Genomic DNA, 57,671 nt, shown 5'->3' with positions numbered 1-57,671 from the left:
GCTGCACCCGACCATCGCCGCCGCCTTCACCAACGCCCGTGCGCTGGCGCATGGTTGGGAGGATCCCGCGCAGGCCAGCCGGCCGTTCGACAGCCACCGGAACGGCTTCGTGCTGGGCGAGGGCAGCGCCGTCCTGGTCCTGGAGCGGGCCGAGCACGCCGAGGCGCGCGGCGCCGCCGGGTACGCGGACGTCATCGGCTGGGGCGCCTCCACCGACGCCCACCACCCGACCATGCCCCGCCCCGACGGCACCGGCGCCGCCGACGCGATGCGCGCCGCCCTCGCCAACGCGGGCCTCGCCCCGGGCGACATCGACTACGTGAACGCCCACGGCACCGGCACCAAGCTCGGCGACGTCGCCGAGACCGCCGCCCTGAACGCCGTGTTCGGCGCCCGGCCGCCCGCGGTCAGCTCCACCAAGGGCGCCACCGGCCACCTCCTGGGCGCCGCGGGCGCGCTGGAGGCGGCGGTGACCGCCCTGGCGGTGGCCAGGGGAACGCTGCCGCCGACCCTCAACCTCACCGACCCCGACCCGGCCTGCGACCTGGACCACGTCCGGGGCGCCGCCCGGTCCACCCCGGTGCGCGCCGCGCTGAGCAACGCCTTCGCCTTCGGCGGCCACAACCTCAGCCTGATCCTCGGCCCGGCCTCCACCCGGTCGACCCGCTAGCCCTCGCCCGCTGCCGCCGCCCGCCGCCGCGCGGCGGCAGCGCGCCGATCCTCGATCCACCATCCCTCCGGGGGGAGATCCCGTTGTCCATCCAGACCATCACCCACGTCGAGTTCCACTGCGCGGACGCCGACAAGGCCGCGGCCGGCCTCGGCGCCGACCACGGCTTCACCGCCGACGCGCCCGCCACCACGCCGGACGGCGCCCGCACCATCGCGCTGCGCCAGGGCACCATCCGGCTGCACCTGACCTCCGCCGCCGACCCGGAGCACCCGGTGGCCGAGTACGTCTCCCGGCACGGCGACGGCGTCGCGGTCCTCGCGCTCGGCTGCGCCGACCCGGCGGCAGCGCTGGAACACGCCGAGCGGCACGGCGCCCGGGTGCTCGACCGGGCCGGCCGCCTGATCGCCGGCTTCGGCGACACCGCGCTGCGCCTGGTGCCGCTCGGGACGGACGGCCCCACCCCGGAGCCCCGTCTGCTGGACGACCTCGACCACGTCGCGATCTGCCTGCCGGCCGGATCGCTCGCGGACTCCGTACGGTTCTGCGAGGCCGCGCTGGGCTTCCGCACGATCTTCGAGGAGTACATCGAGGTCGGCGAGCAGGCGATGGACTCCAAGGTGGTGCAGAGCCCCTCCGGCGGCGTCACCTTCACCCTGATCGAGCCCGACCCCACCCGGCGGCCCGGCCAGATCGACGACTTCCTCGCCGCCCACGGCGGGGCCGGCGTCCAGCACCTCGCCTTCAGCACCCGCGACATCGCCGGCGCCGTCCGGACCGCCCGGGAGCGCGGCGTGGAGTTCCTCACCACGCCGGGCGCCTACTTCGACGCCCTGGCCGAGCGCGTCGGCGAGACCGCCATCCCGGTGGAGACCCTGCGCGACCTGAACGTCCTGGTCGACCAGGACCACGGGGGCCAGTTGTTCCAGATCTTCGCCCGCTCGACACACCCCCGGCGCACCTACTTCCTCGAACTGATCGAGCGCCAGGGAGCGGGTACGTTCGGCACCGCGAACATCAAGGCCCTCTACGAGGCCGTCGAGCGCCAGAACCCCGACGCCGAGCGGCCCGCCCCCGCACATCCGAAGGAGGCCCGTCCGATGACCCCAGCCCCCGGCTTCCGGCTCACCGAGGCCGAACTCGCCCTGCTGCCCACCCCCGAGGAGGTGGCGCACTACCGCGAACACGGCTGGTACCTGTCCCGCAGACTCTTCAGCGACGAGGAACTGGACGCCCTCCAGGCCGCCACCGAGGAGTACTACGCCGGCCACCGGGACCGCGAACTGCCCGGCCGGCCGCCCCGGCTGGCCTCCTGGCGGCCCGAGGACGGCCCGGTCCAGCGGCACAACGACTACGTGCACTACGAGAGCGACGCCGTCGGCGCGATCCTGCGCAAGCCGCTGGTCGGCGCGGTGGCCGCCCTGCTCGCCGGGGCCGAGGAGATCCGGGTCTTCCAGTCGACGCTCATCTACAAGCCGCCGGTGCCCGAGGAGCCCAGCAACCGGGTGCCGTGGCACTTCGACAAGCACTACTGGCAGACCTGCACCTCCGAGGAGATGCTCACCGCCTTCATCCCGTTCCACGACTGCCGCGAGGAGAACGGCACCATCACCATGGTCGACGGCAGCCACCGCTGGCAGGAGCTGCCCTCCGGCGAGGACTCCACCCGGCACTTCGCCGACCGTGACGGCTCCGAACTCGAGGACATCCTGTCCGCCAACGCCGCCCACAACGGGCAGCAGGTGCGCAAGGTGCCGATGCTGATCCCGCGCGGCCACATCTCCTTCCACCACTGCCGCACCTACCACGGCAGCGGGCCCAACCTGGCCTCGTACCCGCGCCGGGCGGTCTCGCTGCACCTCCAGGACGGCGCCAACGAGTACCGCCGGCACGACCGGGCGGACGGCGAGGCCGTGGTGTACAACCACGACGTGCTGGTGCGTCTCACGGAGGACGGCCGGCCGGACTACGCCGACCCGGAGTTCTGCCCGGCGGTCTGGCGGGGCCGGCCGTGACCGCGCCCGCACACCCGGCCGACGGCCGTCCGGCGCCGGGCGGTCCGGCCCCGCTGGACACCCCGGCCGAGCGCTACCGGATGCTGCGGCTGATCCGCGGCTTCGAGGAGCTGGCGCTCGGCCTGGTGAAGGCCGGCGCGATCCCCGGCGGCATCCACCCGTACATCGGGCAGGAGGCCGTCGCGGTCGGCGTCTGCTCCGCGCTCGGTCCGGCCGACCGGCTCGCCAGCACCCACCGCGGCCACGGCCACGTGCTCGCCCGGGGCACCGCGCCGCACCGGCTGCTGGCCGAACTCCTGGGGCGGGTCGGCGGGTCGAACGGCGGCCGGGGCGGCTCGATGCACGCCGCCGACTTCTCGCTGGGCATCCTCGGGGCCAACGGCATGGTCGGCGCGGGTGCGCCGATCGCGGTCGGCGCCGCCTGGGCGGCGCGGGCCGAAGCCGGCTCGACCGGCTCGGGCCCGGCGGACCCGGCCGGCCGGATGCCGGTCGCGGTGGCCTTCTTCGGCGACGGCGCGCTCAACCAGGGCGTCCTGCTGGAGTCGCTCAACCTCGCCGCGATGTGGCGCCTGCCGGTGCTGTTCGTCTGCGAGGACAACGGCTACGCCACCACCCTGCCCGCCGCCACCGCCGTCGCGGGCAGTGCCACCGGACGGGCGGCCGCCTTCGGCATCCCCGCCGAGGAGGTGGACGGCATGGACACCGAGGCCGTCCGCGCCGCCGCGCTGCGCGCCGTCGGGCGGGCCAGGAGCGGCGGCGGCCCCGGCTTCCTGGCCTGCCGCACCTACCGCTACGAGGGCCACCACACCATGGAGCGCCGGATGAAGCTGCGCTACCGCGCCCCCGAGGAGGTCGAGGCCTGGCGCGAGCGCGACCCGCTCCCCAGGGCCGCCGCCCTGCTCGACCCCGCGACGGTCGCAGGGCTGGACCGGTCGGTGGCCGAACAGCTCGCCGCCGCCGAGGAGTTCGCCCTCGCTTCCGAGCACCCTGACCCGGCGGGCGCGCTGGACCACCTGTACGCCGACGGGCTGCGGCCCCGGGCGGGAGTGACACCGTGACCAGGCTCTCGTACACCAAGGCGCTGAACCGGGCCCTGGCCGACGAACTCGCCGCCGATCCGGCGGTCTGCGTCTTCGGCGAGGACATCGGCGCCGGTCTGGCCGGGCCCACGCTCGGTCTGCTGGACCGCTTCGGGCCCGGACGGATCGTCGACACCCCGCTGTCCGAGCAGGCCTTCACCTCGATGGCGGTCGGCGCCGCGCTGGCCGGCCGGCGTCCGGTGCTGGAGTTCCAGATCCCGTCCCTGCTGTTCCTGGTCTTCGAGCAACTCGTCAACCAGGCCCACAAGTTCTCGTTGATGACCGGCGGCCAGGCCACCGTCCCACTGACCTGCCTGGTGCCCGGTTCCGGCTCCCGGGACGGCTGGGCCGGACAGCACTCCGACCACCCGTACAGCCTGTTCGCGCACGCCGGGGTGAAGACCGTGGTGCCCGCCACCCCGACCGACGCCTACGGCCTGCTGCGCTCGGCGATCCGGGACCCGGACCCGGTCGTGGTGTTCGCGCCCGCCGCCGCGATGCCGGTGCGCGAGACCGTCACCTGGGAACTCGCGCCCGTGCCGCTCGGCCGGGCCCGGATCCACCGCCCGGGCACCGATGTCACCGTGGTCGCCCTCGGGCACCTGGTGCACGACGCCCTCGCGGTCGCCGAGGAGCTGGCGCCGGACCTCTCGGTGGAGGTCCTCGACCCGCGCACGGTGTACCCCTTCGACTGGCAGGCGCTCGCCGACTCGCTGGAGCGCACGGGGCGGCTGGTCGTCCTGGACGACTCCAACCGCAGCTGCGGCTTCGGCGCCGAGGTGCTGGCCACCGCCGCCGAGGAGATGCGCCTGGTCGCCCCGCCCCGCCGGATCACCCGCCCGGACGGCGCCGTGCTCCCCTTCGCCCCGGCGCTCGACCGCGCCGTCCAGCCCGGCCGCGAGCAACTGCGGCACGCGCTGGACCTGGTGATGAAGCACCGCTGACCACAGCCAGCCCGACCGAAGACCGACGAAGACCGACGAAGACCTACCGAAGACCTACCGAGGCCATCGGCCCGACCAAGGAGTCGCGTTGTCCGCAAACCGCTATCACTGGGACCGCTCACACCCCGGCCTGACCAGCCTCCAGCAGGCCATCGACCCGCTGCGCCGCGAGGTGGTCGAGCACTCGGTGTACCGCGCGCTCACCGGCATCGAGCGCGTCCGCACCTTCCTGGGCAGCCACGTCTTCGCCGTCTGGGACTTCATGTCGCTGCTCAAGAGCCTCCAGCGCGACCTCACCTGCGTGGACGTGCCGTGGGTCCCCAACGGCCCGACCGCCAGCCGGCGGCTGATCAACGAGATCGTGCTGGTCGAGGAGAGCGACGAGCTCGGCGAGGGCTACACCAGCCACTTCGAGCTGTACGTGGAGGGCATGCGGCAGGCCGGGGCCGACCCGCGGCCGATCGAGGAGTTCCTGGCCCTGCTGGGTTCGGGCACCGCCGTCCCGGACGCCCTGAAGAACGCCGGAGTGCCGCAGCCGGCCCTGGACTTCAGCTCCACCACCTGGTCGATCGTGGAGAACGCGCCGGTGCACTGCCGGGCCGCCGCCTTCGCCTTCGGCCGCGAGGACCTGATCCCGGACATGTTCGCCCAGGTCATCCGGATCGACGACCCGGAGGGCGCGCTCACCGTCTTCAAGGACTACCTGGCCCGTCACATCGAGGTCGACGGTGAGCAGCACACCCCGATGGCGATGCAGATGCTGATCGACCTGTGCGGCGACGACCAGGACAAGTGGGACGCCTGCGCCGAGACGGTCCGCACCGCGCTGCGCGCCCGGATCCAGCTGTGGACCGCGATCGAGCGGTCCTTCTGACCGGCGGTCCTTCCGAGGCCCGCCGCCGTCGCGGGCCGCACCGGGTGGCCACGGGGAACCGTCCCCGTGGCCACCCGGCTTCGCGTCGTGCGGGGCGGCTCAGACCACCTTGGGCAGCACCCCGGCCGCGGCGGGCGGCTGGTCCTCCGCCCGCCGGAAGCGGTGCAGCGCCGCCCGGCCCTGCGCTCCGCGGACCCGGGCGGCGAGCCTGGCGGGCAGCACGACGGTGGCCAGCCGGCCCTCGCCGCGGTACCCCTCGACCGTCCAGCAGACCCACGGGATCGGGTAGTTGGCCGCCGGGCTGAAGAACACCGGGCGCTGCCCCTGAAAGGTCACCGTGTAGACGCCGAAGCCGCTCCAGTTGGAGAAGCTGAACCGGCGTGCCGCCGGGTCGAAGCCCAGCGGCACGCAGTCGCGCAGCCGGGAGCGTCCCAGGGAGGCGAGGAACCACAGGTTGGCGCGGAGGTTGAGGTGCGCGGTCGGGAACTCCTCGACCGCCGTGCGCAGCGCGCCCGCCAGCGCCGCCGGGCCGTCCTCGGGCCGGTGCGGCACGTGGACCTCGCTCAGCAGGTTGCCCACCAGCGCGGGCGGGAGACCGAGCCAGCGGCGGGCGTTGACCGGCACGGTCAGCATCCGCTCGGCGTCATCCCCGTCCAACTCCCGCAGGGTGCTGACCAGGTGGGCACAGAGGACATCCCCGGAGGAGAGCCGCCGGCCGACCGCTTCGCCGAACTCCTCGCTCATCCTGGCCAGTTCGGCGTCGGTGAAGGCGATCTGGACGAGCCGGTTCGCCAGCGGGCCGGTCGCCAGCTCGCGGGCCAGCAGCTCCGCCTCCGCCTCCGAGGGCAGCCGGAAGCCGGGCCGTCCGCAGTCCTCGGCGGGAAGTATCTTGTCCAGCAACTCGTCCTGATCGTCGACGAGTTCGGCCTCCGGAAGCGGTTCGCCCTCGACCGCGGCGGACCAGCTCCGCAACAGCAGCATGAAGCTGTTCAGGTCACCGACCGCGTGGTGCCAGGAGCAGCCGACCACCGTCCCGCCGTCGGCCGTACGGGTCACCCGGACGGTGAGCAGCGGGACGCCCCCGGCGCGCGCGGCGGGGGCGTCCAGCGGGGCGACCAGTTCGGAGCCCACCGCCGTGGCCCGGCCCATCGCCTCGGCGAGCGTGCCCTCCACGGTGTAGGACTCGAACGGCACGCCGGCGTCGTCGCAGATCGCCTCCAGGACGCCCTCGACGGTGCGCAGCCGGCCGGCGAAGACCGGCACCCGCTCCAGTGCGCGGGCCAGGCCGGCGGCGAGCCGGTCGTCGTCCAGCGGGCGGTCGAAGCAGAGCACCACCGAGACGGCGAGGTCGGCGAGCATGGTGTCCATCAGTCCGCAGCGCAGCACCCGTCCGGTGGCGTGGCCGGCCCGGACGGTCCTGGATCTTCGCAACTGCGGCCAGATGCTCATGGGTTCCGTTCCGAAGCACTCGACGACGACTTCCGGCGACTTCCGGCGACGCACCGCGCGTTCCGCCGAGGCGCCACGCGTTCCGGCATCGCGCGACGCGCGGGCACGCCGAACGATAGTGGCGCGCCGAGGCAGTGGTCCAGTCCAATCCCGCACTCCGGAAGGGCTCTCCGGCCGGGGCGGCGATAGAATGCGCAGCATGGGAGAGCGCCCCGGCGCGCCCACCGCGCCGCCCCTCGTGCTGGTCACCGACGCCGACTCGCGGGTGATCGACCCGGCCAGGGCCTACCACCTCGGCCGCGACCCGACCAGCGAGATCGTGCTGGACGACCCCCGGGTCTCCTGGCACCACGCGATCCTGCGCGCCACCGACGGCCACTGGCTGCTGGAGGACGTCGGCAGCACCAACGGCACCTACGACCACGGGCGACGGATCGACCACGAGGACGTCGGCCCCGGCACCCGGCTGCGCTTCGGCGATCCGGCCGACGGCCCGGCCGCGGCCTTCACCGGCCTGCCCGACCCGGCCCCGGCCCGCTCCCCCGTCCCGGCGCCTGCCCGTACCCCTGTCCTGGACGACCTGCCCGGCGCCCCGGAGCGCCCGTCCCTGGTCGCCCCGCAGGTCTCCGGCACCTTCCGCCGCCCGAGCGCGGTGCTGCGGCTGCCCGGCCACACCGTCCGGATCGGCCGCTCGCCCGACAACGACCTGGTCCTGGACGACCTGCTGGTCTCCCGGCACCACGCCGAGCTGCGCGAACTGCCCGGCGGCGGCCACGAGATCGTCGACCTGAACAGCCACAACGGCACCTACCTCAACGGCCGCCCGGTCCGGCGGTCCCCGGTGGGCCCGGCCGACATCGTCGGCATCGGCCACCGCGCGCTCTGCCTGGCCGACGGCCGGCTGGTCGAGTACACCGACACCGGCGAGATCTCCCTGGACGTCCAGCACCTGGTGGTCCGGGTCGGCCCCGACCACCGGGTGCTGCTGGACGACGTCGGCTTCCCGCTCGCCGAGAAGGCGCTGCTCGCGGTGGCCGGACCGAGCGGCGCGGGCAAGTCCACCCTGCTCAACGCGCTCACCGGGCTGCGCCCCGCCGACCGGGGCACGGTGCTGTACGACGGCCGCGACCTCTACCGCGACTACGCCGAACTGCGCCGCCGGATCGGCCTGGTGCCGCAGGACGACATCCTGCACACCCAGCTCACCGTCCGCCGCGCCCTGTCCTACGCCGCCGAGCTGCGCTTCCCCGGCGACACCGACCCGCGGGAGCGGGCGGCCAGGGTCCGCGAGGTGATCCACGAACTGGGCCTGGACGCCCGGGCCGACCAGGTGATCGCCAGCCTCTCGGGCGGCCAGCGCAAGCGGGTCAGCGTCGCGCTGGAACTGCTGACCAAGCCGTCCCTGCTCTTCCTCGACGAGCCGACCTCCGGGCTGGACCCCGGCATGGAGCGCTCGGTGATGCGGATGCTGCGCGGGCTGGCGGACGACGGCCGGACGGTGGTCGTGGTGACGCACAGCGTGCTGAGCCTGAACGTCTGCGACCGCCTGCTGGTGCTGGCTCCCGGCGGGCGGACGGCGTACTACGGGCCGCCCGGCGAGGCGCTGGAGTTCTTCGGCTTCGACGAGTGGCCGGAGGCCTTCGAGGCCTTCGAGAACGAGGACCACGCGGCCTGGCAGCAGCGGTTCCTGGCGTCCCCGCAGTACGCGCGCTACGTGGCGGCCGAGGCCGTACCGGCGCCGTACCCGCGTGCGGCTCGGGAACCGGAGCCGGGTCGGGTCCCGCCCTCGCACGAGCCGGCCCCGCACGAGCCGGCCCCGCACGTCCCGGCCGCGCCCGCGCTCGGCCGGGAGAAGCCGCAGGGCTGGTTCTCCCAGCTGGGCACCCTGGTGCGCCGGTACACCGCGGTGCTCGCCGCCGACCGGCTCTTCCTCACCATCATGGTGGTGCTGCCCTTCGTGATCGGCCTGATGTGCCGGGCGATGGCCGGCTCCCGGCTCGCCCCCGACAACGCCGTCAACTGCCTGCTCACACTCTGCATCGGCGGTCTGCTCACCGGGGCCGCCAACTCGGTGCGCGAGCTGGTCAAGGAGCGGGCGATCTACCGGCGGGAGCGGGTGGTCGGGCTCTCCAGATCGGCCTACCTGGTCTCCAAGGTGGTGGTGCTGGGCGCGGTCACGGTGGCCCAGGCCGCGGTGCTGACCGTGGTCGGCCTGGCCGGGGTGGACCTGTCCTTCGCGGTGCCGACCGGGGTGGTGATGCCACAGCTGCCCGAGCTGATCATCGCCGTCGCGCTGCTCGCCTTCTCCGCGATGATGCTGGGCCTGGTGGTCTCGGCACTGGTGGACAAGGAGGAGGCCACCATGCCGTTGCTGGTGCTCCTCTCGGTGGTGCAGATCGTCTTCAGCGGCCTGATGCTCAAGCTGCACGGTGTCCCGGGGCTGGAGCAGTTCGCCTGGCTGATCCCCTCCCGCTGGGGCCTGGCGGCGATGGCCCGCACCGTCGAGCTGCACGGCATCTTCCCGAACGCGATCACCGCCGACCCGATGTTCCGCCACCAGCGCTCGGGCTGGCTGCTGAGCATGGCGGTGCTGCCCGCGCTGTCGGTGCTGTACGGGCTGGTGGTGCTGGCCCTGCTGCGACGGCACGAGCCGAGCATCATGCGGCGGTAGCGCCCTGCCCCGCTTCCGCACGGCGCTCCCCGGCTCCGCACCGCGCTCCCCGGCCCCCCGCGGCTCCGCACGGCTCTCCCCGGCCCCCGCCGGTAGAGTGGAGACGACCTGTGGTGCGATTCGTGCCGCGCGCGGCGGGGGTCGCGCGGCGGAGGAAATGTAGCCGCCCGTGGACGAGTTCGCGTTCCGCCCCACCCACGTCGCCCCGCCGGACGGCCTGGCCTCCTGGGCGGCGCCCGACCCGGCCCGGCCCTCCGCCCGACTGGACGCGCTGCTGCCGCTGCAACTGCTCGACCGCCGGGGCGACTGGGCCATGGTCGGCTGCTCCAACGGCTGGACCGCCTGGGTGGACGGCCGCCTGCTGGTCGCCCTGCCGCAGCCGCCGCCCACCGCCGGAGCCCCGCCCGCGCGGACCGCCGACCCGCGCCCGGCGCTCGCCGGGGCCGGGAGCGCGCTCGACCGCTACCGCGCCCTGCTGGACGACCTGGCGACCGGCACCCTCGACCTGGAGGCCTTCCGGGAGCGCACCCGCGGCCTGCGGATCGGCCTGGTGGTGGACGGCGGGGCGGTGTGGCTGTTCGACCCGGTGCACGACCGCTGGTGCTACGGCGACGGGCTCCAGTTGCAGACGTACGCGGCCACCGACCGGCCGGCTGCCCCGGCGTCCCCCGTCCCGCCGCCGTCCGGCCTGCCGACGGCGGCCGGCCCGGCCCCGTACGGCCCGCCCGCCCCCACCAGGACCGGTGAGCCGTGACCGCCGCCGAGGGACCTTCCGTCGACCAGCCCGCCGGCGAACAGCCCGACGCCGACCAGCCCATCACCGACCGGCCCGACGCCGAGCAGTCCGCCGCCGGACTGTCCGCCGTCGGCCTGCCGGCCGGACTGGTCGGGCGGCAGGTCGCCGGCTACCGGCTGGAGAAGGAGATCGGGCGCGGCGGCATGGCCGTGGTCTACCGGGCCAGGGACCTACGGCTCGGCCGGACCGTCGCCGTCAAGCTGCTGGCCCCCGAACTGGCCCGCAACGAGGTGTTCCGGCAGCGTTTCATGCACGAGTCGGAGGCCGCCGCGGGGATCGACCACCCGCACATCGTCCCGGTGTTCGAGGCGGGCGAGCAGGACGGCATCCTGTTCCTCGCGATGCGCTACGTCGAGGGCGGCGACCTGCGCGCCCTGATCAACCGCTCCGGCCCCGTCCCGGTCGGGCGGGCCGCCCGGCTCGCCCTCCAGATCGCCTCGGCGCTCGACGCCGCGCACGACCACGGCCTGGTGCACCGGGACGTCAAACCGGGCAACGTGCTGGTCGCCGCCGGGACGGACAGCGAACACCCCGAGCACCTGTACCTGGCGGACTTCGGACTGACCAAGAAGTCGCTGTCGCTCAGCGGACTGACCGGCGTCGGCCAGATCGTCGGGACACTGGACTACGCGGCGCCCGAACAGATCTCCGGCAGACCGCTGGACGGACGCTGCGACCAGTACGGCCTCGGCTGCGTGGTCTACGAGCTACTCACCGGCACCCCGCCGTTCCGCCGGGAGAGTGATCTCGCACTGCTCTGGGCACACCTCAACGACCCGCCGCCCGCGCTGCGCGAGCACCGGCCCGACCTGCCGGCCGCCGTCGAGGCGGTGGTCGCCCGGGCGCTGGCCAAGGCGCCCGGGGAGCGGTACCCGAGCTGCCTCGGCTTCGTCGCCGAGCTGCGCGCGGCCGGCACCGCCGCCTCCCCGGCCGCGTGGCGGGCGGAGGGGCCGCCCACCCGGGTCGTCCCGGCGCTCGCCGCCCCCGACCGGCTCGCGGTGCCCGAGCCGCCGGCCTGGGCCGTACCTGTCGTCCACCCGCCACCGTCGTCCGCCGCCGGGGGGAGCCGTCCGTCATGAACGCCGTGAGCCAGGTCTTCGCCGTGGTCGCCGCCGCCATCCACCTCGTCGTGTGGCCGCTGGAGAGCTTCCTGTACGGGCACCCACGGGTGCGGCGCCTGCTCACCGGCAGCACGGCGGACGCCCCCGAGGTCCGGCTGTGGCGCGTCAACGTGGGCTTCTACAACCTGTTCCTGGCGCTCGGCCTGGTCACCGGACTGGTCCTGCTGCACAGCGGACACCCGGGGGCCGGCCGGACGCTGGTGCTGTACGTCGCCGCCTTCATGCTGGCGGGCGGGATCACCCTGTTCGGCTCCGCGCCGAAGCTCTGGCGGGGAGCCCTCGGACAGGCGGTACCAGCGGTCATCATCCTTCTGGCGGAGGCTTTCTGATTATCCGTCACCCGTGCCGCCGGCTCTCCGCCGGGACTACAATCCGCCTACCCCGTGACGGTCACGGCGGCTGACGGGGGTGGACAGCAGTGGTCAGGATCCCGATCACCGACCGGTACGTCATCAGCCTCGGTTGCCGGGTGAGCGTCGAGCACGGGCCCTCCGTGACGAAGGTCAACTGGAGCGTCACGCACCTGCCGGAGGGCGGCTCGGCCCGGCCGGCCCGCGGGGACCGGGAGATCGGCGTCATCTGCCCACGCTGCCGGCGCTCGTTCTCGGTCCGGGTGGAGACCCTCACCAAGGCCCGGATCAAGCAGCGCGTCCAGCGGGCGCTGGGCTGGCTGCTGGTCCTCTCGCTCCTGGCCACCATCCCGCTGCTCGTCCAGCTGGGCGGCCGGACCGTCGAGGAGGGCGACGACCAGGCGGTCGACAACATCGGCACGCTCTTCCTCCTGGCCGCCGCGGGCGTGATCGTCGGCCCGTCCCTGCTGTTCAGCGCGGGCATGCACGACGGCGTCAGGAAGCTCAGGCTCATCCGGCCCGACGGCCGGAAGACCATGCGGGTGCGGGGCCACCGGCTGTTCTGAGCCGGCCACCGCTCACCGCGTGCCGACGGGTGCCTCACCCTCGTCCGTCGACACCCCGCCCTCGTCGGCAGGTGCCTCGCCGCGGTGCCGGACCCGGGTGGCGAGCAGGGCGCCGAGCGCTCCGGTCAGCAGACCCCAGCCGGCCGCGAGCGGCACCGCCGTCCAGAGCACCGGCCGCAGGGTGAGGCTGCCGCCGCCGAGCCCGGCCAGCGGGTTGCGGCCGCCGAGGACGGCGCCGAGCAGGTCGGCCAGGCCGCCCTGGCCAAGGCCCACACCGAGCACCGAGAGCCCGTAGTCGGCGTCCACCCTGGTCCACAGGCCCACCAGCAGCACGGTGACGGCGGCGGCGAGCGCGAAGCGGACGGCATGCTGCCGGAGCCGGACGGTGCGCGGCGAGCGCAGGGCCGCCAGGAAGGCGGCCGCGAGCAGCAGGACGGCGGCCAGCGGCAGCAGCCACCAGCTGCGCGCGTCCTGCTCCGCGAGGGTGCCGAGGCCGATGGTCGCCTGCCCGCCCCCGGAGGTGCGCAGCACGGCGCTGAGCGGCTCGGGGACGGGCAGGCCGAGCGCGCCGACCAGCCGCCCGTGCCACTCGGCGCCGAGCCCGACGCCGAAGGCCAGCCAGACCAGGTCGGGCAGCGCGAGCAGCACCACGGCCAGGGTCTGCCGGGCGTTGCCGTGCACGATCGCGGTCAGCACTCCGGCCACCGCACCGATCGCCAGGTACGCCAGCAGGACCAGCCAGAGCGCGAACGCGGGCGGACGGACCGCGAGTTGGTAGCGCACCAGGGCGGGCGGCAGCGGGGCGCGCCGGGAGACCGCGAAGGTGAGCGCGAACACCAGCAGCAGCCAGGACAGCCCGATGCCGACGGTGGTCGGGCCGTCCGCGTGGAAGCCGACCTCCGGGGTGAGCCCGAGCACGCCCCCGATCGACTCCGCCAGGTCGCCGCCGAGCGGGACGACGAAGCTGTGCCGGGCGCCGAGGGTGAGCAGCACCAGGGTGAGCAGCCAGAGCAGCAGTGTCCGGCCGATCCGGCCGAGCAGTTCGCCGCTTCCCGCGATCGCGCGAAAGCGCAACTGGCGCAGGAACACCTCGGCCATCGCGACCGCGCCGGCCACCGAGACGCTCAGCGGCATCGCGCTGATTCCCGCGCCGACGGCGGCGAAGTCGCCCGCACCGCCGTCGAGTTCGACGGAGCCGCCGACGGCGAGCGCGAGCGTTGCGGCCAGCACGGCGGGGAAGCCGCCCTCCGGGAGGCCGTCGGCACCGGCCAGCCAGAGGCCGAGCGCGGCAACCGCTGCCATCGCGGCCAGGCCGGCCAGGACGACGGCGAGCGCGTCCAGCCAGCCGCGGACCGGGCCCGGCGGGCCGGGCGGACCGGGCGGGCCCGCGGCCCGGGTGGTGGGCTGCTGCATGCCGCCTCCTCGTCGCTCGCGGGGTCCCCGGGAGGCTCCGATCCGGTCCCGGTCGGGTCCCGGCGGGTTCCAGAGTCGCCGACGACTGGCGGGCACGCTCGGCGACGGGCCGCGCACCTGCTGTTGCGGCGAACGGGGCACCAGGAGAGAAATGGAAGCCAGTGGCAGGAGCTTCCCTGGCCGGCCGTGGTCGGCCGGCCACCTGCGAAACGGAGCCTCGATGACCTCCCAACCGCCTCCGTCCGGGCCGCCGAGCGAACCTCCGCACGGTCCGCCGTCCGGGCCGCTCGCCGGACCGCCGTCCGGCAGCGGTGCGGCCGGACCGCCCTCCGTGCCCCCGCCGCCTTCGGGCTCCTCGGGGGCCTCGGGACCGGGCGCCGCCGGCGGCGGCGAGGGCTCCGGCGGCGCGAGCGGGCCCGGTGGGCCGTCCGGGCCCGACGGCCCCGGGCGCGGGGCACGCACGCCGTGGTGGCGCTCGGGGAAGGGGCTGGCGCTGGCGGCGGGCGCGGTGACGGCGGCCGTGGTGGCCACCGTGCTGATCGTCACCAACCAGGGCGGCCACCACTCGACGGTGCCGACCGCGAACGAGGTCGCCCTCCAGGCCCCGGCCGACCCCGGGCCCGCCCCGTTCACCCCGTCGGTGGAAACCCAGGGGATGAGCGCCCCCGCGGCGGTCCCCACCACCTCCGCGGCGAAGCAGTCGGGCGGCACATCGCCCGGGCACAGCGCGTCAGCCGCCCTCCACAGCGTCGAGGGCAGCTCCGCCGGGCTGTACGGCGGGACGATGAGCAAGCCGAGCTGTGACACCGAGCGCCTGGTCGGGATGGTCTCGGCCGGGGACACCGGGCGCGCCTGGGCCTCCGCCGCCGGCATCGCGCAGGCCGACATCCCCGGCTACCTGCGCTCCCTGACCTCGGCGTACCTGCGGGTGGACACCCGGGTGAGCAACCACGGCTACCAGAGCGGCGCGGTGGTCGAGTACCAGTCCGCGCTCCAGGCCGGCACCGCCGTCCTGGTGGACACCCAGGGCGTGCCCCGGGTGCGCTGCTCGTGCGGCAACCCACTGAAGCCGCCGACGCTGGTGGCCGGTGCCAAGTACACCGGGAAGGCCTGGGCGGGCTTCCAGCCGACCACGCTGATCGTGGTGGTCCCGGCGCCCCAGCCGGTGACCGAGATCATCCTGGTGGACGTCGAGACCGGTGGGTGGTTCTCCCGGACGACCGGGCGGGACCAGATCGTGGACCGGCGCACCGAGGCACCGAAGGGCCCGCTGGTGCCCGGCATCCCGGCACCGGGCCCGTGGAAGCCGACGACGCCCTCGGCCACGTCCTCGACCTCGCCCGGTACGACGTCTCCCGGTACGACGTCTCCGGGTGCGACGTCTCCGGGTGCGACGTCTCCCGGTACGCCCACCGGCTCCGGCGCGACGACCTCGGGCGCGACCGGTTCCGGCGCCACCTCGCCCGGCGTGACATCCTCGGGCCCGACGTCCTCGGGCGCGAGCTCGTCGGGGGCCACCTCCCCGACCGGCTCGGGTCAGCCGTCCGGGTCGACCGCGAGCACGTCCCCCGCGAGCACGCCCCCCGCGTCCACGGGAGCCTCGACCGGCACCTCGACACCCACCCAGTCGTCGGCCGGGGCCACCGCCAGCGCAGCCACCACCAGCGCAGCCACGACGAACGGCGGCACGACCACCGCCTCGGCGACGAACACCGGCACCACCACGTCCGCCGTCGCTCCGCGGACGCCGGCCGCGACCTGCGCGAGCACCGCGCCGTCCACCCTGCCGCCCTGCCCGACCACGGGGACCGCCACGACGAGCTGACCGGCCGCCCTGACCGACCGAGCCGGCCGCCCGCTGCCACCGGCCGCCCCGGCCGGTGGCAGCGGCACGCCTCAGGGCAACAGCACCCGCGCGTCCCCGGGCCCGAGCACCCGGCCGTCCGCCGAGCGCACCTCGACCGGCGCGACGGGTGCTCCGGACTCGCGGTCCACCAGGCACGCCCGGGGCTCCCCCTCCTCGAAGAACCACTGGTCGCCCCACTGCCGCAGCGCCGTGATCACCGGGAACAGCGCGCGGCCCTTCTCGGTGAGCACGTACTCCTGGTACGGGCTGCCGTCGGCGGCCGGCGCGAGGTCGAACACCCCGTTGGCGACCAGGTTGGTCAGACGGGCCGACAGGATGTTCTTGGCCAGGCCGAGGTTCTTCTGGAACTGCCCGAAGCGGCGCAGCCCGTCGAAGGCGTCACGGATGATCAGCAGCGTCCAGCCGTCGCCGACGACGTCGAGGGGACGGGCGACCGGGCAGGCCGATTCCTCGTGCGTGGTGCGTTTCGGCACGTCTCCCACCTCTCAGCTGCCGGTTCTCGGCTCTCACCGGTCGGCGCCCAGCGTACCGACCAGGGAGTGGTTGCTTATTAAAACCAGGATATGCCATCGTGTCGCGGTAGCACTTTGAAACCACCACACCCCTTCGAGGGAGTCCCGCCCATGCCCTCTTCCGCCCGCACGGCAGCGTCCACCCCGGACGGCACGGCCGAAGCCCCCGCCCAGGTGCCTTCACGCGTCCTGTCACCCGCCATCGCCTGGCTGCTCTCCGTCGCCTGCGGCCTCGCCGTCGCCAACGTCTACTACTCACAACCGCTGCTCGACCTGATCGCCCGCGACTACGGCATCGACCCGGCGACCATCGGTCTGGTCGGCACCCTCACCCAGGCGGGTTACGCCGTGGGGCTGCTGCTGCTCGTACCGCTCGGCGACCACGTCAACCGCCGCACCCTGATCACCTCCCAGCTCGGCCTGTCCGTCCTCGCCCTCCTCGCCGTCTCGCTCGCTCCCTCCGCGCCCCTGCTGCTCGTCGCGATGGCCGCCGTCGGCGTCCTCGCGGTCGTCGCCCAGGTGGTCGTCGCCTACTCCGCCCAACTCGCCGCCCCGGGGGACCAGGGCCGTGTGGTCGGCACCGTGACCAGCGGCATCGTGGTCGGCATCCTGCTCGCCCGCACCGTCGCCGGAACCATCGGCGACCTGGCCGGCTGGCGCGCCGTCTACGTCGTCTCCGCCGTCGCGACCGCCGCGATGGCCCTCGGCGTCGCCGCCGTGCTCCCCTCCGAGCGGCACCGGGCGGCCGAGCGGATCGGCTACGCGCGCCTGGTCGGCTCGGTGTTCACGCTCTTCGCCCAAGAGCGCGTGCTCCGCGTCCGGTCCGTCCTCGCGCTGCTCAGCTTCACCTCCGTCACCGTGCTGCTCACCCCGATGGTGCTGCCGCTCGCCGCACCGCCCTTCAACCTCAGCCACACCCAGATCGGACTCTTCGGCCTCGCCGGAGCCGCCGGAGCCCTCGGCGCCGGCTACGCGGGCCGCCAGGCCGACCGCGGCCGGGCCGAACGCACCGCCGGGCTCGGCCTGCTGGCCATGCTGGCCGGCTGGCTGCCGGCCGCACTGCTGCCGCACTCGGTCTGGTGGCTGGTGCTCGCCATGGTGGTGATCGACTACGGCCTTCAGTCCGTCCACGTCGCCAACCAGCACCTGCTCTACCAGGTCCGCCCGGAGGCACAGAGCCGCCTGACCGCCGCCTACATGCTGCTCTACTCGGCCGGCTGCGGCGCCGGCGCGATCCTGTCCACCGTCGTCTACGACCACGGCGGCTGGACGGCCGTCTGCGTGCTCGGCGCCGCCACCAGCCTCACCGCGCTCGGCTACTGGTGGACGGCGGCCCGACGGTGACGGCCACGCGGTTCCACAGCGCTCAACTCCCGGCCACCGAGGCGTCCGCCGACGCCGCCGACGCCGCGGCGAGGACCTCCCGCAGCGCCCGTATGCCCTCGCGCCAGGCCGGCCCGTCCTCCGTCTCGTCCCACAGCTCCGCGAGCTCGGACTCCTCCGCCACCACCCGGCCGAGCGCCTCCACCGCGAGCGGGCGAAGCTCGGCGGAGAGCGGCGGCACCGGCTCGTCGGGACCGTAGGCGCTGGTCACCGCCGCCCCGCCCGGGCACTGCGCCGCCACCAGCGCGGCGGCGGCGACCGCCTTCACCGCCTCGTAGGAGTCCAGGAAGTCCGCCTCCGCCCCGACGGCGTCCAGCAGCGCCGCCCGCAGCAGCGCCTCGCGCTCGCCCGGCGCCGCGTCGTCCAGGCCGCCGCAGAAGTCCGCCGCCGAGTCGTTGTCGAAGTGCCCAATGTCCCAGGTGCCCATGCCGTTCCCCTCACGCCTTCCGTGTTCGTGTGCGACGGATGCTTGCACACGGCACTGACAATCGGCCGGGCCGACGGATATTCGCTGGTCAGCGCGGCGACGGTGGGGCAGAGTGCCGCCATGACCACCCCCTTGACGACCACCCGGGGCCTGGACCGGGACGGCTGCATCGCACGCGAGGGCTCGCTCGACCGGGTGCCGCCGGCGTTCGCGCCGGTGGTCGCCGCCGCCCGGGCGCGGATCGCCGCGGCCTTCGCCCCCGACCGGCTGCACAGCGCCTACCTCTACGGCAGCGTCCCGCGCGGCACCGCGACGCCCGGCGTCTCCGATCTCGACCTGCTGCTCGCCCTGCACCACGAGCCCACGGCCGCGGACCGGGCCACCGCCGACGCCCTGGAAGCCGCGCTCGACGCCGAGTTCGCCCAGGTGAACGGCGTCGGGGTGCTGCTCTTCGGCACCGGCACCCTGCTCAGCGAGCTGGAGCGCCACGACCTGGGGTGGTTCGTCGCCTGCCTCTGCACCCCGCTGCTCGGCGAGGACCTCGCCGCCCGGCTCCCCCGCTACCGCCCCACCTCGCTGCTGGCCCGGGAGACCAACGGCGACCTCGCCCTCGCCCTGCCCGGCTGGCGGGCCCGCCTGGCCGCAGCCGACACGGACGCCGAACTGCGCGCCCTCACCCGCGTCGTGACCCGCCGTCTGGTCCGCACCGGTTTCACCCTGGTCATGCCCCGCTGGGGCGGCGGCTGGACCAGCGACCTCACCGCCTCCGCCGAAGCCTTCGCCGGCTACTACCCCGAGCGCGCCGCCCAACTGCGCCTCGCCGCCGCCATGGCCCGCACCCCGACGGTCGACCGGGCCGCCCTGGCCGTACTCGTCGACGACCTGGGCCCCTGGCTCGCGGCCGAGTACGCTGCCGTCCACGGCGTGAAGGCGCCCCGCCCGTGACGGCCCCGGAGCACCCGCTGGTCCGGGAGGTCTTCCCGGCCCTGGCCGCCGAACTGGTCGGACTCCTGGAGCGGGAGGGCGAACCCGGACTGGCCGTCGCCGCGCGGAGCCTGCGTCTGGTCGCCGAGTGCCGCTGCGGCGACGAGTCCTGCCAGAGCTTCCGGACCGCCCCGCATCCGGCCAGAGAAGAGCATCCGTGGTCGGTTCAGCAGTTACGACCCCAGGAACTTCTCCGCGTACTCCCAGAGCACGAAAACCATCCCCGCGCGTGCGGGGCCGACCGCACCGTGGGCCCCGCGCCGATGGGGTAGGTGGAACCATCCCCGCGCGTGCGGGGCCGACCTGTCGCGGGCACTGCTCTCAGGTAGCCAGGGGGAACCATCCCCGCGCGTGCGGGGCCGACCGGGCGACCGGGGGTCAGCCGGATGTACCGAGGGAACCATCCCCGCGCGTGCGGGGCCGACGCTCTCCTTCGGGAGGGCGGGGGCGTTCCTGCGGAACCATCCCCGCGCGTGCGGGGCCGACAGCACCCCCGACTCCACCGTGAACGGCCACGGGGAACCATCCCCGCGCGTGCGGGGCCGACGTCACCGCGACCGAGCAGGCCCGCGACAAGGTGGAACCATCCCCGCGCGTGCGGGGCCGACACTTCGTGACCTGCGGGTTTATCGGCGGGAGCGGGCTGAGAGAATCAGTCCGTCGAAGTCGACGGGCTTCCACCGGTCCTTGCCCGCGGTGCGGACGGTCCAGCCCTGTTCGTTGGTGGCGGGTTCGACGAGGACGGCTTGGCCGTCGCCGATGCGGGTCGCGAGGAGCTCCCACAGCCGGTCGCGGATGCGGCGGCTCGGGGTGCCGACGAAGACGCCGGCGTTGACCTCGACCATCCAGCGGGTGAGGTGGCCGCGCAGGCCTTCGGGAGCTGCGATGAGGATGATGACGGTCATGGGCTGCTCGCGTCCTCGGTGAACTCCGGGCCGATGACGGCCAGGTGTTCGTCACCCATCCCCGGATCGGAGACGGCGGGCACCGGCGGGCCTTCGGTGCCCGACCAGTTGACACCGCCCTGGACGGCACCGAGGCGTTCGTCCCAGAGCTCGTTGACTTCGACGTCGGGCATCTCGGTGCCCTCCGGGCTGAGGAGCGTCTTGACGTCGTGGACGATGCGGCCCAGCAGCTTGTCCTCGGTGATGCGGTCGCGCAGCCCGAGGCGGGCGTCGCGTTCCTCGGTGTGGCCCTGCTGGGCGAGGTCGAAGGCGAGGGGGATGGTGTATTCGGCCTTGTAGAGGTCCGCGATGTCGAGGACGAACGACGTCGCCAGTCCGGTGTGGACGAAGCCGAGCCCCGGGCTGGCACCCAGCCCGGTGATGACTGCGTGACAGATCCCGTAGAGCGCGGCGTTGGCCGCCGACAGGAGGCGGTTCAGGTCGTCGCCCGCGGCGTAGGCGTCACCGGCCTTGTACACCCGTCCGTTCCAGGGGACGCCGGTGCGGCGTGCCTGCGCCTGGTAGAGCTTGCGGATGCGGGCGCCCTCGCGGCCGCGCAGCTGCTGCATGGTGGCGGTGCTGACGTCCTCGCCGGGGAACCGCATGCGGTACATGTTCCGTGCGACGGCCAGGCGCTCCTTGGTGCGGCTGACCAGCCAGGCCTGCCGGTTGAGGAGGGCCGCTCCTCGGCTGGGGCCGAGGCCGGCCGCGTACATGCGCACGCCCTGCTCGCCGACCCAGCACACGGTGGTGCCGGAGTCCGCGAGGAGGTTGACGGCGCCGTGGGTGATGCGGGTGCCCGGGCCGAGCAGCATGACGGCGACCATGGCGGCGGGGACGCGGACGGTCTCGCGTTTGTTGATGACGACGACGGCGTTCTCGTCACGGTCGATGTGGCTGCGCTCGACGTAGACGCTGGACACGCGGTCGGCGAGGCGGTGCAGGTCGTGGGGGTGGGCTTTCCACCAGATGTCGGCCATCGGTCAGCGGGCTCCGGCGGGCAGCGGGGCGAGGGTGAGCAGGCCGCAGCCGTAGGCCTTGGACGGGCCGATGCCGCCGAGGAGCGCCGTCTGCAGGAGCCCGGGGTCGGTGATGGACAGGCGGCCTTCGAAGGTGGCGGTGGTGAGCGTGACGGGGGTGCGGGTGCCGGGCTTGGTGAAGGTGTTGCGGCTTCGGTCGGTGATCCTCACCTCGCGGGCGGACCTCGCGTCGGTGGGGGTGTCGACGTCGGACGGTTCGAGGCCCGGTGCCGGCTCGTCGGTGTGTGCCTCGGGGATGGTGAAGCCCCAGCGCTCGGTGCGGTCCAGGAACCAGGTGAGCTGCCGGGCGGCGGTGCGGTGGGCCATGCGGTAGGAGCGGTGGTGGAGTTCGGCGGCGGTCTTGGTGCGGTGTGGGCTCGCCTTGTCGGGCTTGGAGGTGTTCTGGACGGGGCTGGCCTTGAGTCGGAAGGCGAACTCGCGGCCCACGGCGAGCTGGGCGAGCAGCGGGCTGTAGTCGCGGATCGCGTAGTGCTCGCCGTCGGCGTCGGGCCATCCGGCCTGTTCGACGACGTGGGTCCAGTCGGGCTTGGAGGGGGTGAGGACCAGCAGCACGGGGCGGCGCGGGTGGTCGGTGTCCAGGCGCCACAGGATCCGGTCGCCGGGGGCGGTGTCGGGGACGCCGGCCGTGACGGCGCCGTGCAGGGCTCGGGGGTTGGCGAGCAGGTTGCGGCTGGCGGCGCGCAGGGGGTTGATGCGGACGCGGGAAAGGTAGGTCATCGGGTCACCAGCCCAGCAGGGCGAACGGGTCGTGGCCGCCGGCCGCGGCGGCCGGTTCGGCGGGCGTGGTCATCGGGGCGAGGCCGGTGGGGACGTCGAGCCAGGCGTGGCGGATCCGCCGGGTGGAGAATCCGCGTTCACGGGGGTCGAAGGAGCGCGGGACGTCCTGGAGAGTGTCGTCGCCCGACGGGTCGTCGAAGGTCGCGGCCAGGTCGATCCGGTGCGGGGAGAACGGCCCGGGGGCGCGCTCGGCCCGCCGTCGGTAGGCGTTCCTGGCAGCCTGGCCCGCCTGCCAGGGTTCCTCGGCCAGGACGTCTTCCACGGTGCCGCCGCGCACCTCGCCGAGGGTGATCGGCTGGGTGGGGACGCAGGAGCGCCGGCCGAGGGCGAGCGGGAAGGCGGGGCGGCGGACCGCCTCGGCGAGTGCCGTGACGAGGGCGGCAGGGCCTTGGACGGCGGCGACGAACACCGCGTCCTGGAGGTAGTAGCGGTGGGTGACGTGGGTGTCCTTGGCCGGGGAGGTCGGCTTCTGGAGACCCTTGGCGTTGACTCCGGCCTGCGGAAGCGGCCGACCGCGGTAGTCGCTGACGGTGTGGTAGTCGCGCAGCAGCGTTCCGGGCTGGTCGATGCGCACGCCCAGGCGCAGGCCGACCAGGTCGGCGATGTCCGCTTCGCGCGGGCGGCCGGCGGCTGCGGCCAGCAGGCCGACGACGCCGGACTTGGTCGGCTGGGGCCCGCTGTCGCGACGGTTGAACGCGCTGCGGTCGCCCCAGGACTGGAGGGGGCCCGCCAGACGCAGCACGAGGACCGCCTGCTCCTCGTCCCGCGGGTCCGGTGCGGGGGTGGGGTCGGCGGGCATCAGTTGTCGTTCACCCGCTCGGTGAGGGCGGTGCGCAGGGCGTCGCGCAGCTCGGGGAAGGTGCGGTTCGCGCCGAAGGCCTCCGTCAGCTTCTCCCCGGTCCCGTCGGCGTCGGTGCCGAGGGTGTGGCAGATGCCGACGTACAGCGGGCTGTCGCCCCACTGCTCGGTGGCGGTGGCGAACTCCCCGGCGAGGCGGCGCGCGGACTCCGCGACGATGCCCCGGCTCGCCGGGACCGGGTTCTCGTACGCGGAGACGAGGTTCACCGGCTGGTCGGCGCGCACGACGACGGCGACCAGGCTGGGGCGGGTGCGGTGGGCGAAGGAGTTGCCGTAGCCGGTGGGCATGGAGCGGGCGAAGGAGTCGACGAACAGGTCGACGGCGTCGACCGTGGCCTTGTCGTCACCCAGGTTCTCCCGGAGCTGGTGCAGGCCGACAGTCGCGTAGCGGTACAGGGTGGCGGAGTTGAAGCCGATGGTGCCGATCATGCCGGCGCCGGTCTCCTCCGCGGTGTTCTCGTCGTCGACCGCCGTGTAGTAGTCGAACTCGAGCTCCGCGGCGTGGGTGGAGATCGCGTGCGCGACCTGCGTGGCGGCGTCGACGTTCAGGCCGGGGATGTCCGCGACCATCCGGCCGAACAACGCCACGTCCGCCGGGTGGCCGCTCTGCAACTGCTCCTTGACCGGCAGAGCCTTGACCGCCTCCTCCAGCGCCTTGGCGTCGAGGGCGGCGAGGTCGCCGGCGGTGTCGGCAACCAGGCCGACGATGGCGTCCAACTGGCGGCGCCCGTAGAAGAGCAGGTAGGCGGTGTCACCCGCCTTCTTGCCCGCGGAGATCCCGGTCGACTTGACCAGGGCGTCGGCGAGCCGCTGCGCGTCCTCGGCCTCGACACCGCTGCGCTCGGCGATGCCCTTGGCGAGCTGGGAGGCGATCCGCTTGGTGCGGGTGGCGAGGTCCTGCGGGTCGCGGCTCTCGGTGAAGTGGATCCGGGTGGCGCGCTTCCAGGCCTGGGAGGAGACGCGGGAGCGGCGCTTGCCGCCGAAGTAGGCCTCCTTCGGGTTGCCGTTGTCGTCCCGGTTGAGGTTCGCCGGCGGGACGGTCTGCAGGATGTGCACGTCGATGTAGAGGCGGTCGGTCATGCGCTACTCCGTAGTCGGGTGGTCCGGGTATGTGCGAGCGCGGTCAGTCGGCGGGGGCCTTGTCCTTCCAGGCCTGGTAGCCGATGGCCCACTTGAGGCGGACCTGCGGGCGCCGGTCGGTGCGGTGCCAGGCCTGGATGTCGGCCATCAGGTGGTTGTAGTCCAGCGGCTGCCCGACGGTGCGCAGCTGGGTGATCAGGCCGCGCAGGTGGACGAGCAGCGCGGGCACGCTGGTGGCACCGGCGAGCTGGGCGACGCGGGTGTCGAGCGCTTCCTCGCTGAACTTGCCACTGCGGCGCAGGGCTCGCAGGGCTTCGCCAAGCTTGATACCGCGGCGGTGCATCGGCGTGGACTGGCTCTGCTGGTGGAGGCCGTAGAGGGCGAGGGCGGCGTGCTCGGCCTTCTGCTCGTCGGAGACCTCGTCGCGCAGTGCGAGGACGTCGTCGACCTCGCAGCTGTAGAGGGGCCACATCCTGGGGCTGTCCATGGCCGGGCGCCCGAGGCCGGAGCGCATGGCCGCGAGGTCCTCGCCGGGCGGGCGGCGCGGCTGCTTGGTGCGGTGGTCGGTGCGCCAGGTGTGGTCGTGGGCGGTGTACTGGTCCCAGTACGGGCGCCGTTTGGCGGCGGTGGTGTGCTCAGTCGTCAAAGTCCGCTCCGGGATCGGGGTCGGGTTCGAGGGCGGGTCCGGTCTCGGCTTCCCGGGCGGCGGCCGCTTCCCGGCGGGCGTCGGCGTACCGGGGGAGGATCTCGTCGACCTGGCGCCGGAAGTCGGCGCCCGCGGTGCCGAGCTTGTAGGTCAGCGGCTTGCCCGACTTTCCGGGCGGGCTGACGGTGCGGCCCTGGAAGGTGGTGGCGGGGGCGGCCAGCAGGAGTTCGTTCGCCGCGTCCCGGGCCAGGCGGTGGGCCACTTCCTCCCAGGCGAGCCTGCCCCGGTCCAGGACATCGTCGTCGGTGCCGGCGTCGCGGACTCCGGCGAGCAGCCGGCGTACCAGGGGGTCGAGGGTGTGCAGGAGGAGGTCGCCGGGGCGCTGGCCCCTGTCCCAGGGGATGGGGTCGGTGCCGGCGGCCCGGCGCAGGTCCGCGGAGAGGTTGTTGACGGCCTTGGCGAGTTGTTCGGCCTGCTCGGCCACGTCGAGGAGGAGTTCGTGCGCTTCGCTGTCCTGGTGGAGGGCGAGCAGCGGCAGCGGGATCGCGTCGTGGATGACGTCCTCGACGACGGAGGACTGGGTGCCGTAGACCATGCCGAAGGTCTTGACCTGCAGCGGGTAGTCGGCGTCGAGCTTCCCGAGCACCCGCAGGGCACTGGCCTCGTCGAGCAGGACGCTGGTCTCGAAGACGCCGTCCGGGCCCTGGCGGGCCGGGGTGAGGAGGGCGTCCAGGCCCCGCCAGGCGGCCTTGCCCTGGGTGTGCCGGCGCGGCCTGCGTTCGGGCAGGGCCGAGGCGGACTTCTTGGCGGGCGCGGTGAACATCCAGGCCGTGTGCGGCTCCTGTGCGGGCAGGGGCGTGAGCCGGTCGCCGGCGCTGATGACGACCCGGGCGACCTTCAGCCGGCCGTCGTCGCCCTGGTGCGGGACGAGCCGGATCCGCCGGGCCTGCCACGTCCACAGGTCGAGCAGGCCCTCGGCCGGACGCGACTTCCAGGCGGGACTGTGGGGACCTTGCAGCCACTGCGGAGTTCCGAGGACTCCGGCCGGGGTGACCGGAAGGTTCAGCAGGAGGGTCTCGTACAGGGTGCGCCCGGTGGGAACGATGACGCCGAGCTGGCCGAGCGGGCCGGTCTGGTTGCCTGTCGTCTTGCCCGCCTTGACCTCGGGGTCGCCGACGACGCCGGTCTTGATCCCGGCGGTGTCCCAGCAGTGGGTGTGCACGAGCCAGTGGGCGGCCTGGGCGGGTGTGAGGTCGAGCGGGTCCGCCTCGGTGCGGCTGGCGAACAACGGGACATTGTTTCCGCTGGCGGCGGTCGCCACGAGGGCGGCGGAGCCCTTCGACTCGTCCTTGGCGGTCCGCAGCCCGGCGACCTGGGCGAACGGGGCGGCCGGGTCGAAGAGGTCGAACTTCGCGCGATGCTCGTCGAGGTACTCCCGGAGCCTGTTCAGCTCGTCCTCGGTGAACCCGTCCTTCTGCGCGAGCCGGTCACCCTTCCCCCGCAGCGTCCGGGGTGCGCCGGTGGCGTGGGCGACGACGGGCAGCAGGACCTGGCGCAGGACGGCCGGCAGCTGGGTGGAGAACCCGACGACGAGGCCCTCCAGCGCGTGGGCCCGGGCCAGGGCCTCGGCGATCCCCAGCGCCACGGGAGGCCCGCCGCCGACGGGGCGCCCCGCCAGCCACGGCTCCTCGACAAGATTGTACCCAGGCACGCGCTGTTCTCCCAACTGGCCCTGTTTAGATGCTCGTTGCCGGACAAGCGTGGCACTCCCGAAGGATGGCTGTGGGGCGAATGCTTGAATTGCCCCTCGGCCCCGCAGGTTTCCGTTGCGCGGGGGTGGCCCCTGGCCGTGTTTCCGGCTCCCGGCCGACCGCACGTCGGCCCCGCGTTCGCGGGGCGAGGGGCGCGCGTGGGTGGGGCGGCATCGTGTCCGTTCCGCCCACGCGCCCTACCGGTACGGGCGACCGCCGCTCACCACGAGCCCGAGCGCCTCGTCGTAGCGCAGCCGGAAGTCTCCGAGCGACGCTTCGCCCTGTTCGTCGAGTGTGAGGGCGAGGCTGTGGCGCAGCCACGGATGGTCCCGCCAGCCCGGCAGCGGGCCGAGTGCCTGCTCGGCCGCCTCGGTCAGCCTGGCGGGAAGGCGGACCGTGCCGCAGAGCACGTCGTCCACCACCTCCGCCGCGACCTCGCCGTTCGGCCCGAGGGCGCGGCCCGTCACCGCCCGGAAGTCGTCTTCCCCGAGACGACGTACCAGGACGACCTCCGTGCTCGGGTCACCGTCGCGGACGAGTGCCTCGAACTGTCCCTCGGCCAGCTTTCCGTGGCCTCCGTAGTGCAGGCCTGCCAGTGTCGGCGCCCCGTGCTCCCCGGAGCGGGTCAGTACGTACTCGGCTGCCTTCGCGCGACGCAAGGACTGCCGTTCCTCCCACTCCTGCCGGGCCTGCGCCTCGGACTGCGCCCATGCCGCCGGGACGATCGGGTCCGTGCCGTAGACCCGGGCGACCAGGTCCGGCACCCGGCTGGGGATGCTCCACACGCCTCCACCGGCCATCACCCGCTCCACCTCGGCGGCCGTGCGCAGCAGGAGGTAGCGGCCGTAGATGCCCTCGGAGGCGCGCAGGACGTGCGGTGTGTCTCCGCTGTCGAGGTCGATGCCGGTGACGACGACCGTGGGCTGGGCCAGCAGGGCGGGGCGCTTCACACCGTCGTGGCGGTGGAGGCGGCCGATCCGCTGGAGGAGCAGGTCCATCGGTGCGAGGTCGGTGATCAGCAGGTCGGCGTCGACGTCGAAGGACTGTTCCGCGAGCTGGGTGGCGACGACGATCAGCCTGTCGGGGCGCGCGACGCCGGCGGCCGGCGGGGCGAGGAGGTTCAGCACGTCCTGTGTGCGGTCGGCCCGGTGGCCCGTGTGCAGGCGTCCGTGCAGGAGGCGGACGTCGGCGCCGAACTCCTTGCGGAGGGCGTCGAACGTGGTTTGGGCGCGGTCCACCATGTTGCGGATGACCAGGACGCACCCGCCGTCGACCAGACGCTCCCTCAGGTAGTCGACCACGGCGGTGTCCGTCTGCCCGGCGTCGTTCTCCGCGGCCCGGGCATCGGTCCGCGTCGGCGGTTCGTCGAGGACCTCGACCCGCACTCGCAAATCGTCACGCCAGGATTCCGTGCTCTCGACCAGTACTTCCGACTTCCCGCCCTGCCCCGGCCAGGCCGCCGTCACACTCGGGTACCCCTGCGGCTCGGGAACCTCCAGTGCCACCGGAGCCTCTGCCGACTGCGTTCCGGCCAGGTAGGCGGCGACCAGGCGGCGCCGCTGCTCGGGCGGCAGGGTCGCCGACAGCAGGACCACCGGCACCCCGGCCTGCCCGAGCCACCACAGGCCTTCCAGCAGGAACTGCGACATGTAGACGTCGGCGGCGTGGACCTCGTCGAGGATCACGACCTTGCCGACCAGGCCGGCCATCCGCAGCATCACGTGCTTGGTCCGGGTCGCGGCGAACAGGAGCTGATCGATCGTGCCGACCGCGAACGGGCTCAGCAGGCCGCGCCGACGGCCGAGGAACCACTCGGCCGGAGCCCTGCGCTCCCCGCCCTCGCAACCGTCGAGCCAGTCTGACTGCACGCCGTACTCGTCCACCGTCGAGTAGCGGGCGTCGGCATCCTGACTCCCCTCCCCCGTGTCTTCCAGCAGGCCGCGCCATTCCTTGTTGAACATCCGCTTGCCGTGCAGCAACGCGACCTGGTCCTCCAGCCCCTCCTCGACGTTGTGCAGCCAGGATCGGACCTGGGTGAACATCGGGTCCGCGGTGGCCTGGGTCGGCATGCCCAGGTACACCCCGTCCAGGCCGTACCGGGCAGCCAGCAGCTCCGCCGCCGCCAGCGCGGCCTTCGTCTTCCCCTCCCCCATCGGCGCCTCGACGACCACCAGCCCCGGCCCGCCCATCCGGCGCACCACATCGAGGACCAGTTCCTGCGACGGCCGGGTCCCGTGACCGAAACGGTCCCGGAACGCCTCCGGGCCCGGCGCCGGCAGCGTTCCCCACCCGCCGCGCAGCCCGAGGCTCGACCAGGCCGCAGCCGCCCGCTGCCGCGCCTGATCGATCGTCACCTTCTCCAGATCCGACACCCCGGCGAAGTGCCGCTCGTCGCTGGCGATCCAGTCCGCCATCACCACGAAGCCGGACAGCTGGAGCTGCACCGCACGGCCGGGCACCAGAGCGGGCTCCACGGCGGCCAGCGGCGACGCCCCCTCGAAGCCCAGCTCCCGGGAGAACACCCCGACCAGCGCCGACTGCGCCAGCTTCCAGGACGTCCCCTTCCCTTGGAGGTCCGCCTTCTTCGGAGGCAGCTGGCCCATCGTGGGGAAGCGACCGTGGTGGCCGGCGACCAGCGGCCAGACCCAGTCGACCTGTTCCTCCACCCACCCCGCGTCGGCAAGCGCCGCCCGCAGCAAGAGGCCGCCGGCCTTGTCGTGCCTCCAGGACTCGGATTTCACCGCGTACTTGTTCCAGGACAGGCCTGATCGACGAACGGCATCCGCCAAGTCGGAGTCCAGGTACTGGAAGGCGGGGACGGCCTTGCCGTAGTCATGAATTCCGCACAGCCAGGCGAACAGACGCCGCCCCTTCCCCCGGCCGCCCGCGACGGCGTCCAGGCGCCGCTTTGTCACAGGCGGCAGGTAGCGATCCCAGACGACCTCCGCCACCGCAGCAGTGTCCAGCATGTGCGACAGCAGGAGGTTGGCAGACCCCCCAGCCCGCCCGGCCGACTTCCCCCACAGAGCGCCCAGCCAGCCCCTGACCTCGGGCGGGTACCACTGCCAGCGGTCCTCAGCCATCGTCCCGACCTCCATGTGCGAGTACGCTTCGGAAGCCTAGGGCGGGACACTGACAATTGGCTTGGATGCGGAAAGAGATGACGATCATTCAGGAACACTGCTACGGACGGTCTGCCGAATCGAACTGAATCAATCTGCGCCTCCCGAGGAGGATCGCTGCAGGTCAGGAAGTATCGGCCCCGCGCTCGCGGGGGTTGCTCGGCGAGGCCGACGGGGTGGGTGCGTCGGTCGTGATCGGCCCCGCGCTCGCGGGGGTTGCTCCGTGGCGGTGCGGCCGGTGCCCTCGTTGCCGTGATCGGCCCCGCGCTCGCGGGGGTTGCTCCCCGGGGCCGGCCTTCGCCCGCGTGCCCCCGACATCGGCCCCGCGCTCGCGGGGGTTGCTCCGGCCCGTTGACGATGTGACGCGGAATTCCGGTATCGGCCCCGCGCTCGCGGGGGTTGCTCCTGCTGGCGGCCCGGATGCCGGACTACGCAGTGATCGGCCCCGCGCTCGCGGGGGTTGCTCTGCGGCCACCTGCTCCACCTCGCTCTCGGGCTTATCGGCCCCGCGCTCGCGGGGGTTGCTCCGCTGCTCAACCGCCAACCGACCGCACCGCTGGATCGGCCCCGCGCTCGCGGGGGTTGCTCCCGCCCCGGCAAAGTCAAAGGCGTGCGGGGGCGATCGGCCCCGCGCTCGCGGGGGTTGCTCCGGCGTGGTGGTCGAGGAATCCGCTGCGGCATCATCGGCCCCGCGCTCGCGGGGGTTGCTCCTGGAATCCCGGAAAAAAGATCGCGCCACGCCGATCGGCCCCGCGCTCGCGGGGGTTGCTCCCGAAGAGGCCACGGGCACCCGCCGCGCCAAGGATCGGCCCCGCGCTCGCGGGGGTTGCTCCCACGAGGGGCCGGTAGCCGCCGGCCCCTCTCTATCGGCCCCGCGCTCGCGGGGGTTGCTCCACGACGGCGACCACCCGCACGGCGATCCTGGTATCGGCCCCGCGCTCGCGGGGGTTGCTCCGTCGCCAAGCTGCGTCCTCGCGCGGCCCGTATATCGGCCCCGCGCTCGCGGGGGTTGCTCGACCACCACCCGCCTGCTCAGCGAAACAGGCGGCATCGGCCCCGCGCTCGCGGGGGTTGCTCCCAGGGCCGGGTCGACCAGCAGCTGCCCGACGCATCGGCCCCGCGCTCGCGGGGGTTGCTCCCCCGGCCCCGGCGGCGGGTCTTGGCCTCGCGGATCGGCCCCGCGCTCGCGGGGGTTGCTCCGTGCCGCCGATGTGCACGGTGGGGGGACCGCCATCGGCCCCGCGCTCGCGGGGGTTGCTCCGACGACGTCAACGACAACTACCTCGGGTACTCATCGGCCCCGCGCTCGCGGGGGTTGCTCCATGGTGGTCCAGACGGCTTCGGGGGTCGCGGTATCGGCCCCGCGCTCGCGGGGGTTGCTCCTGCTGACGGACTGACCGTTCCCCTCGCCGACGATCGGCCCCGCGCTCGCGGGGGTTGCTCCGGGGCGTTCTTCGCAGCCCCGCGCACCGGCAAATCGGCCCCGCGCTCGCGGGGGTTGCTCCGTTGTCCGTCTCGCGGTTCGCCAGGGCGCGCTATCGGCCCCGCGCTCGCGGGGGTTGCTCCAGCTCCAACATCGCCGCGTTGGAGCGTCAGATATCGGCCCCGCGCTCGCGGGGGTTGCTCGCCGTCCGGGCGCTGCTGGAGCCGGTGCAGAAGGTCGGCCCCGCGCTCGCGGGGGTTGCTCCGGTCAGCGGCACGGCCCCGCAGGCCACGGCTTCCACCGAGTGCGTCGGGGAGGCGGGCCACGACGACGCCGCGGCCCGCCGGCAACCCCGCAGCCACGAGCCCAAGGCCGCCACCGACACCGCGACCGGGTCGCTCTCAGGACTGCCTGGCACACCTCGACCACCTCGAAGCCCGCCGCGACGGCACGGAGGAGGGGAACCTGCTCCGGAGGCGACTGCCGCTGTTCGCCGCCAACACAAACTTCGGCGTGCTCGAGGAGCACGGGCTGCTTCCGAGAGCGGCACCTCGCATGCGGCCGAGCCCGTCGCAGAAATCCTGACCGACGCCGGACGTGCCGAGAAGGCCGTCGCCGTCCTCGAACGGCACGCCCCCGCCGGCCACCACGTCCTGGCCGACGTCCTGGCCGACTGTCTCGTCCGCCTCCTCGTGCGGGCCATCGGCAACCTCCTCCTGCAACAGATCGACACCGGCACCGGCCTGCCGTCCGGTCAACCGGGACAGCCGGCTCCCCGGACACCCACGACACCATGCCGCTCCGGGACACCCGCCCGAGCTGACGGCCCGGCGCCGCCCGGAGACTCAGTCCACGCACGGAATGCCGCCCGCCTTCACCGCCGGTCCCTGCATCGGCAGGCCCGCCGCGGGGTCGGCGGACGGGTCGCCCGGCGCGGCGGCGGACGGGGGGACGGGCCTCGGGCTCGGGGTGCGGGCGAGGGTGAGCAGGATGCGGCCCGCCGGGACCCCGGCCGAGAAGACCGCGTTCACCCCGTACCGGGTGGCGAGCAGCTGTGCGTCGGCCCTGGCCCCGGCGCCGTACGCGACCGCGGTGGTCCTGGTCCTGGCCGGGGCGTCGCCGATCCGGCCCGCCTGATAGCCGAGTTCGGCCAGCGCCTTGGCCTCGCCGGCCGCCGCGCCCGCCCCCGCCGCCGCGTGGATGTCGACCGCGGCCCTGGCCGCCACGCTCGGGGTGGCGGAGGGCGACGGGGTCGGCTCGCCGGGCGACTCCCCCGGTGTGACGGCCGGAACGGCCGGCGCCGGTTCGTGGTTGAAGAGCTGCCGGACGATCTTCCTGATCAGGTCCGGGTTGACGGTGTTGACCTCCTGCCCGCCGACCGTCCTGAACCCGCTGATCGGCAGGGTGTTGAACTCCACGTTGCCGCCGGTCAGGTTGGGCGCCTGTTGGGCGAAGTCGAGGATGTTCCACTCGTTGTCGATGACCACGTCCTTCTTCACCACCGCGAACAGCTTCTGCATCTGCCCGAAGTCGTTCAGGATGCCCTGCTGCTTGAGCTTGTACTCGACGGAGGAGAGGAACGCCTGCTGCCGGTGGGTGCGGTCGAGGTCGCCGTTGGTGAGGTGGTGGCGCTGGCGGACGAAGGAGAGCGCCTGCGCGGCGTTGAGGGAGTTGATCCCGGCCGGGAGCCTGAGGCCGGTGCCGCCGCCCTCGTGGGTGGCGGTCCTGGCGGTGATCGGATCGTCCACCGGGTGGTTGAGGCAGACCTGGACCGGCTCGACCGCCTTGGCGATGTCGTAGAAGCCGATCAGGTTGACCTCGGCGAAGTGGTCGATCGGGACGTCCAGGAAGCTCTGCACGGTCTGGATGGTGGCCGAGCGGCCGGCCTCACGGCTGTGCCGCTCCAGCTCCGCCCTGGAGAGCCCCTTGCCCGCCAGCTTCTGTTCGGCGGTCACCTTGGCGATGCCGTACGCCTCCTTGATCTTGTGCATCTTCCCGTCCGCCCCGACGGTCTGCACGTAGTCGTCGCGCGGGACGGAGAGCGCGGTGACCCTGCCGCCGTTGGCCGGGATGTGCAGCACGATCAGGGCGTTGGTGTTGTACCCGCCGATCTCGCTGGAGCCGGCGTGCAGTTCGTCCTCCACGAACTGCTTGGGCAGGTCGTTGCCGTCCATGTCCTTGCGGCTGTCCAGGCCGATCAGCAGCAGGTTGACGGACTTGTCGAGGTGCGGCGGGGCGTTCTTCTTGGCCTCGCTCAGCGCGGCGGACTTGATCATGCCGTCGTCCAGGCGGCGGTACTCGTACCAGGTGAAGCCGCTGGCGCCGAGCACGGCGACCGAGACGGTGCAGGCCAGGGTGCGCCCGGCGACGGTCAGCGGGGCGGTGCCCCGGCGCGGGGCGTGTCCGCGCTGCCCGCGACCGCCGCCACGGCCGCTGCCGTTGCGCTCAGCCACGGTGCCCCCTTCCCGCCGGGGCGGCCGTCCTGCCGGGGCGTCGGCGCTCCCGCACCGTCCGGCGGCGGGCCGCCACCGTGCGGGCCGCGACCACCGCGAGCGCCACCGCCACCGCGGCCGCCATCACCGGGAACGCCCCGACCACCCAGCGCACGGCGCCGGTGCCGAGGTTCTTGCCCTGGTACTTCTCGGGGTGCGCCAGGTACTCGACGCCCGACGCGGTGAGCAGCACCACCACCGGAGCGGCCGTCACCACCCACCAGCGGCCCGCCCGGCCGCACAGCGCGGCCGCGGCGGCCGTCCCGAGCACCGAGCCCACCGCGAGCAGGGGGCCGACGCCGGGCCCGTCGAGTTCGTCCGCGACCGCACCGAGCAGGGGCAGCCCGACCGCCGAGAGCGCCGCCACCGTCCCGCCGCGCCGCCGCGCCTGCGACCGGCGGCGGGCAGGCCCGGGGCGGCGGGCCCGGACCTGCCGGGCCGTCCCGGTGTCCGTGCCGTCCCCGGCGGTGCCCGCGGCGGACGCCCGGGAGCGCTGGGCGGGCAGGGCGCGGTCCTCGGTGCGCGGTCCCGCGTGCTGGTACGGCGTTCTCGCCCGCTGACCGGCCATGCGCACTTCCCTCGATCGTTGCGGCTGCGGCGCGATGGCACCGCCTTGCGTGCCGGGACGCCTTCGACCCTGGTGGCGTCCCGCCGGCGACCCGACCTCTACATTGCTGTAGAAGACGGGTTGGAGCATACGAACCCATTTCAGCAAAGTCATCCGCTGCCACCCGGCAGCGGCAGACCGCCTGGTGGGGCGTCGTTAGGATGGTCATGATCCCCGCCACGTCGGCACATCATCAGGAACGCATCAGAGGAGCAGAGCGTCACCATGTTTGAGAATCTGAAGAACCTCGCGGACAAGGCCACCGACCTCGCCCGCGACCACGGCGACGTGATCGGGCAGGGCCTGGACAAGGTCGGCGACGCGATCGACGGCCGCACGGACGGCAAGTACAGCGGGCAGATCGACACCGGCGTCGAGAAGGCGAAGGACTTCCTGCGCAACCTCGACGGCGACCAGAAGCCCGCCGAGTAACCTGCCGCAGGACACGGTCAGCCGCTCGGCGATCGAACGAGCGCACGGGCGAACGGGGAGGGGCGGCAGCGGTGAGCGAGGAGAAGAAAGGGTCCGGCTGGGGACGCTGGCTGGTGATCGGCGTCGTGGTCGTGGCCGGGCTGGGCCTCGTCCGCGGCAACGGCCACGACGGCGAGGCCTCCGCCGACCCCTCGCCCACCGCCACCGCCCCGTCCTCCGGAGCGGCGCCTTCGGCCGGCTCCTCCGCGAAGCCGTCGAAGCCCTCCGGCCGCTACGACCCGGCCGACTACGCCGCGCCGGTCCGCCGGTACGCCGCGGAGGCGGGGGTCAACCCGCAGCTGCTGATGGCGATCCTCTACAACGAGTCGTACAAGCCGCACGACCCGGAGCTGGAACGGGCCTGGCAGCGCGGCAAACCGGACGCCTCCTTCGGCATCGCCAACATGCACCGGGCCGCCTTCGACGACACCAAGCCCGGCCGCCCCTTCGCCTCCCGCCAGTGGGAGGAACTGCCGGACGACCGCGACCTCGCCGTCCAGGCCGCCGCCTGGCACCTGCACGACCTCGCCGCGCAACTGCCCGCCCGGCCGGGCGTGTCGCTCACCCGGGACGAACTGGTCGCCCTCGGCTACAACGCGGGCGCCGGCAACATGCTGGCCTTCGCCAGGGGCGTCAAGATCGGCTCCCAGGCACAGTCCTACCTCGACCGGCTGCGCGACAACTGGTCGAAGTCCGGCGAGGCCGTGAAGTAGCCCGGCCCGTCGGCCGGCCGACGCCGGACCGGGCGGTCCCGGAGCCGCTCCCTCGCCGTGGCGGTCGGCTCCGGGCGGAGGACTCCGGAGGACTCCGGACGCCCCCGGTGGGCTCAGCCCCGGTGGCGGCGCAGCCAGAGCCCGATGGCGACCAGGACGACGGCGACGAAGGCGGTGCCGATGGCCGCCCAGGTGGTGGCGCCGGAGGTGGTCGCGTGGACGTGGCCGGGCGTGACCTCCCGGGCCGAGACGGGGGCGGCGGTCGGCGCAATCGCGGTACCGGTCTCCCGCAGCGGGGCGGGCGTCACCCCGGCGGACCGCGCCGAGCCGTCCGTCCCCAGGGGTTCCGGACCGGTGATCTCGGGGGCGTCGACGTCGAGTTCACCCTCACCGTGCCCGAGGGCGGGGAAGGCGCAGTCCACCGTCACCCGCCAGTGCCCGGCGGGGAGCGCCTCCCTGGTGGTGTACGTCCCGGGCAGACCCGGGACGGTGACCAGGCGCCAGGGGCCGAGGGTGCGGCCGTCGGCGGCGCTCGCGGAGAGCGTTCCGGTGAACTCCCCGGTCACCGGGTCGTGGTCGTTCTCCCAGGTGGCGAAGGTGCTGACGCGGCCGTTCTGCTGGCCGGTGACATCCAGGTGGACGGTGTCGCCGTGGGCGGCGGCGGGCGCGGCGGCGGACAGCACGGCCACGGCGGTGAAGGCGAAGACGGTGAGGGGACGGGTTCGCATACGGGCAGGTCCTCGGGGCGGTGTGGGGGCAGGGACGCTGGGAACGGCCTGGTGCCGGGGTGCGGCCGCCGCCGGGTCGGGCGGCGGCCGTTCCCGGCGCTACGGGTCTTCGGACCCACGGGCCGTGGGGCCCACGGGTGTTGGCGGCTCTGGTCGAAGGGTTGGGGTCGCAGGGCTCGGGCGGAGGGGCTGGGGTCGGGCGGCTCTGGTCGAAGGGTTGGGGTCGCAGGGCTCGGGCGGAGGGGCTGGGGTCGGGGGGCTCGGGTCGAAGGGCTCGACCGACGTACGGGCTGACCGGTTTTACGGACTCACGGAAACAGCCTTACCCGGAACGGCTCATGAGATCTTCGGCAGCGACCAGTTCCGGTAAGACCCGCCGTCCGGGCCGCCGCGGCCCCGACAGCCGTCCGCCGCGGCGTGGCCGCCCACCGGCTCCGGGCAGCAGGGCACCGCCGTCCGCCCCGAAGGTGAACCCACCCCCGGCGGCGCCGAGTTGCCCTGCCCGCACGAGACACCGGGGACGAGACGGACCGGGGCGGGCGGGGCGGCCCGGACGATGCCGATCACCTGGCCGTTCGACAGTGCCTCGAAGCCGGCCGCGGCCGGGGCCGGAACTCCGGCTCAAGACGGCGGAATTCGGCGCGATCTGGCTGATACTCACCTCCGGCCGCGGCGGAGGGGGTTCGGATCCTCCGCCACTCCGGAGACCGGAGGGGGCGCCCGGGAATAACGGAAACCTCTTGCGGAATTCCCCGGGGCGTCGATCCGCCGGGAACGCCCCGGGGCGGGGCGGCACCGGGCAGGGCGGCGCCGGGCGGGGCGGCACCGGGCAGGGCGGCGCCGGAGAGCACCGTCATCGGGGGACGGACGCTCCCCGGCGCGAAGGTGGTGGCGGCCACCCGGCCGCAGCTCCGGGGGGCGCGACCCGGTTGGCCCCGACGGAACGCCGGACCCGTAGGCCGACGTCCGCCGGCGCCCTGAAACGGCTGCCCTCAGACCCCAACATGCCCAGAAGAACGGCTATATGACGAAACGTCAGGATCGCGAGGGCGAGAGTCAGGCCGCGGCCTTCACCGACCCCGCTCCGAAGGACACCGCACCGGCTCGCGCCACCGTTGCCGCACCGCCGCCGGCCGCCGTGCCACCGGCCACCGCACCGGCGCCACAGCCTCCGTGCAACCGGGCCAGCCCCGCCGCCAGAGCGGCCCGGTCCCCGCCCAGCCAGAGCCGCAGGGCCGCCGAGAGCGCCGCGCTGGCAGGACCGGCCGCAGGACCACCGGTCCTGACCAGCCGCTCGCCCAGCAGCGGCAGCAGGTCCGCGACCGGAGCGGGCAGCCACAGGGTGAGCGCGAAGGGCGCCGGTCTCGCCAGGACGCGCAGCAACGGCAGGACGGAGGCGTCGTCGTGCAGCGCGGGGATGACCTCCAGCAGCCCGTCCACCGCCACCTCGGAGACGTCGCCGCCGTGCCCGCGCGCGAGGTCGCGCAGCAGCGCGCGCTCGGCGGCGGTGATCCGGACGGTCAGCATGACCTCGTCGCAGTCCATGGTCCCGGCCCCCTGTCGTGGAGAATTCGTGGTGTGGTCGTCCCGCCGTGGTGTCAGTGCTGTGCCGACAGGGTTCCTGCCCCGATCCGACCGTCCGACACCGGCACCATCAGGCCGTAGTGGCCGTCGAACCGGCGGTAGAGCACCCGGATCCGGCCGTCGCCGGAGTCGGTGTAGCCGGCGAACGGGCGGCCGGTGAGCCAGAGCCGGCGGGCCGCCTCGGCGAGGTCGAGCGGGGGCAGTGCGCCGGTGCCCGCGGCGCACAGTTCCACCGAGCCGTCCGGCGAGCAGCGGTGGACCAGGCTGTCCCGTCCGGTCGCGGCGTCCGCGAAGAGGTGGAACCGCCGGTCGAGGGCGAGCAGTTCGAGCACGGCCTGCCCGGGGGTGCGGCGGGCGGGCACGACCGCCTTGTGCCGGGCGATCCTCCGCTGGGCGAGCGGGCGGTACGCGAACTGCGGACGGTAGGCGCTCTCGTACGCGACGGCGAAGCCGATGTCGCCCTGTTCGCGCAGCCGGACGGCCCGTCCGGCGAGCGTGCCGAGCGCCAGGTCGACGGACTCCCGCGCGGTGCCGGTGGCCAGCTGGACCCGGACCGGGCCGACGCCCGCCACCACGGCGTCCGCCTGGGCGAGTGCGGGCCTGGCCACCGACCGGTCGCGCGAGCGGGTCAGCCGCAGCCGCAGCGCGCGGGCGTCAGGACCGAGCCCCGCGGCGGTTTCCAGTGCCCGGACCCGGGCGTACTCGGCGTCCTCGCGCGGCAGTTCGCCGCGGATCTCCACCCGGACGTCGGGGGCCGGCCGGTGGCGCAGACGGGTCATCGGGTTCCTCCTTCTCCGCCACCATGCTGACCCTCGTACGTCCGTGCGGCGAGGGTCCAAAGACCCTGCCTTCCGGGCATGCCGCGGATCACCCGGACGGACGCATCCACGCAGGTCAGCACGGATTTTCGAGCACGCACGAAAGGGTCGATCCGATCGGCCGTTGGAGTGATCCCCGCACATTCGGCGCAACGCCCGGGGAACCGGCGCGTTTGCCATGACGTGCGCCCTCCCGCCGGGGGCGCGCGCGGGGTCCGCGCTGGACGGTCCCCCGCCTCCCGGTCGGCCCGCCGGTGCCGACCGGCGCCGTCCGCACCGGCAACTCTGGTGAGAGGTTGTGTCATGTCCCTGCTGACCGAGACGCGGAAGCTGATCGTCCCCCCGAGAACCGCACCCGGTCCTTCCCCCCTGGCCCGCGCCGCCGTCCCCCCGCTGGCCCCCGGTGCCCTGCCCGGTCTCGGGCACGCCGCCGCCCTGCTGCGCGACCCGCTCGGCTTCCTCGGCTCGCTCGCCCGGTACGGCGGCGTGGTCCGCGTCCGGCTCGGCCCGCGCACCGTCTGCGTGGTCACCGACGCCCGGCTGGTCCACACCCTGCTCGTCGCACTGGCCCACGACTGCCCGCGCGGCGCCGTCCAGGACACCCTCAAGACGGCTTTCGGCGACGGCCTGCTGATGTCCGAGGGCCAGGCCCACCGCGACCGCCGGCGGATCGTCCAGCCCGCCTTCGGACAGGACCGGATGGGCGAGTACCTGGCCGTGATGCAGCAGGTCACCGAGGAGCGGGCCGGACGCTGGCGCCCCGGCCAAGTCCTCGACGTGGCCAAGGAGATGAACCACCTCGCGCTGGAGATCGTCACCCGCTCCCTGTTCGACGCCCGGCTCAGCGAGGACGCCACCGTCGCCTTCCACCGGGCGCTGCCGGACCTGGTGAAGGGCCAGATCGTCCAGTCCCTGTACCCGACCCCGGGGCTCGCCCGGCTGCCGCTGCCCGTCAACCGGCGCTTCGAGGCCGCCGTCCGGGCGCTCAACAGGGTGGTCGACCAGGCCGTCAGCGGCCGCGCCGCGACCGCGGGCGCGGGGCAGGGCCGGCGCACCCTGCCCGCCCTGCTGCGCGCCGCGACCGACCCGGCCACCGGCTGCCCGCTCACCGAGGCGGACGTGCGCGCCGAGGCGATCACCATGTTCGGCGCGGGCACCGAGACCGTCTCCACCACGCTGACCTGGCTGCTGGACGAACTGCTGCGCCACCCCGAGGCGGAGGCCCGGATCCTCGCCGAGCTGGACGAGCACCTGCCCGCGGGCACCGTCCCCACCCCGGAGGCGCTGGCCAGGCTCACCTACACCCGCAGCGTCACCCAGGAGGTGGTGCGGCTGCACGCGCCGAACGCCTTCCTGATGCGCACCGCCCAGGTGCCGGTCGAACTCGGCCCGTACCGTGTCCCGGCCGGTACCGAGCTGCTGTACAGCCTCACGGCGCTGCACCGCGACCCGGTGCGCTACCCGGAGCCGATGCGCTTCAGGCCCGAGCGCTGGCAGGACGCCGGCGGCACCGGACGGCCGTCCTTCCTGCCCTTCGGGGCGGGCAAGCACAAGTGCATCGGCGAGGCCTTCGCCTGGGCGGAGCTGACCGTCGCGGCCGCGGCGATCCTGCGCCGCTGGCGGCCGACGGCGGTGCCGGGCGCCCGGGCCCGCGAGGTGGTGTGGACCACGGTCCAGGCGCACGGCCTGCGGGTCCGGCTCGCGCCGCGCGGTGCGCGCTCCCCGCGCGGGGGCGCCTCGGCGGCCTCCCCCGAGGGTGATTCCGCCTCCTCACCGGGAGCCACAGTGCCCGCCCGGGCCGCCGGGCCGGCACCGGGCCGGTGTCCGTTCGCCGACCTCCTCTGCCCGGCCACCCTCGCCGCGACTCCCCCACTGCCCCCGCTGCCCCCGGTCACCCCGGCGCCCGCCGTCCCGGCGGACCCCCGCCGGTCCCGCGACCTGCGCCTCGCCGCCGACCGGCACGCCGACTGGGCGGTCCACCGCGGCCTGCTCACCCCGTCGGAGCTGCCCCGCTACCGGGCCTACGCGCTGCACGAGCTGATCGGCCACGCGTTCCCCCGCGTCCGGGGCGCCGAACTCGACCTCCTGGTCGACGTGCTGGGCTGGTTCACCATCCTGGACGACCGTTTCGACGGCTCGCCCGGGCGCCACCCAGCTGAGGCCCACGCCCTGGTCGACCCGCTGATCGCGGTCCTCGAAGGAGCCCGCGGCGGGAGCCCGTCCGATGGCCGACTACTCGACTCCTGGCGGGAGTTGTGGCACCGGCAGACCGCCTCGATGTCCCCCGAGTGGCGCGCCAGGGCGGCCCGGGAGTGGCGCGCCTGCCTGGCCACCTTCCCCGCCGAGGCCGACCACCGCGCCCGCGGCACCGTCCCCGCCCTCGGCCTCGACCTGACGGACACCATGCGGCTGCGCCGGCACGGCAGTTGCCTCTACCCGTTCATGAACATAATGGAACGGGTCCACGGCGCCGACGCCCCGGCCGCCCTGCACGCGGAGCCCGCGCTGCACCGGCTGCGGGCCAACACCGCCGACGCCGCCACACTGATCAACGACCTCTATTCGCTGGAGCGCGAGGAACGGCAGACCACGGCCGCGTTCAACACCGTGCTCACCCTCCAGCGGACCCACGGCTGCACCCGGGGCCGGGCCGTCCACGCGGTGCGCGTCCAGGTGGCACGGCTGCGGCAGGAGAGCGAGGAACTGCGCCTCGAGCTGCTGCGCCGCCATCCGGCCGGACGCTGGTACCTGGAGGGCACCCGGCAGCTGGTCGCCGGTGTGCAGGCGTGGACCAGCACCAGCGACCGCTACCTGGTACCGGACGGCGGGCGGCACCGGTGAGCCGCCCGCCCCCCGGGGGCTACTTCCGGTCGCCGAGCGCGAACAGCAGCAGCACGAAACCGGCGAACAGGTGCGTGGCGAAGATGTAGATGCCCGCGCGGATCAGCATCGCCTTGCGGCGCCGCTTCTCCTCGCTCGTACCGTCGCCCGTACTCTCGCCGGTGCTGTCGTTCATGGTGGTGCTTCTCCTCGGATCGGGCGGACGGGCCGGGCGCGGCTCAGCGGGGCCGGCCACCGGTGGCGCGCAGCTCGGTGAGCAGCGCGCCCTGGTCGGTGATCAGCTCCGTCAGGATCCGACGGGCCGCGCGCAGCAGCTCGGCGACGTCCGGGGTGCTGAGCGCGTACACCACCGTGTTGCCCTCACGGGTCGCGGTGACCAGCTGGGTGCGGCGCAGCACCGCGAGCTGCTGGGAGAGGTTGGACGGCTCGACCTCGATCTCCGCCAGCAGCTCGCGGACCGGCCGGGGGCCGTCCTGGAGCAGCTCCAGGACCCGGATCCGCACGGGGTGGCCGAGGGTGCGGAAGAACTCCGCCTTGGCCTGGTACAGCGGGACCGGCATCGTCCGCTCTCTCCCTCGGGTCCGGTTCGGTGGTCGTCCGGCCGGGCGGGGGTCGATGCCGCGGCCGGTAGGCATCATCGCGACAGATGAAGATTTCTTCAAGTCGTCACTGCGCGCCGGCTCCCCGCAGACCCCGGCCGGACGGCCCCTCGCCCGGCCGCGACCGGGCCCGGACATCCGAAAGCCGAGCCCGGGATGCTGCCAACTCCCGGGCTCGGCCGTCATGGTGACGATATGTCAGCCGTCAGCAGACTACAGGCACGTCCACCGTGGCCGGCACCTGGCCGCTCCAGAACCCCTCGACGTCGAAGGACACGTGCACGGTCGACCCGCAGGCCACCGTGGCCGCGATGCCGTCGACCCGCACGGTGGACACCTGGAACACGGTGCGGCCGTTCACCGTACCGAGCGAGGCCCCGCCGGCCACGTTCGCCGACAGGTGGGTCACCAGGTCCTTCGGCGCCGGCGGCCACGGGGTGCCCGGGGACGGCGGACCGGCCAGGCCGATCTTCCCGTAGATCGCGACGCTGTCGCCGGTCACGTCGGCGCAGGCGTAGGTGGCCAGGCCGGCCTGGAGGCTGTAGGAGCCGCAGGTGGTGACGGTGGCGGTGGTGGTGGCGGCAGTCGGGGTCGCGGCGAGCGCCGGGACGGGCGCCGCGAGCAGGGTGACGGCGCCGGCGGCGATCCAGGTGGCGCGACTCATGCGGTTCATCGGTGCCTCCTCCTTCGGAGGGTATGAGGACGGACTAGGGCAGGTGATGTGGGACATGTGATATTTCATAGGCCCACGACAGGAACTTTCCCATGCGATTCCTGTGCCCTGGCGCCGATTTACCCTTCGAACCGAACCCTCGACCGAAATCAGACCTTCGATGGCGCAATCACCCTCGGACGGCCCAACCGGCACCGCCATCCAGGCGACGCCCGCGTGGAGCCCCGGTGAACCACGTCCGAACCGCCGCCGGGCCCGCCCCGGCGGCCACCGCGCCGTCGGCCCGCGCACCCGATCGGCGGGTGGCAGGACCTACCGGAACGGTGCCGCCGGGCGGGGCCTGCGGCGCATCTGCTCACCCGCCGCCGGCTCGGTCCAGCGAGGCGCGCAGCCCGTCGACCCTGGCCACGGCCTCGATGAAGGCGTGCCGGTCCAGGCGGCCGTCATCCAGCGCGGCGGCCAGGGCCTCGGTGGCCTCCTCGGCCTGCCCGGGGTCGCGGGCGGAGCAGAGCATCAGGTCCATCCCGGCCCCGGCGGCGGCCAGCGCGCGGTCTCCGGCGTCGCCGTACGGGGCGAGCGCCTTGGCTTCCATGGCGTCGGTGACGGTCACGCCGTCGAAGCCGAGCCGGCCGCGGAGCTCGCCCTGGATGATCGTGGACGAGAAGCCGGCCGGGTGGTCCGGATCCAGCGCCGGGTAGACCGCCCAGGAGGCCATCACCAGCCGCACGCCCGCCGCGATGGCGGTCCGGTACGGGGCCTCACCCCGGGAGCGGAGCTGTGACAGCGGGACGTTCAGGGTGACCTGGCCCTCGTCGGTGTTCGCGCCCCGGGGCGCGGCGCCGAGGCCGGGGAAGTGCTTGGCGGTCGCGGCCACCCCGAGGCCCTGCTGGGCGGTGAGGAAGGCGGTGCCCAGCTCCGCCACCGCGCCAGGGTCCTGGCCGTAGGAGCGCTCGTAGTGGTCGATGAAGTTGTCCGGCTTGTCGTAGACGTCGAGCACCGGAGCGAGGTTGAGGTTCAGCCCGGCATCGGCGAGCGTCCGGGCGGCACCGGCCCCGGACTCCGCCGCCGCGGCGACCGGGTCCGCGGCGGAACCCACGCTCCGAGCGGAGAGCTCGGGCGCGCCGGGCAGCCGGCGGACCTTGCCGCCCTCCTGATCGGTCATCAGCAGCAGGGTGCGCGGGTGCGGGGCCTCGGCCGCGGCCTGCTTCAAGTCGGCGACGGCCCTGGCGAGTTGTTCCGGGCTGGTGACGTTCTCGCCGAACAGGATCACGCCGGCGGCCCGGCCCTCCCTGAGCGTCCGGAGCACCCCGGCCGGCGGCGTCGGGCCGGAGTACGACAGCACGATCCGCCGTCCGGCGAGCACCCGGGAGTCCTCCTGCTCCTGGACGGCCATCGCCGCGCTCCTCTCACCGGCAGCATCCGGAGCGCCGGGGGCGCCAGGCTCTCCGGTACTCCCCGGCGGCCGGGTGGGCGAGCCGAGCGGGACCGGCCCGAGCGCGGCCCCCATGACGGCCAGCACCACCCCGAACTGGGCGACACTGCGAAACGGGACCATCACGCCTCCCGGGTCGGATGTTGACTTCAGCATGTCAATCTACCCAGGGAGGCGGACCACCACGCTCCAGCCGCGTCGGATTCATCCGACAATCCGATACTTCCGACGCGATCGCGCCGCCGGCCCCGCGCCCGACACCCGGGCCCACACCCCGAAAGACCGAGGTGAGGACACCCGGACACCTCGCGGCCGAAGCTCCCGACGCGGCGTCAGCACGGGGTGCGGGACGGGCCGGCCTACGCCTCGGTAACCGATGGCAGGATGCGCACACGTCCCGCTAGACTCCGCCAGCTCGCTCACATGTACGACCTTTCCGTGCACGACCTGCCCACAACGGGGGGATGAGATGAACGTGCTGCCGATCGGCAGACGAGTACGACGAAGGCGGGGTGGGGGCGGCCGCGCAGCCGCCTCCGGAGCCCTGCTGCTGGCCGTCCTGGCCTCGCTGGTGAGCCAGGCCGCGCCGGCCCGGGCCGTGGGGGCGGCGACGGCCGCGGCCGTCGCGCCGCAGGCGGGCGCACCGGCCGAACCGAACGCGAACCCGAACCCGGCCGCCGGGCCGAGCGCGGACGCGAGCCCTGCCGCGTCCGCCGCGTCCGCCGCACCCGGCCGGGAGGCCGACCGCAAGGCCGACCAGCAGACCCTCGCCCAGGAGCTGCGCCAGGCCGACCCGAGCGGCCCGTGCCCGACGGCGCTGCGGTCCGGCGCGGTGGCGAGCTGCGCCGCCGACCCGAGCGGGACCACCGTCTTCAGCCTCGACCTGCCACAGCAGAAGGACCTGCTGCTCCTGCAGATCGTCCCCACCCAGGGCTCGGTCACCCCGACCGTGATCGCGCCCGACGGCACTGCCGTGACCTGCGACGACCCGGTCGGCCCGAGCTGGGACGGCAACAGGACGCTGCGCTGCGCCACCACCCGGGCGGGCACCTACACGCTGAAGGTGGAGACCTACTCCGCCGCGCCGACCGGCCTCGCACTCTCCTACCTGCCGCTGCTGTCCACCACCGCGTGCCGGACGCTCGGCGCCGCCGACCTCGCCCTCGGCGCCCCGACCGACGTCCAGGGCTCGCTGGCCCTCGGCTCGGCCGGTGACTGCTACCGGGTGGACGGCCTCGCCGCCGGCGACGTGCTCCGCACCGGTTCCACCGGCCAGCGCGGCAGCGTCGTCGTCTACGACGGCACGGGCGCCGAGGTCTGCGGCAAGTCGACCTACCCCGACTGCCGGCTCACCGGCTCCGCGCCGTACCGCTTCACCGTCCAGCGCTACAACGGCGCGGCCCTGGCGTACGACGTCTTCGCGGCGCGGTTCTCCCACCCGGAGGGCTGCACGCTCGTCGAGCCCCAGGCGTTCGGCGTCTCCCCCGACCTGACCGCCACCACGCGTTGCCGGACGCTGCGCGTCCCGGAGTCGACGCGGTACGGCTTCGGCCCGCTCGTCACGAACGACGGCTCCGTCCCCGGCGCGCTGTTCGCCGCCGACGGCACCGCCCAGGGGGAACCCTGCTTCCAGGGCGCCTGCGACCTGACGACGGGTGACTACACCTGGGCCGTCGACGCCTACGCGCCGCCCTCGGTCGGCGCGTACGGCATGGCCTTCCACTCGGCCAGGGAGACCCGGGGCTGCGTCGCGGCCAACGACACCGGTCTGACGGCCGGTCCGGCCACGGGCACCTTCGGCGGCCTCGGCCAGCAGCTCTGCCTGGCCCTGCCGACGGCCTCGGGCAAGGGCGTGTACCTGCTCAACCGGCCGCCCGCCGACGGCGCGACGGTCGATGCCCAGGTCTTCGACGCCTCGGGGGCCAAGCAGTGCGAGATCACCCGCGGCGCGTCCGTCGCCTGCAAGCTCACCGGCACCGCCCCGTTCCGCGCGGTGCTGACCGGCACGCCGTCCAAGGCCTACGGGCTGGTGGTCCACCGGAGCGAGGCGACCGGTGGCTGCACCGCCTGGCCGCAGAGCGGGTTCGACGGCAGCTGGGGCGCCGAGGTCCCGGTGACCGAGGCCGCTCCGCAGGCCTGCCTGAGCCTGCCCGCGGACCGGCACTCCGTCACCGAGCTGACCGACTACACCAACACCACGAACAAGCTCAACGCCGACGTGACGGTGTTCGACGCGTCCGGCGCCCCGGTCTGCACGGCGGTCGCGGGCGGAAACTCGGCCAAGTCCTGCCGACTGGCCACCGGCGTGGCCTACACCGCGCTGCTGATCGGCTGGGGCGGGGCCGACACCTACCGGCTGGCCCGGCACGACATCTCGCCGAGCGCGAACTGCCTGACCCCGTCCTCGACCAGGGTCGGCGGCCCCGGCATCTCCTTCGACCTGACCTCCGCACTGGACGCCCGGTGCGTCCGGGTCACCGCCGCGAGCGGCGACAAGTACACCCTGGGCGTCCGGACCTCGGACGGCGCGTACGGCAAGAACGCGCTGCTCGGCGTGCTCGACGCCGAGGGCAAGCAGGTCTGCACCCAGTTCGGCGTCTCCTGCCGGCTCACCGGTGCGGGCTCGTACACCGCGGTCGTGCTCGCCTCCGGGTACGCGGGCGCGACGATCCACGCCGGTGTGGACGCCTGGAAGGTCGGGACGGCCGCGGGCTGGGCGCCCGAGTGCGCCGCGAACCCGGTCAGCGTCGAGGGCTTCCCGCAGCGCGGCGGGGTCTTCACCGACGACTCGACCGCCTACTGCGCCGTGGTCGACATGAAGGCCAACCAGTCCTTCAACGTGGTCGGCACCACCAGCGCCACCCGGCAGGACGACTTCCCGCTGCTGCGCCTGCTCCGGGGCTCCCGCTGGAACGACGAGTACGGCTACCAGTGCTCCTCCAACTACGGGGCCTTCGGCGGCCGGTGCTCGTCCGACTCGCAGCCCGAGCAGGCCGTGCTGATCCTCAGCCACGCCACCACGGGCACGCCGGTCGAGTACAGCATGCAGGGCGTCTGCGACTTCTCCTCCTGCCCGGGACCGCAGCCGCAGCCGGCCCTGGCCTCGGTCAGCCCGTCCACCGGCGCCGCCGGGACGTGGATCCAGGCCGTGATCAGGGGCAAGGGGCTCCACCTCGGCAACAAGGCCAAGCTGGTGGGCAACGGCGCCCCCACCAACCCGGTGACGACGACCCTGTCCGCCAGCGCCGACGGCACCTCACTCGACGTGCTGCTCGACACCAACGGCCTGGCACCCGGCAGTTACGACATCGCGCTCGACGGCGTCTACGGGGTCTCGCTCCCCGGCGCCTTCACCGTCACCGCCGCCACCCCCACGACCAGGAGCCGGTTCGTCCCGATCGACCCGGCCCGTTTCCTGGACACCAGGAACGGCACCGGCGCCCCCGCCCAGCGGGTCGGCGAGGGCGGCGTCGTCGCCCTCCAGGTGGCCGGCGTCAAGGGCGTCCCGGCGACCGGCGTCACCGCCGTCGTCATGAACGTCACCGCCGTCAACCCGACCCAGCCCGGCCACGTCACCGTCTACCCCGACGGCCAGGCCCGCCCGGACGTCTCCAACCTCAACTTCGAGGCCGGCCAGGTCGTCCCGAACCTGGTGACGGTCCCGGTGCTGAACGGGAAGGTCGACCTGCGCAACAACGCGGGCTCCGTCGACCTGATCGCCGACGTCACCGGCTACTACACCGACGGGGCCACCGGTTCCGCGCTCACTCCGATCACCCCGGCCCGTTTCCTGGACACCAGGAACGGCACCGGCGCCCCCGCCCAGCGGGTCGGCGAGGGCGGCGTCGTCGCCCTCCAGGTGGCCGGCGTCAAGGGCGTCCCGGCGACCGGCGTCACCGCCGTCGTCATGAACGTCACCGCCGTCAACCCGACCCAGCCCGGCCACGTCACCGTCTACCCCGACGGCCAGGCCCGCCCGGACGTCTCCAACCTCAACTTCGAGGCCGGCCAGATCGTCGCCAACCTGGTGACGGTCCCGGTGGTCAACGGGAAGGTCGACCTGCGCAACAACGCGGGCTCCGTCGACCTGATCGCCGACGTCACCGGCTACTACGGGGACTCCGGTTCGGTCTTCTCGCCGACCACCCCGGTCCGGCTGCTGGACACCCGCAGCGGTGCCGGCGCCCGTGCCGGGGCGGTGGGCGGCGGCGGCATCGTCAGCGTGCCGGTGACCGCGCTCCAGGGCGTGCCGTCCACCGGCGTGACCGCCGTGGTCCTGAACGTCACGGTCACCGGGCCGACGGCGGACAGCCACCTGATCGTCTACCCGCACGGCACCGCCCGCCCGGGCGTGTCGAACCTCAACTTCACCGCCGGACGGACCAGGGCCAACCTGGTCGTCGTCCCGGTGGTGGACGGCCGGGTGACGATCTTCAACAACTGGGGTGACGCCCACGTGATCGCCGACCTGAACGGCTACTTCGCGGCCTGACCCCCGCACCGCACCGATCGCCGCCGTGCCGCCCGTTCTCCGGGCGGCACGGCGGCGCCGTTGTGCCGGGCCCGTCCGTCACGAACCGGGCCTCCTGGGCGCCAGGCCGGCCAGCCGTCCCAGGACGGCGACGCCCTCCGCGATCTCGGCCGCCGAACCCGCCGCGTAGCCGAGGACAAGACCGGACGGGTACGGCAGCCGGGCGTGCCAGGACAGCGGCTGCACCTTGACCCCCGCGGCCAGTGCGGCGGCGGCCAACTCGGTGTCCGCGCACCCGAGTTCCTCCGGAAGGGTCAGCATCAGATGGAGGCCGGCCGCCGCGCCGTGCACGACGGCGCCCGGCAGGTGGGTGCGGATGGCGGCGATCATGGCGTCCCGACGGCGCCGGTGGCGGCGGCGCAGCAGCCGCAGGTGGCGGTCGAGTTCGTCGGATTCCATCAGCCGGGCGAGCACCAGCTGGGGCAGCACCGGATTGCCGAGGTCGGCGAAGCGCTTGGCGTCCAGGACGGCGTCCCGCAGCCGGGCCGGGACCAGCAGCCAGCCGGTGCGCAGCGCGGGGGCGAGCAGCTTGGAGATGCTGCCCGCGTAGCAGACCCGGTCCGGCAGGACGGCCCGCAGGGCCGGGACGGGCGGGCGGTCGTAGCGGTGCTCGGCGTCGTAGTCGTCCTCGATGACCAGGCCGCCCTCGCCCGCCCAGCGCAGCAGTTCGCGCCTCCGGTCGCCGCCGAGGACCACGCCGGTCGGGTACTGGTGGGCGGGCGTGAGCAGGACGGCCGGGGCGCCGGTGGCGCGCAGCGCGTCGACCCGGACGCCCTCGGCGTCGACCGGGACGGGCGGGGTCGCGGCGAGCCAGTGGGCGAGGTGCTGCCGGGCGCCGAGCGAGCCCGGGTCCTCGACCGCGACCTCGGTGACGCCCGTCCGGCCGAGGGCGCGGCCGAGCAGCGCGAGGGCCTGGGCGGTACCGGCGACGATCAGCACCTCGTCCGGGTCGGCGCGGATGCCCCGGTTGCGGGCCAGCCAGTGGGCGACCGCCGTCCGCAGGGCCGGGGTGCCGCGGACGTCGCCGTAGCCGAGGTCGGCCGCGGCGAGGCCGTCCAGCACGGCGCGCTCGGCGCGCAGCCAGGCGGCGCGGGGGAAGGCCGCGAGGTCGGGCACGCCGGGCGTCAGGTCGATCCTGGCGGGGGTGCCGCGCAGCAGGTCGAAGACCTCGGGGCCGGGGTCGTCCCGGAACAGCGCGGGCGCCGGGCGGGGCGGCCGCGCCACGGGTGCCTCCTCCGCCACGGCCGGGGCCGCGACCACGACCGTGCCGCCCCGGCCGCGCCCGGCCACCTGCCCCTCCTCCGCGAGGCGCCGGTAGGCGTCGGTCACCACCCCGCGGGAGACGCCGAGTTCGGCCGCCAGCTCCCGGCCGGCGGGCAGCCGGGTGCCGGCCGGGAGCCGCCCGTCGGCGACGGCCTCGCGCAGCCGGCGGGCGAGCCACGCGGTGAGGCCGCCCCGCGGGACGCCGCTGGTGTCGAGCTGGAGGAAGTCGGCGCCGGTCTCTTTGGACCGGTCGGATGCCTCGGCTTTGGACCTGTTCACCGGACCATAGTGGCGGCGAGGGTGGGGCCATGACCACGGATACGACTGTCTCGACAGAAGAAGCGCCGGTGCGCCGGAGCGGCCACCACGGCTACGTCCACGGCTACTCGGACACCGAGGCGCTGCGCCTCGGCGACCAGGCCGACACCCTCGCCGACCTGCTGCACGCGGGCACCGCCTACCCGGCCGGCAGCCTGGTACTGGAGGCGGGCTGCGGGGTGGGGGCGCAGACCGTGCACCTGCTGGCCGCCAGCCCGGGCGTGCGGCTGACGGCGGCGGACCTCTCGGCGGAGTCGCTGGCGCAGGCCCGCGCCCGGGTGTCGGCCCAGGCGCCGGCCGCCGACGTCACCTGGCACCACGGGGACCTGCACGAACTTCCCTTCCCGGAGGGCTCGTTCGACCACGTCTTCGTGTGCTTCGTGCTGGAGCACCTGCCCGACCCGGTGGCCGGGCTGGCGGCGCTGCGCCGGGTGCTGCGGCCGGGCGGGACGATCACGGTCATCGAGGGCGACCACGGCTCGGCGTTCTTCCACCCGGAGAGCCGGGCCGCCCGCCGGACCGTCGACCTGCTGGTCCGGCTCCAGGCCCGGGCGGGCGGTGACGGCCTGCTCGGACGCCGGCTCCACCCGCTGCTGACGGCGGCCGGGTTCGCCGAGGTGACGGTCCGTCCGCGCACCGTCTACGCCGACGGTTCCCGCCCGGCCCTGGTGGAGGGCTTCACCCTGCGGACCTTCGTCGCCATGGTCGAGGCCGTCCGGGCGGAGGCGCTGGCCGCCGGGCTGACCAGCCCAGAGGCGTTCGACCTGGGCCTCGCGGAGCTGCGCCGCGCGGCCGGGCCGGGCGGGACGTTCCACTACACCTTCTTCAAGGCGGTGGCGGTCAACCCGTAGGACGGGCCGTCCCTGGCACCGGCCGTCCCTGACACCGGCCGGAGCAGCGCCACAGGCCGGAGCAGCGCACCGGGCGGGGTCGCGGACGGGGGTCACGACCGCGCCCGGGGGCCGCTGCCGACCGCCGGGCCGCCGCCGACCCGACGGCCGGCGCTACTCCGGGCCGTCCTCGAGGTCGGCCAGCAGGCTGCGCATCACCTCGACGAGCGCGCCCTTCTGCGCCTCGTCGAGGCCCGCCAGCATCCGGTACTCGGTGGCGAGGTGGTCGGGCAGCGCGCGGTCGATCAGGGCGTGGCCCTCGGGGGTGAGGGCCACCTCGCGGCTGCGGCCGTCCTGGTCGCTGCGGGTGCGGGTGACCAGGCCGCGGGCCTCCAGCCGGTCCAGCCGCTGGGTGATGGCGCCCGAGGTCACCATCGCGGACTGCATCAGGCCGGTCGGGGTGAGCCGGTAGGGCGGGCCGCTGCGCTTGAGGGTGGCGAGGACGTCGAAGGACGCCGCGTCCAGTCCGTGGTCGGCGAAGGTGCGGTTGAGCGCCGCGTCCACCAGGCGGTAGAGGCGTTTGAGCCGGCCGAACACCTCCATCGGGGAGACGTCCAGGTCGGGGCGCTCGGCGCCCCACTGCGCAACGACGCGGTCCACGTGATCTGCCACGGGTTCAGGGTAGCGATCCCGGCCGAATTCCTTAGCGATGAGGTAACTGTGAGCCACGTCACCTGCCCCACGCGGCGAAGAATGCCTTAGCGCTGAGATACATTGCCTTAGTGCTAAGAAATCGCCTCGCCCTCATCCTGGTGACGGCCCTCGCCCCCGCGGTCTGGGGCACGACCTACCTCGTCACCACCGAGCTGCTGCCGCCCGGCCGCCCGCTGCTCGCCGCCGTCATCCGCTGCCTGCCCGCCGGGCTGCTGCTGATCGCCGTCACTCGCCGTCTGCCGCAGGGCAGTTGGTGGTGGCGCTCACTGGTCCTCGGCGCGCTCAACATCGGCGTGTTCCAGGCCCTGCTGTTCATCGCCGCCTACCGCCTGCCCGGCGGCATCGCGGCCACCGTCGGCGCGGTCCAGCCGCTGGTCACCGCCGGGCTCTCGGCCCTGGTCCTCGGCGACCGGCTCACCCTGCGCACCGTGCTGTCCGGCATCGCGGGCGTCACCGGCGTCAGCCTGCTGGTGCTGCGGGCCGGCGCCCGGCTGGACGCGATCGGGGTGGCCGCCGCACTCGGCGGCGCCGTGGTGATGGCCGCCGGCATCGTCCTCTCCAAGCGCTGGGTCTCCCCCGCGCCGATGCTCGCCACCACCGGCTGGCAACTCACCGCCGGCGGACTGCTGCTGGTGCCGGTCACCCTGCTCTCCGAGGGCGCGCCGCCCTCCCACTACACGCTCGCCAACGTGCTCGGCTACACCTACCTCTGCCTGATCGGCGCGGCCGTCACCTACGTGCTCTGGTTCCGCGGACTGCGCGAGCTGCCGCCGACCTCGGTCTCCTTCCTCTCCCTGCTCAGTCCGGTGGTCGCCACCCTGCTCGGCTGGCTGGCACTCGGCCAGGACCTCAGCCCGCTCCAGGCGCTCGGCGCACTGGTCGTGCTCGGCTCGCTGATCGCCGCCCAGATCCGACGGCCGAGCCACTCGGCGCGGCCGGCAGCCGACGCCGAACCAGCGGCCACCCCGCGGTCCGTCCGCGAACCCGCCTGATCCCGTCCCACCACCACCGTCGCCACCGTCTTCGAGGAGTACCCCATGCGCATCACCGTGTTCGGCGCCACCGGCAACGTCGGCAGCCGGGTCGTGGCCGAGGCCCTGTCCCGCGGCCACCAGGTCACCGCCGTCGTACGGGACCCGGCCAAGCCGCACGGCCTGCCGTCCGCCGCCGCCCTGGCCGTCGGCGACGCCCGCCACCCCGAGGACGTCGCCCGGATCGCGGCCGGACAGGACGCGGTGATCACCGCCACCCGTCCGGTGCCCGGCAGCGAGCACGAACTGGCCATCGCCACCAAGGGCCTGCTGACCGGGATCGCGGGCACCGGCATCCGGCTGCTGGCAGTCGGCGGCGCGGGCAGCCTGCTCGTTCCCGGCGGCGGCGGGATGGCCCTCGTCGACAGCCCCGGCTTCCCCGACGGGATCCGGGCGATCGCCCTGGCCTGCGGTGAGCAGCTCGACCTCTACCGCGCCGCGCCCGCGGACGTCGACTGGACGTACCTGAGCCCGGCCGCGCAACTGGAGCCCGGCGTGCGCACCGGCCGGTTCCGGACCGGCGGCGACGAGCTGCTGGTCGACGCCGGGGGCGACTCGGCGATCTCCATGGAGGATCTCGCCGTCGCACTCCTCGACGAGACCGAGCGGCCCGCCCACCGTCGGGCCCGCTTCACCGCCGCGTACTGAGCGGCCGGGGTGACTGGAGCCCCCGCCCCCGCGGGGGTGTATCCAGCACCACCCCGAAGACGGCAGTGGGGATGATCGATCGTCATGCCGGGCTCGGACAGGATCGTTCCCGTGACCACGACCGCAGTCCAGCACCCCGCCGCACAGCACCCCGCGGCCCCGCACGCCCCGGCTTCCGCGGCCGGGCGCGCGCCCCGCACCCGGCGCGCCGCGCTGGCCCTCGCCGCCGCGGTGCTGGCCGGCCTGGCGGCGCCCACCACCGCGGGCGCCGCCACCGGCTCCGACCCGGGCGACGCGGACCGGGCACCCGCCCGCTACACCCGCCAGACCCTGGACTGGCAGCCCTGCGCCCGGCAGCCCGCCCTGGACTGCGCCACCATGACCGCCCCGCGCGACTGGCACCACCCCGGCGTCGGGGCCGACCTGACCATCGCCGTCTCCCGGCACCGCGCCACCGACCAGGCCGGACGCAAGGGCACCCTGCTGATGGCGGCCGGCGGCCCCGGCGGCACCGGCCTGCTGCGCCCGGTCAACCTGGTCGCCCACGCCCCGGCGGTCGCCGCCGCGTACGACATCGTCGGCTTCGACCAGCGCGGGGTCGGCGAGAGCACCAGGGCGGTCTGCCAGACCCAGGAGGAGTTCCAGGAGTTCCTGGCCGGCGACTTCCGCGACCGGTCCCCGGCCGCGATCGACCGGGTCATCGCCAACTCCAGGAAGCTGGCGGCCAGTTGCCAGGAGCGAAGCGGCGACCTGATCCCCTACCTGACCACCGAGCAGACCGCCCACGACATCGACCTCTTCCGCGGCCTGCTCGGCGAGCGCAAGCTCAGCTACTACGGCCCGTCCTACGCCTCGATGATCGGCGCCTACTACGGGACGCTCTTCCCGCACCGGGTCGAGCGGATGGTGCTGGACAGCAACATCGGCTTCGACGGCACCTGGGAGACGTTCGAGCTGGGCCAGCCGGCGAGCTTCCAGCGCCGCTTCGACGAGGACTTCGTGCCCTGGCTCGCGGCCCGGGACGCCACCTACCACTGGGGCTCGACGCCGGAGCAGGTCCAGGCGCACTGGGAGCGGCGGCGCGCGGCCCTGCACGACTCCCCCATCGTCGAGGGCGCGGTGACGATCGGCCCGAACCAGCTGGACAACATCGCCGTCTCGGCGCTCTACCAGGCCTCCGACTTCCCCGCCCTGGCCGGGGTCCTGGCCACCCTGGACACCTGGCAGAGCGCCGACCCGGCGACCAGGGCCGCGACGGCGCAGCTCTTCACCCGCTACCTCGGCCCGGAGTTCCTCGCCGAGTTCTTCGCGGTGACCTGCAACGACACCCCGTGGACCAGGGACCTGGACACCTGGATCGAGCGCGGCGCCGAGAGCACCGCCCGCGGGCCGCTGGCCGGTGCCCGGACGCTCGCCTTCGGCGCGGTCTGCGCGTCCTGGCCGGTCGCCCCGGCGCCCGAGGTCAAAGTGACCGGCGCCCACCTGCCGGCCACGCTGATGCTCAACTCGGTGCACGACCCGGCGACCTACTACGAGGCCGCGCTCGGCGCCCACCGTGCGCTGCGCGGTTCCAGGCTGGTCACCGTCACCGGCAACGGCGACCACGGCCAGTACCCCGGGCCCAACTCCTGTGTGACCGGGGTGGTCGAGCGCTACCTGCTGGAGGACACCGCGCCCAAGCGCGATCTCGTCTGCCCGTCGCCGCAGTCCGGTTGACCGGCGCGGCGGTCAACTCCCGCTCCGCGCCCGCATTCTGGACCGGAGCCAGGCGAAGCCGACCGCCAGTCCGGCGAATCCGCCGACGGCGAGCTTGATCCCGGCCTTGGCGACGATCCAGCCGATCCCCGGGGCCGACCACCCGAGCCATTCGAACACCGCCAGCAGCACCGCGGCGCCGCACACCGCCGCGAGCACGGTGACCGCCACGGCGGCGGCCCGCGGAAGTTCCCGCGGGCCGTCGGCCCCGTCCCCCGTCGCCGGCTCCGTCACCGTCCCTGCCACCGCGCCGTCCGGTCCGTCGTCCGGGTCCTTCGCCATCTCGTTCGTACCCCCCTCAGCCATGGGGCGATGATACGACCTCAGCGAAGGGCGCGGTGGGTGTCGCCGGCGTGCTCGCCGGTCTCGCCGTCGGGAAAGCTCACGGCCATGGTGACGCGGTACTCGTGGACGTCCTCCCGGTGTCCCGGCACCCGCGCCCAGGCCAGCGAGTGCACCTCGGCGTCGGGGGCCTGCCGGCACCAGGCGGCGGCCTCCTCCAGGGCGCTGGCGGCCGAACGGCCGGTGCACACCACGGCGGTGTACGCGGCGACCGCGACGTCCCCACCGGAGCGACAGGTGCGCGACACCGCCCGGACGGCGGCGGCGGCCTGGGTCAGGTCACGGGCCAGGTCGTCCACCACCCGAGGGGGCGCCGGCAGGACGACCGCCCCCTCGGCGAGGGTCTCCGGCAGGTTCGGGCTCACGGTCTGGACCTCCATCCGCATCATCACGCGGCACAGCATGCCGGGCGGCGATTCCTGGCATGCCCATTTTCACCAGAACGTCACCCGTCCAGGGCCGACTCGGGGCCGCCCCCTGGCGTCCCTGGGCCCGTCCTGGTAGAGAACGCCGCGCCGGGCGTCCGACGTTCCGCCAGGTCAGACGGGCGGCCGGCGGGCGGCGCCGGGGGGCCCGAAACGCCGCGCACGCACCACCCCCGCGCTCCGAACCGCCGGTCCGGCGCCGGGGAGCGCCCACCCCCTGCTGTTGGTCTCCCGGCCAACTGTCCGTACGGGAATGGACGTTGCGCCCGGACAGCGGGGAGCGAGGAGCGGGCGGCCGATGCCCGGGGGTGGCCCCGCACCCCGCCGCACCCCCACTGAAGTGCCGAGTTAACCCCTCGGAGGGCTCCGGTCCGCCTTCCGGTCACCCTGTCCCTGTCAGATCGTCGTGATACTAATCGTCACGGTGGTGGGGCCCGCCCGGTATGGACGGGCACGATGACGACAGATCAACCGTTCCGGAAGGGTCCGGACGGCGACGGGGAGGGGTAGCGGATGACGGCGCGGATCAACGAGGCCAAGGGCGGACGGAAGCTCCGGATCGGCAAGCGGGTCACCGGCACGGCGGCGGCCTTCGCCGCACTGGCCGCACTGACCGGCTCTCAGGTGACGGGCATCGGGCTCGCCCCGGTCGCGGTCGCCGACGTCGGTCCGGTGAACGGCACCGCCGGCCAGGGTGTCGGCCGGGCCCTGCCCGGCACCGACCCAGCGCCTGGCACCCCCGGCACCTTCGGCACCGGCGTTCCCGCCGACGGCGGTGGCACCGTCCAGCTCCCGCAGCCTCCCGGCGCGCTGCCCGGCCTGCCCTCGGCCGGCCCGTTCGCGGCCACCGGCGCCTCCCTGCCCGCCACCGTGTTCGCCGCCTACCGCCAGGCCGAGGCCGCGCTGGCACAGCGCTCGCCGGGCTGCCACCTGCCCTGGCAGCTGCTGGCCGCGATCGGCCAGGTCGAGTCCGGCCAGGCCAACGGCGGCCAGGTGGACGCCGCGGGCACCACCCTGACGCCGATCCTCGGCCCGGCGCTGGACGGCAACGGCTTCGCCGCGATACCCGACACCGACGGCGGCCGCTACGACGGCGACGCCCGCTGGGACCGTGCCGTCGGGCCGATGCAGTTCATCCCCTCCACCTGGGCCTCCTGGGGCGTGGACGCCAACGGCGACGGCAAGGCCGACCCGAACAACGTCTTCGACGCCACCGAGACCGCCGGCCGCTACCTGTGCGCCGGCGGCCGCGACCTCACCGACCCGGCACAGCTCGACCGGGCGGTGCTCAGCTACAACAACTCGGGCGAGTACCTGCGGACGGTGCGCAACTGGATGGCGCACTTCGGCAGCGGCTCGGTGACCACCGTCCCGAACCGTCCCGGCTCGGTGCTCCCGCCCACCTCGCTGCCCACGCCGTACCTCCCGGCCCTCCCCGTCGGCGGTCCCGGCACCGGCGGTACGGGCTCGGGCGACAGCACGCCCGCCACGGAGCCGCAGCCGACCGTCCCGGCCACGCCGACCCCGGACACGTCGCCGAGCGCCCAGCCGACGACCACCCCGACCACTCCGGCCACCACCCCGAGCGGCACCGCCACGCCCACGCCCGACGGTTCGACCTCGCCGTCCGCGACGCCGACGACCACCCCGAGCGGCAGCACCTCCCCGACGGCGACCCCGACCGGCACGCCCACGAGCACGCCCACCGGCACGCCGACGGGCACCCCGACCGGTACGCCCACGGCCTGCCCGGACCCGACGGCGACCGCCACGCCCACCGGCACGCCCACCCCGACGGGCTCCCCGTCCCCGACGGCGACGCCGACCGGGACGCCCACCGCGGCCCCCGGCTGCCCCACCCCCGCCCCGACCGCGACGACCACGCCGAGCGGCGCGCCCAGCACCACCCCCAGCGCCGCGTTCTCGCCGTCGGCGGCTCCGACGAAGTGACCCACCCGACGAAGTGACCCGGGGGGGGGGGGGCGGGCCCGGGGGGGGGCCCCCCCCCCCCCCCCCCCCCCCCCCCCCCGCGGCGCCCCCCCCCCCCCCCCCGGCCCCCCCCGCCCCCCCCCCCCCCCCCCGCGGCCCCCCCGC

General features: G+C 74.4%; 47 protein-coding genes and 2 CRISPR repeat arrays (1 of these 49 only partly in view). Of the genes, 22 read left to right on the top strand and 25 right to left on the bottom strand.

Annotation, left to right across the window (positions count from 1 at the left end):
- From ACIQOW_RS14995 to ACIQOW_RS14975, 5 genes are all read left to right on the top strand, one after another.
- Positions 1–670, top strand: the 3' portion of a protein-coding gene (locus ACIQOW_RS14995) for a beta-ketoacyl-[acyl-carrier-protein] synthase family protein (RefSeq protein WP_401084187.1). It extends 587 nt beyond the left edge of the window; 670 of the gene's 1,257 nt are visible here — the last part of the coding sequence; the start codon falls outside the window, past its left edge; the stop codon is at positions 668–670.
- Between the two features lie 83 nt (positions 671–753).
- Positions 754–2,685, top strand: a complete 1,932-nt coding sequence (gene hppD / locus ACIQOW_RS14990) for a 4-hydroxyphenylpyruvate dioxygenase (RefSeq protein WP_401084185.1) — start codon at positions 754–756, stop codon at positions 2,683–2,685.
- On the top strand, positions 2,682–3,743 hold the full coding sequence (locus ACIQOW_RS14985; protein ID WP_401084183.1) for a thiamine pyrophosphate-dependent dehydrogenase E1 component subunit alpha: 1,062 nt from the start codon (positions 2,682–2,684) through the stop codon (positions 3,741–3,743). Before hppD ends, ACIQOW_RS14985 begins: the two co-directional genes overlap by 4 nt.
- A complete protein-coding gene (locus tag ACIQOW_RS14980) occupies positions 3,740–4,708 on the top strand; it encodes an alpha-ketoacid dehydrogenase subunit beta (RefSeq protein ID WP_401084181.1) in 969 nt (322 codons plus the stop codon). Before ACIQOW_RS14985 ends, ACIQOW_RS14980 begins: the two co-directional genes overlap by 4 nt.
- Positions 4,709–4,796: 88 nt before the next feature.
- Positions 4,797–5,582: a DUF3050 domain-containing protein gene (locus ACIQOW_RS14975; protein ID WP_401084179.1), complete on the top strand. Its 786-nt coding sequence runs from the start codon at positions 4,797–4,799 to the stop codon at positions 5,580–5,582.
- A gap of 99 nt (positions 5,583–5,681) precedes the next feature.
- Here ACIQOW_RS14975 and ACIQOW_RS14970 read toward each other — a convergent pair whose 3' ends face one another.
- The gene (locus ACIQOW_RS14970) at positions 5,682–7,031 is read right to left on the bottom strand and encodes an acyltransferase (protein WP_401084177.1); all 1,350 of its coding nucleotides are present in this window, start codon (positions 7,029–7,031) and stop codon (positions 5,682–5,684) included.
- A 199-nt stretch (positions 7,032–7,230) separates the two neighbouring features.
- Here ACIQOW_RS14970 and ACIQOW_RS14965 point away from each other — a divergent pair, with 199 nt between their 5' ends.
- The 5 genes from ACIQOW_RS14965 (at position 7,231) to ACIQOW_RS14945 (ending at position 12,535) form a co-directional block, all read left to right on the top strand.
- A complete protein-coding gene (locus tag ACIQOW_RS14965) occupies positions 7,231–9,702 on the top strand; it encodes an FHA domain-containing protein (protein ID WP_401084175.1) in 2,472 nt (823 codons plus the stop codon).
- Positions 9,703–9,871: 169 nt separating this feature from the next.
- The gene (locus ACIQOW_RS14960) at positions 9,872–10,456 is read left to right on the top strand and encodes a hypothetical protein (RefSeq protein ID WP_401084174.1); all 585 of its coding nucleotides are present in this window, start codon (positions 9,872–9,874) and stop codon (positions 10,454–10,456) included.
- A 101-nt stretch (positions 10,457–10,557) separates the two neighbouring features.
- Positions 10,558–11,577 (top strand): serine/threonine-protein kinase, encoded by a 1,020-nt coding sequence (locus tag ACIQOW_RS14955; protein ID WP_401084522.1) that lies wholly within the window; start codon positions 10,558–10,560, stop codon positions 11,575–11,577.
- Complete coding sequence (locus tag ACIQOW_RS14950) at positions 11,574–11,948, top strand: DUF1304 domain-containing protein (RefSeq protein ID WP_401084172.1); 375 nt, start codon at positions 11,574–11,576, stop codon at positions 11,946–11,948. The genes ACIQOW_RS14955 and ACIQOW_RS14950 overlap by 4 nt, the downstream gene beginning before the upstream one ends.
- Before the next feature lie 89 nt (positions 11,949–12,037).
- Positions 12,038–12,535: a hypothetical protein gene (locus ACIQOW_RS14945; protein WP_401084170.1), complete on the top strand. Its 498-nt coding sequence runs from the start codon at positions 12,038–12,040 to the stop codon at positions 12,533–12,535.
- Positions 12,536–12,547: 12 nt separating this feature from the next.
- Here ACIQOW_RS14945 and ACIQOW_RS14940 read toward each other — a convergent pair whose 3' ends face one another.
- Complete coding sequence (locus ACIQOW_RS14940) at positions 12,548–13,948, bottom strand: streptophobe family protein (protein WP_401084168.1); 1,401 nt, start codon at positions 13,946–13,948, stop codon at positions 12,548–12,550.
- A 331-nt stretch (positions 13,949–14,279) separates the two neighbouring features.
- Between ACIQOW_RS14940 and ACIQOW_RS14935 the strand changes: the two genes are divergently transcribed.
- The gene (locus tag ACIQOW_RS14935; RefSeq protein ID WP_401084167.1) at positions 14,280–15,773 is read left to right on the top strand and encodes a DUF6777 domain-containing protein; all 1,494 of its coding nucleotides are present in this window, start codon (positions 14,280–14,282) and stop codon (positions 15,771–15,773) included.
- A gap of 71 nt (positions 15,774–15,844) precedes the next feature.
- Here the strand turns inward: ACIQOW_RS14935 and ACIQOW_RS14930 are convergent, their stop codons facing one another.
- On the bottom strand, positions 15,845–16,288 hold the full coding sequence (locus ACIQOW_RS14930; protein WP_401084166.1) for a winged helix-turn-helix transcriptional regulator: 444 nt from the start codon (positions 16,286–16,288) through the stop codon (positions 15,845–15,847).
- A gap of 150 nt (positions 16,289–16,438) precedes the next feature.
- Here ACIQOW_RS14930 and ACIQOW_RS14925 point away from each other — a divergent pair, with 150 nt between their 5' ends.
- Entirely contained in the window at positions 16,439–17,671 is a 1,233-nt protein-coding gene (locus ACIQOW_RS14925; protein ID WP_401084164.1) for an MFS transporter, read from the top strand.
- Positions 17,672–17,693: 22 nt separating this feature from the next.
- Here ACIQOW_RS14925 and ACIQOW_RS14920 read toward each other — a convergent pair whose 3' ends face one another.
- Positions 17,694–18,137, bottom strand: coding sequence for a DUF4259 domain-containing protein (locus tag ACIQOW_RS14920; RefSeq protein ID WP_401084162.1), 444 nt, complete (start codon positions 18,135–18,137; stop codon positions 17,694–17,696).
- Between the two features lie 120 nt (positions 18,138–18,257).
- Here ACIQOW_RS14920 and ACIQOW_RS14915 point away from each other — a divergent pair, with 120 nt between their 5' ends.
- A complete protein-coding gene (locus ACIQOW_RS14915; protein WP_401084160.1) occupies positions 18,258–19,082 on the top strand; it encodes a nucleotidyltransferase domain-containing protein in 825 nt (274 codons plus the stop codon).
- Positions 19,083–19,334: 252 nt separating this feature from the next.
- A CRISPR array of direct repeats spans positions 19,335–19,729; the repeat unit is 29 nt; unit sequence GGAACCATCCCCGCGCGTGCGGGGCCGAC.
- A gap of 18 nt (positions 19,730–19,747) precedes the next feature.
- Here ACIQOW_RS14915 and cas2e read toward each other — a convergent pair.
- The 10 genes from cas2e to ACIQOW_RS14865 form a co-directional block, all read right to left on the bottom strand.
- Positions 19,748–20,026, bottom strand: a complete 279-nt coding sequence (cas2e, locus tag ACIQOW_RS14910) for a type I-E CRISPR-associated endoribonuclease Cas2e (protein ID WP_359826378.1) — start codon at positions 20,024–20,026, stop codon at positions 19,748–19,750.
- Positions 20,023–21,045, bottom strand: coding sequence for a type I-E CRISPR-associated endonuclease Cas1e (gene cas1e, locus ACIQOW_RS14905; RefSeq protein WP_401084158.1), 1,023 nt, complete (start codon positions 21,043–21,045; stop codon positions 20,023–20,025). Before cas1e ends, cas2e begins: the two co-directional genes overlap by 4 nt.
- Before the next feature lie 3 nt (positions 21,046–21,048).
- Positions 21,049–21,822: a type I-E CRISPR-associated protein Cas6/Cse3/CasE gene (cas6e, locus tag ACIQOW_RS14900; protein ID WP_401084156.1), complete on the bottom strand. Its 774-nt coding sequence runs from the start codon at positions 21,820–21,822 to the stop codon at positions 21,049–21,051.
- A 4-nt stretch (positions 21,823–21,826) separates the two neighbouring features.
- Positions 21,827–22,681 (bottom strand): type I-E CRISPR-associated protein Cas5/CasD, encoded by an 855-nt coding sequence (gene cas5e, locus ACIQOW_RS14895; RefSeq protein ID WP_401084154.1) that lies wholly within the window; start codon positions 22,679–22,681, stop codon positions 21,827–21,829.
- A complete protein-coding gene (gene cas7e, locus ACIQOW_RS14890) occupies positions 22,681–23,820 on the bottom strand; it encodes a type I-E CRISPR-associated protein Cas7/Cse4/CasC (RefSeq protein WP_401084152.1) in 1,140 nt (379 codons plus the stop codon). Before cas7e ends, cas5e begins: the two co-directional genes overlap by 1 nt.
- 43 nt (positions 23,821–23,863) lie before the next feature.
- Positions 23,864–24,466, bottom strand: a complete 603-nt coding sequence (gene casB / locus ACIQOW_RS14885; RefSeq protein WP_401084150.1) for a type I-E CRISPR-associated protein Cse2/CasB — start codon at positions 24,464–24,466, stop codon at positions 23,864–23,866.
- On the bottom strand, positions 24,456–26,177 hold the full coding sequence (gene casA / locus ACIQOW_RS14880) for a type I-E CRISPR-associated protein Cse1/CasA (protein ID WP_401084148.1): 1,722 nt from the start codon (positions 26,175–26,177) through the stop codon (positions 24,456–24,458). The genes casB and casA overlap by 11 nt, the downstream gene beginning before the upstream one ends.
- 237 nt (positions 26,178–26,414) lie before the next feature.
- Positions 26,415–29,300, bottom strand: coding sequence for a CRISPR-associated helicase Cas3' (gene cas3, locus ACIQOW_RS14875; RefSeq protein ID WP_401084146.1), 2,886 nt, complete (start codon positions 29,298–29,300; stop codon positions 26,415–26,417).
- Positions 29,301–29,472: 172 nt separating this feature from the next.
- Positions 29,473–31,027: a CRISPR direct-repeat array (repeat unit 28 nt; unit sequence ATCGGCCCCGCGCTCGCGGGGGTTGCTC).
- A 580-nt stretch (positions 31,028–31,607) separates the two neighbouring features.
- On the bottom strand, positions 31,608–33,215 hold the full coding sequence (locus tag ACIQOW_RS14870) for an LCP family protein (protein ID WP_401084144.1): 1,608 nt from the start codon (positions 33,213–33,215) through the stop codon (positions 31,608–31,610).
- Entirely contained in the window at positions 33,208–33,822 is a 615-nt protein-coding gene (locus tag ACIQOW_RS14865) for a DUF6542 domain-containing protein (RefSeq protein WP_401084142.1), read from the bottom strand. The genes ACIQOW_RS14870 and ACIQOW_RS14865 overlap by 8 nt, the downstream gene beginning before the upstream one ends.
- Positions 33,823–34,086: 264 nt before the next feature.
- On the opposite strand from ACIQOW_RS14865, the gene ACIQOW_RS14860 reads away from it, so the two are divergent.
- Together ACIQOW_RS14860 and ACIQOW_RS14855 are read left to right on the top strand one after the other, a co-directional pair.
- Positions 34,087–34,293, top strand: coding sequence for an antitoxin (locus ACIQOW_RS14860; RefSeq protein ID WP_401084140.1), 207 nt, complete (start codon positions 34,087–34,089; stop codon positions 34,291–34,293).
- 71 nt (positions 34,294–34,364) lie between these two features.
- Positions 34,365–35,045, top strand: coding sequence for a transglycosylase SLT domain-containing protein (locus ACIQOW_RS14855; protein ID WP_401084138.1), 681 nt, complete (start codon positions 34,365–34,367; stop codon positions 35,043–35,045).
- A 113-nt stretch (positions 35,046–35,158) separates the two neighbouring features.
- Here ACIQOW_RS14855 and ACIQOW_RS14850 read toward each other — a convergent pair whose 3' ends face one another.
- From ACIQOW_RS14850 to ACIQOW_RS14840, 3 genes are all read right to left on the bottom strand, one after another.
- A complete protein-coding gene (locus ACIQOW_RS14850) occupies positions 35,159–35,773 on the bottom strand; it encodes a hypothetical protein (protein ID WP_401084136.1) in 615 nt (204 codons plus the stop codon).
- 1,056 nt (positions 35,774–36,829) lie between these two features.
- Positions 36,830–37,318: a hypothetical protein gene (locus tag ACIQOW_RS14845; protein WP_401084134.1), complete on the bottom strand. Its 489-nt coding sequence runs from the start codon at positions 37,316–37,318 to the stop codon at positions 36,830–36,832.
- Positions 37,319–37,371: 53 nt separating this feature from the next.
- Positions 37,372–38,136: a sigma 54 modulation/S30EA ribosomal C-terminal domain-containing protein gene (locus ACIQOW_RS14840; RefSeq protein ID WP_401084132.1), complete on the bottom strand. Its 765-nt coding sequence runs from the start codon at positions 38,134–38,136 to the stop codon at positions 37,372–37,374.
- 342 nt (positions 38,137–38,478) lie between these two features.
- Between ACIQOW_RS14840 and ACIQOW_RS14835 the strand changes: the two genes are divergently transcribed.
- Complete coding sequence (locus ACIQOW_RS14835) at positions 38,479–41,016, top strand: cytochrome P450 (RefSeq protein WP_401084130.1); 2,538 nt, start codon at positions 38,479–38,481, stop codon at positions 41,014–41,016.
- Positions 41,017–41,035: 19 nt separating this feature from the next.
- On the opposite strand, the gene ACIQOW_RS14830 is transcribed toward ACIQOW_RS14835, so the two are convergent.
- The 4 genes from ACIQOW_RS14830 to ACIQOW_RS14815 all read right to left on the bottom strand — a co-directional run bounded on the left by ACIQOW_RS14830 (position 41,036) and on the right by ACIQOW_RS14815 (position 43,681).
- Positions 41,036–41,191: a DUF6126 family protein gene (locus ACIQOW_RS14830; protein WP_401084128.1), complete on the bottom strand. Its 156-nt coding sequence runs from the start codon at positions 41,189–41,191 to the stop codon at positions 41,036–41,038.
- A 43-nt stretch (positions 41,192–41,234) separates the two neighbouring features.
- A complete protein-coding gene (locus tag ACIQOW_RS14825) occupies positions 41,235–41,576 on the bottom strand; it encodes a helix-turn-helix transcriptional regulator (protein ID WP_188299909.1) in 342 nt (113 codons plus the stop codon).
- Between the two features lie 244 nt (positions 41,577–41,820).
- A complete protein-coding gene (locus ACIQOW_RS14820; RefSeq protein WP_401084126.1) occupies positions 41,821–42,288 on the bottom strand; it encodes a hypothetical protein in 468 nt (155 codons plus the stop codon).
- 355 nt (positions 42,289–42,643) lie between these two features.
- Complete coding sequence (locus ACIQOW_RS14815; protein ID WP_401084124.1) at positions 42,644–43,681, bottom strand: glycoside hydrolase family 3 N-terminal domain-containing protein; 1,038 nt, start codon at positions 43,679–43,681, stop codon at positions 42,644–42,646.
- A gap of 508 nt (positions 43,682–44,189) precedes the next feature.
- Here ACIQOW_RS14815 and ACIQOW_RS14810 point away from each other — a divergent pair.
- Entirely contained in the window at positions 44,190–48,212 is a 4,023-nt protein-coding gene (locus tag ACIQOW_RS14810; RefSeq protein WP_401084122.1) for a hypothetical protein, read from the top strand.
- Between the two features lie 78 nt (positions 48,213–48,290).
- On the opposite strand, the gene ACIQOW_RS14805 is transcribed toward ACIQOW_RS14810, so the two are convergent.
- The gene (locus tag ACIQOW_RS14805) at positions 48,291–49,793 is read right to left on the bottom strand and encodes a PLP-dependent aminotransferase family protein (RefSeq protein ID WP_401084120.1); all 1,503 of its coding nucleotides are present in this window, start codon (positions 49,791–49,793) and stop codon (positions 48,291–48,293) included.
- Positions 49,794–49,822: 29 nt separating this feature from the next.
- Between ACIQOW_RS14805 and ACIQOW_RS14800 the strand changes: the two genes are divergently transcribed.
- Positions 49,823–50,683 carry a methyltransferase domain-containing protein gene (locus ACIQOW_RS14800; RefSeq protein WP_401084119.1) on the top strand — a complete coding sequence of 287 codons (861 nt, stop codon included), beginning with the start codon at positions 49,823–49,825 and terminating at the stop codon, positions 50,681–50,683.
- 153 nt (positions 50,684–50,836) lie between these two features.
- Here the strand turns inward: ACIQOW_RS14800 and ACIQOW_RS14795 are convergent, their stop codons facing one another.
- On the bottom strand, positions 50,837–51,334 hold the full coding sequence (locus ACIQOW_RS14795; RefSeq protein WP_401084118.1) for a MarR family winged helix-turn-helix transcriptional regulator: 498 nt from the start codon (positions 51,332–51,334) through the stop codon (positions 50,837–50,839).
- A 110-nt stretch (positions 51,335–51,444) separates the two neighbouring features.
- Between ACIQOW_RS14795 and ACIQOW_RS14790 the strand changes: the two genes are divergently transcribed.
- The 3 genes from ACIQOW_RS14790 to ACIQOW_RS14780 all read left to right on the top strand — a co-directional run bounded on the left by ACIQOW_RS14790 (position 51,445) and on the right by ACIQOW_RS14780 (position 54,771).
- The gene (locus ACIQOW_RS14790; RefSeq protein ID WP_401084116.1) at positions 51,445–52,368 is read left to right on the top strand and encodes an EamA family transporter; all 924 of its coding nucleotides are present in this window, start codon (positions 51,445–51,447) and stop codon (positions 52,366–52,368) included.
- 45 nt (positions 52,369–52,413) lie between these two features.
- On the top strand, positions 52,414–53,055 hold the full coding sequence (locus ACIQOW_RS14785; RefSeq protein WP_401084114.1) for an NAD(P)-dependent oxidoreductase: 642 nt from the start codon (positions 52,414–52,416) through the stop codon (positions 53,053–53,055).
- A gap of 111 nt (positions 53,056–53,166) precedes the next feature.
- Positions 53,167–54,771, top strand: a complete 1,605-nt coding sequence (locus ACIQOW_RS14780; protein ID WP_401084112.1) for an alpha/beta hydrolase — start codon at positions 53,167–53,169, stop codon at positions 54,769–54,771.
- 12 nt (positions 54,772–54,783) lie between these two features.
- Here the strand turns inward: ACIQOW_RS14780 and ACIQOW_RS14775 are convergent, their stop codons facing one another.
- The gene (locus ACIQOW_RS14775; RefSeq protein WP_401084110.1) at positions 54,784–55,116 is read right to left on the bottom strand and encodes a hypothetical protein; all 333 of its coding nucleotides are present in this window, start codon (positions 55,114–55,116) and stop codon (positions 54,784–54,786) included.
- A gap of 17 nt (positions 55,117–55,133) precedes the next feature.
- Positions 55,134–55,517: a hypothetical protein gene (locus tag ACIQOW_RS14770; protein WP_401084108.1), complete on the bottom strand. Its 384-nt coding sequence runs from the start codon at positions 55,515–55,517 to the stop codon at positions 55,134–55,136.
- 573 nt (positions 55,518–56,090) lie between these two features.
- Here ACIQOW_RS14770 and ACIQOW_RS14765 point away from each other — a divergent pair.
- Positions 56,091–57,527: a lytic transglycosylase domain-containing protein gene (locus tag ACIQOW_RS14765; RefSeq protein WP_401084106.1), complete on the top strand. Its 1,437-nt coding sequence runs from the start codon at positions 56,091–56,093 to the stop codon at positions 57,525–57,527.
- Positions 57,528–57,671: the final 144 nt, after the last annotated feature.

This window comes from Kitasatospora sp. NPDC091335, from assembly GCF_044757205.1.
Taxonomy (GTDB): Bacteria; Actinomycetota; Actinomycetes; order Streptomycetales; family Streptomycetaceae; genus Kitasatospora.
Note: the sequence above shows the minus strand (reverse complement) of the source record. Positions and strands in the feature narration are given on the sequence as shown.

Bases quoted from the DNA above. Each gene is read 5' to 3' on its own strand.
- ACIQOW_RS14840 (WP_401084132.1), bottom strand. From the start codon at position 38,136: ATGACCCGTCTGCGCCACCGGCCGGCCCCCGACGTCCGGGTGGAGATC.
- ACIQOW_RS14815 (WP_401084124.1), bottom strand. From the start codon at position 43,681: ATGGCCGTCCAGGAGCAGGAGGACTCCCGGGTGCTCGCCGGACGGCGG.
- ACIQOW_RS14865 (WP_401084142.1), bottom strand. From the start codon at position 33,822: ATGGCCGGTCAGCGGGCGAGAACGCCGTACCAGCACGCGGGACCGCGC.
- ACIQOW_RS14845 (WP_401084134.1), bottom strand. From the start codon at position 37,318: ATGGACTGCGACGAGGTCATGCTGACCGTCCGGATCACCGCCGCCGAG.
- ACIQOW_RS14925 (WP_401084164.1), top strand. From the start codon at position 16,439: ATGCCCTCTTCCGCCCGCACGGCAGCGTCCACCCCGGACGGCACGGCC.
- cas5e (WP_401084154.1), bottom strand. From the start codon at position 22,681: ATGCCCGCCGACCCCACCCCCGCACCGGACCCGCGGGACGAGGAGCAG.
- ACIQOW_RS14785 (WP_401084114.1), top strand. From the start codon at position 52,414: ATGCGCATCACCGTGTTCGGCGCCACCGGCAACGTCGGCAGCCGGGTC.
- ACIQOW_RS14850 (WP_401084136.1), bottom strand. From the start codon at position 35,773: ATGCGAACCCGTCCCCTCACCGTCTTCGCCTTCACCGCCGTGGCCGTG.
- ACIQOW_RS14825 (WP_188299909.1), bottom strand. From the start codon at position 41,576: ATGCCGGTCCCGCTGTACCAGGCCAAGGCGGAGTTCTTCCGCACCCTC.
- ACIQOW_RS14915 (WP_401084160.1), top strand. From the start codon at position 18,258: ATGACCACCCCCTTGACGACCACCCGGGGCCTGGACCGGGACGGCTGC.
- ACIQOW_RS14860 (WP_401084140.1), top strand. From the start codon at position 34,087: ATGTTTGAGAATCTGAAGAACCTCGCGGACAAGGCCACCGACCTCGCC.
- ACIQOW_RS14835 (WP_401084130.1), top strand. From the start codon at position 38,479: ATGTCCCTGCTGACCGAGACGCGGAAGCTGATCGTCCCCCCGAGAACC.
- cas3 (WP_401084146.1), bottom strand. From the start codon at position 29,300: ATGGCTGAGGACCGCTGGCAGTGGTACCCGCCCGAGGTCAGGGGCTGG.
- ACIQOW_RS14765 (WP_401084106.1), top strand. From the start codon at position 56,091: ATGACGGCGCGGATCAACGAGGCCAAGGGCGGACGGAAGCTCCGGATC.
- cas2e (WP_359826378.1), bottom strand. From the start codon at position 20,026: ATGACCGTCATCATCCTCATCGCAGCTCCCGAAGGCCTGCGCGGCCAC.
- cas6e (WP_401084156.1), bottom strand. From the start codon at position 21,822: ATGACCTACCTTTCCCGCGTCCGCATCAACCCCCTGCGCGCCGCCAGC.
- ACIQOW_RS14820 (WP_401084126.1), bottom strand. From the start codon at position 42,288: ATGAACCGCATGAGTCGCGCCACCTGGATCGCCGCCGGCGCCGTCACC.
- ACIQOW_RS14950 (WP_401084172.1), top strand. From the start codon at position 11,574: ATGAACGCCGTGAGCCAGGTCTTCGCCGTGGTCGCCGCCGCCATCCAC.
- ACIQOW_RS14970 (WP_401084177.1), bottom strand. From the start codon at position 7,031: ATGAGCATCTGGCCGCAGTTGCGAAGATCCAGGACCGTCCGGGCCGGC.
- ACIQOW_RS14940 (WP_401084168.1), bottom strand. From the start codon at position 13,948: ATGCAGCAGCCCACCACCCGGGCCGCGGGCCCGCCCGGTCCGCCCGGC.
- cas1e (WP_401084158.1), bottom strand. From the start codon at position 21,045: ATGGCCGACATCTGGTGGAAAGCCCACCCCCACGACCTGCACCGCCTC.
- ACIQOW_RS14810 (WP_401084122.1), top strand. From the start codon at position 44,190: ATGAACGTGCTGCCGATCGGCAGACGAGTACGACGAAGGCGGGGTGGG.
- cas7e (WP_401084152.1), bottom strand. From the start codon at position 23,820: ATGACCGACCGCCTCTACATCGACGTGCACATCCTGCAGACCGTCCCG.
- ACIQOW_RS14775 (WP_401084110.1), bottom strand. From the start codon at position 55,116: ATGGCTGAGGGGGGTACGAACGAGATGGCGAAGGACCCGGACGACGGA.
- ACIQOW_RS14965 (WP_401084175.1), top strand. From the start codon at position 7,231: ATGGGAGAGCGCCCCGGCGCGCCCACCGCGCCGCCCCTCGTGCTGGTC.
- ACIQOW_RS14920 (WP_401084162.1), bottom strand. From the start codon at position 18,137: ATGGGCACCTGGGACATTGGGCACTTCGACAACGACTCGGCGGCGGAC.
- ACIQOW_RS14830 (WP_401084128.1), bottom strand. From the start codon at position 41,191: ATGAACGACAGCACCGGCGAGAGTACGGGCGACGGTACGAGCGAGGAG.
- ACIQOW_RS14800 (WP_401084119.1), top strand. From the start codon at position 49,823: ATGACCACGGATACGACTGTCTCGACAGAAGAAGCGCCGGTGCGCCGG.